The following is a 57,671-nucleotide window of genomic DNA, read 5'->3' on the forward strand; positions in this document are numbered from 1 at the left end:
CCAGTTCGGTCAGAAGCTCGTCACGCGAGTACGGTTTGAAGGTACGTTCGATCAATTCGACTACCTGGAAATGATTCTCGACGCGTTCGGCGTTTGTTGCCATACCCGGTGCGTCTGGATCGAGTTCGAACCCTTCGCAGAATCTTCTCCACAGGCTTTCGCTGCCGACCGAGATCTGTACTGCGCCATCGCCGGTACGAAAGAGTCCGTACGGTGCGATGGAGGGATGGTGGTTGCCCTGCGCTGTGCCTACCTCGCCGGCGACGGTCCACTTCGTTCCCTGAAACGCATGAACACCGACCACGCTGGCCAAGAGCGATGTTCGAACGACACGGCCTCTCCCCGTCTGTTCACGTTCCTTCAAAGCCGCGACGACGCCGAACGCCCCGTACATCCCGGCGAGAAGATCGGCGATCGGAACTCCGACTCGTTGAACGTCGTCCGGACTCGAGCCGGTCAGCGACATGAGTCCGGCCTCCCCCTGGGCGATCTGGTCGTAGCCGGCGCGGCCACCTTCCGGGCCGTCGTGGCCGAAACCGCTGATGGACAGGACGATCAGGCGAGGATTGAGTTCGGCCAGCCGCTCGGTCGAGAATCCGAGTCGATCGAGAACTCCGGTACGGAAGTTCTCCATGAGAACGTCGGCGCGGCAGACGAGATCTTCGAGGGTTGCGCGCCCGCTGTCGGATTTGAGGTCGAGCGTGATCGACTTCTTGTTCCGGTTCGTGGACAGAAAGTACGTCGATTCCCGTTGCGCGTTCGGTGGTTCCAGCGGTGGCTTCACAAATGGCGGCCCCCACCCACGGGTGTCGTCGCCGCCGTGAGGTGATTCGACCTTGATCACGTCGGCGCCCAGATCGCCGAGCATCATTGCCGCGTGAGGACCCGCGAGTGCGCGCGTGAGGTCGACGACAATCACGTCGTGTAACGGACCACTACGAGCACTTGTGTTGTGAGGCTTCGAAGTCGAGTTCATGTCGCACCGCCGTGTTCTGGTGTAATTGGCTGAGCCAGTTGGTGGTTGAGGCCTCCGTAGTTCGGTCGACTCCGGTCCGCTGGACCGAGAAATCGGCCAGGGCCACTGAAGGAGGTATGTGCGGCCCGTCTTTCGAACCGTAAGCGCGCACCGGTCAACGGCACATGGGTAACCTTGCCGATGACGGGTATCAGTGGTGGGTAAGAAGTGACGAACGCTCACCGCACGGCTGGATTGCGGTTGTATCGAACCGCTATCGGGACGTTCTGTCAGCTCATATCGTGCGAAGTCATGACATTTCGTGCATCTTCATGACCTGCAGGGCGAGTGAGACGTTCAATCGAAGGACGGGGTCGTCGGTGAACGATCCGACGACGCTCTCCAGCTTTCCGATTCTGTAACGCAAAGTGTTGTAGTGCATGTGCAGCGCCCGGGAGGCCTCGGCGACATTGCAATTGCAGTCGAGCAGGGTCTGGAGTGTCAGACGCAGGTCAGCGGCTTCGGCGTTGTCCGCCGACAAGGACTTCAGAACGTCATCGGTGAACGAACGCAGTTCGCTCTTGTCCGTCTGGAGCGAGAGGAGTCGGTGTACACCGAGTTCGTCGAAGTGTGCGATCTGCCCCGGCCCGTTGATACGTCGGCCGACGACCACGGCTGTACAGGCTTGGTCGTAGGCCGCGGGTAGATCGGCCAGGGAGTAGATCACCCGGCTCACTCCCGTGCTGAAGGATCGGCGGCCGCTGGTGCGATCGCCGGCAACCTTGCGCACCAACCCTTCGATGTCCCGAACCGCACGGTCGGTGCTGGTCGGGAAAAGCGTGACCACCTCGTGTCGAAACCCGACGGACGGCGCCGTCCGCTCGTGTGTTCGGACCACTTGTTGCCAGCCGTCGCTGAGTCGATCTTGGTCCGTGCGAGTGGAATTCGCGTGCTGGGATTCCGGGTGATCGACGTCGAGTTCTGCAACCACAACGGCAAGTGGACGAGTGACATCCCACCCCAACTGGGTGAAGTGCGCGCTCACTTCCGCCGGCGAGCCGGCTTCGCCTATCAGTGCGTCGCGGAGGAAGTCGCCGCGGAACTTGGATTCCACTGCCGCAACTGCCAGCTGTTTGGTGACGGCCAGCGCGGCAACGGTGGCCGCTCGCTCCAGCGCTTGAACGACAACTGCGCCGAGTTCGTGGGTGCCGGCGTACGCCACCATCCGGCCGTGGTCGGTGCCGCCGGCCACCACTCGGGTGAGCGCCAACTGACCAGGAAATCCCTTGGGCGCGTTCTGTAAACCGACAGCGACCCGTTCGGTCAGGAACCGACCGGTGCTCTCGAACAACGGAAGCGCGTTCAGTGCAGCTGAATCCCCGGCCTCGGTCAACACCCTTCCGTCCGGCGAGCAGATCAGAACGCTGACGTCGAAAAGCGCGGCGAATTCTGCTGCAATCTGGGGTAGATCGCCACCTTCCAAGACGATCGAAGTCAACGAGCGGTGAAGACGGTCGGCAATGTCGAGTGCCGCAGACTGCTTCGCCACCAACTTGGTGAAGACCTCCGAGATCACCTCGTCGAACCCTGCGGTGACGGGAAGAACCAACAACGGCAGCCCTCGCTGCTCTGCCATGTGCAGCATGGCTTCCGGCAGTTCGTCGAGATAGCGGCCGGTTTTCACGGCAAGTGCCGCGACCCCTCGGCGTGCGAGACCGTCGACGAGGTCGCTGAGATCGGTATCGTCGAGAAGCTCTCCGGTTCGCCCGTAGCGCAGCGGGAACCCGGTAGTCACCAACAGTTCGTTCGGCTTCACCCAAGCGAGGATGTCCGGTACTTCCATCACGTTCACCGATTGGACGAGGTGGCGCAACCCCCCGTGCCCGGCAAGGACTTCGGCTCCATGCAGACTGGGCAGCTCGAGGACATCCCGAACCGTCAACCTGTAGTCGCCACCTTCTGGCAAATGTTGAAGCTCTTCGCTCGAATATTTGGCAGATCTATCCATGTCGCGAGACTACGCGCGATCACGCTGCGAACATTGTCAACAGTTGACGAAAATGTCCTCTCGAAATGAGTAGATCTCCCGATGTCTGCCAACTATCGAGGTCCGAATTGGCGATCGCCCGCGTCTCCGAGTCCAGGTACCAGGAAAGCATTTTCGTTCAGGCCGTCGTCGATGCTCGCAGTGAGGAGCCTGACTGGATGTCCGGACTTCCTCAGCGCTTCGATCCCTTCCGGAGCCACGACGACACATATTGCAGTCACATCGGTGGCTCCGCGTGCGATGAGCAGATCGATTGTGCGGATGATGGATCCACCGGTCGCCAACATCGGATCGAGGACGTAGACGGGGGTGTCCGACAGATCGGCAGGCAGGGACTCGAGATACGGAACCGGTTGGTGTGTCTTCTCGTCTCGCGCCATTCCCACGAAACCTACGCCTGCCTGCGGAATGAGGGCACTCGCCTGTTCGACCATGCCGAGGCCCGCTCGCAAGACCGGTACCAGGAGCGGTGGATTTGCCAGCCGCACTCCCAGCGTCGGAGCAACTGGCGTCTCGATGTCGAACTGTTCCACTTCTGCGCCGCGCATGGCCTCGTAGACCAACATATGGGTCAGTCTGCGCAGGGCGGACCGGAACGTTGCGTTGTCGCTGCGAGCGTCGCGCATGGTCGTGAGCAGCGACGCCGCCAGCGGATGGTCGACAACAGTGGTGTCCATGGACGAATCGTAAGTGAGAACCGATGGGGCGGCGCACAACCGGTGAATCGGAGTCGAAATAACCAATCACGGTTTTCGTTTGGGCAAGTATTGACGATGCCGAAGGGTTCGAGTCGTCATAGCGTGGTCGGCATGGCAGTTCCGAACCGCTCGGCTGGACTGGGCGCCGGGAGCTGTCAAGGCCCAATTTTGCCTCCACGATTCCCTATACAAGGAGATGCCAATGCCCGAAGCAATCGAGGTCCGTAAGGTTCCGCTACACAGCGTCTCCGACGCCAGTGAGCTCGCCAAGCTGATCGACGACGGTGTCCTCGAGGCCGACCGCGTCATTGCAGTCATCGGCAAAACCGAGGGTAACGGCGGCGTCAACGACTACACGCGCATCATCGCGGACCGCGCGTTTCGAGAGGTTCTCTCCGCCAAGGGTAATCGCAGCCCCGAAGAGGTGGCAGAGGTGCCGATCGTCTGGTCCGGCGGCACGGACGGTGTGATCAGCCCGCACGCGACGATCTTCGCGACGGTACCGGCAGACAAGGTCACCAAGACCGACGAGCCGCGCCTGACCGTGGGTGTCGCGATGAGTGAGCAGTTGCTGCCCGAGGACATCGGTCGTACGGCGATGATCACCAAAGTGGCTGCGGCAGTGAAAGATGCGATGGCCAATGCCGGCATCACCGATCCCGCCGACGTGCACTACGTACAGACCAAGACTCCGTTGCTGACAATCCACACCATCCGTGACGCCAAGAGTCGCGGCAAGACGGTGTGGACCGAACAAACTCACGAGTCGATGGACCTGTCCAACGGCGGTACGGCCCTCGGGATCGCGGTTGCGCTCGGCGAAATCGACATGCCGTCCGACGAGGATGTCATGCACAGCCGCGAACTCTTCTCTTCTGTCGCATCCTGCTCGTCCGGCGTCGAGTTGGACCGGGCTCAGATCGTCGTCGTCGGTAATGCACGTGGCGTCGGCGGACGCTACCGGATCGGCCACAGCGTGATGAAGGATCCGCTCGACCAGGACGGAATCTGGGCGGCGATCCGTGACGCCGGGCTCGAACTTCCGGAGCGGCCGCACTCGAGCGACCTGGACGGTCAACTCGTCAACGTGTTCTTGAAGTGCGAGGCCAGTCAGGACGGAACGGTCCGTGGCCGTCGTAATGCGATGCTCGACGATTCCGACGTGCACTGGCACCGCCAGATCAAGTCGTGTGTCGGTGGAGTCACTGCCGCTGTCACCGGTGATCCGGCTGTGTTCGTGTCGGTCTCGGCAGCGCATCAGGGCCCCGAGGGTGGCGGCCCTGTCGCCGCGATCGTCGACCTCGGTCAGTAACAGGCAAGAACCTCGCTGGAAACCTCGACAGTCGCGCCGCCACCGGTAATTCGTCCTCGAATCAGTTGCCGGTGGCGGCGAGTCCGCTCCGGCGCACCCCACTTCACTGCTTGAAAGGATTCACGATGGTTCATGCTGCTGACCCTGTCGACGAGAGCGTTTCCGGTGCGCCCGAAAATCGCGAGCTCGTCATGGCCGATGCGGTCACGCTCAGTGGTCTGATACGCAGGCGTGAAGTGTCGTGTGTCGAGGTGATGGACAGCTTCCTCGACCAGATCGAAGCACATAACCCGGCGGTGAACGCGATAGTTGCCTTGCGGGATCGGGAAGCGTTGACGGCGGAGGCGCGCGAGCGTGATTCGCAGTTGGCGAGTGGGCAGTATCTCGGTTGGATGCACGGGTTTCCGCATGCAGTGAAGGATCTTTCGGCAGCCAAGGGTCTGCCGTTCACCTCCGGGTCGCCGATGTTCGCGGACCGAATCGCCGAAGAGGACGACCTGTTCGTCAAGCGGATCAAGTCTGCCGGTGCCATTGTGATCGGCAAGACGAACACCCCGGAGTTCGGGCTCGGATCCCAGACGTACAACCCGGTGTGGGGTACTACGGTGTCTCCGTACGACAATTCGCGCACTGCCGGCGGTAGCAGCGGAGGCGCCGCAGCGTCGCTGGCGCTTCGCATGCTGCCGGTGGCAGACGGAAGCGATTACATGGGTTCGCTCCGAAACCCGTCGGCGTTCAACAACGTCGTGGGGTTTCGACCATCGTGGGGTCGGATACCGGAGACGGGATTCATCGCGCAGGGCGCGGTTGTAGGCCCGATGGGCCGAACCGTCACCGATGTAGCTCACCTGCTCTCCACGATGGCAGGGCCGGATGCTTATGCACCGCTGGGGATTCGTGAGGATCCCGCTGTGTTCACCGAAAGCCTCGCACGTGATCTGAAAGGCTCTCGGATCGCATGGGTCGGTGACTGGAACGGTTACCTGGCAACCGAACCTGGAGTTCTCGAGTTGTGTGAATCCTCGTTCGAGGTCTTCGAACAGTTGGGGTGCCGCGTCGAGGCGGCGCTTCCCGACTTCAAACCCGAGGACATCTGGCAACTGTTCTTGCGATGGCGTTGGTGGGCGCAGCTCGGCTTGATCGATCAGTACAACGACCCGAGTATGCGTGAGTTGATGAAGCCCGAACTGTTGTGGGAACTCGAGCATGCCGTCACCCTCTCGGCACTCGACGTGACCAAGGCTGCGGAGGCCCGCAACGGCTGGCTGTCGGCCGTTACCAAGATGTTCGAAACGTACGACTACATTCTCGCGCCGAGTGCTCAGGTGTTTCCTTTCGACAAGAACACTCACTGGCCCGAGACCGTCGACGGGCGGTCGATGGACACGTATCACCGGTGGATGGAGACGGTTGTTCCCTGGACGATGGCCGGAGTTCCGGTTGCGGGGATGCCGGTCGGCTTCGACGATCGTTCGCTTCCCATGGGTATCCAGATCATCGGTCGGCACGGCGCCGACGTGGACGTACTCCAACTCGCCTACGCATTCGAGCAGGCAACCCAGTGGGTCGAGCGGGTTCTTCCGCCCGCACTCCACGTGAACTGACTCATCTATTTCGAACGTATCCAGTTGGGAGAGAACGACGATGGCTTCGGCATTGTGGCACGGGTTCGCGGACATGGGCGCTGTGGAGAAGAACGGCGCGTTTGTCGTCTCTCGCGGTGAGGGGGCGTACATCTGGGACCGCGAGGGCACTCGGTATCTGGATGCGACGGCGGGCCTGTGGTTCACCAATGTCGGGCACGGGCGCACGGAGATCGCGGACGCGGTGGCGGCTCAGTTGTCGAAGATCGCTCATTTCTCCAACTTCGGTGATTTTGTTCCCGAGACCACGCAGGTGTTGGCGGAGCGGTTGGCGACGATCGCGCCGGTTGCCGGGAGCAAGATCTTCTTCACCTCGGGTGGTTCGGATTCGGTGGACACTGCGGCGAAGCTCGCTCGCCGGTATTGGCATGAGGTGGGGCAGCCGGATAAGGCCATCATTGTCGGTCGTCAGAAGGCGTATCACGGAATGCATGTTGCGGGAACGGCTCTGGCGGGTATTCCGGTGAACCGTGAGGGTTACGGCGAGCTGATGGCGGATGCGGCGACGGTCGGTTGGGATGATGCGAAGAGTCTGCTCGAGTTGATCGAGAGGATCGGTGCGAACAAGATCGCCGCGTTCTTCGCGGAGCCGATCATCGGTGCGGGTGGGGTGTATCTTCCGCCGGAGGGGTATCTGGCGGAGGTGCGTGACATCTGCCGTGAGCACGACATTCTGTTTGTCGTCGACGAGGTGGTGACCGGTTTCGGTCGTATCGGCGGCGAGTGGTTCGCATCCACTCGTTTCGATTTGCAGCCTGACATGATGACCACGGCGAAGGGTTTGACGTCGGGTTATCTTCCGATGGGTGCGGTGTTCATCGCGCCGCGGGTGGCGGAGCCGTTTTATGCGGGTTCGTGGTGGCGTCATGGTTACACGTACGGCGGGCATGCCGGTGCTGCTGCTGCGGCGATGGCGAACCTCGACATTGTCGAGCGTGAGAATTTGCTCGGGGAGTCGAAGCGTTTGGAGGCGTCGTTGCATACGCATCTGCAGCCGTTGGCGGAGCATCCGCGGGTGGCGGAGGTTCGTAGTGGGCTCGGTGCGGTCGCTGCGGTGCAGTTGGTTGATCCGGCGGAGGCTTTGCCGTTCGTGAAGACGTTGCGTGAGCACGGTATTTCGGGTCGCGCTGCGGGTCAGGGTGCGATGCAGATTTCGCCGACGTTCGTGATGACCGATGATCAGGTCGCGGAGATGGCAGCAGGGATCCTCGCAGCCCTCGGTTAGGTACCTCGTTTTCCGTTGACAGACATCGTGTTACGGAATCATTAAGCCGACGAAAATGTTGGGGCCCGTCCTATCGTGGTCCCAATTTTCGTCGAAACTGTCTCCAGCACTGACGATGACCCCTGCCCGCATCATCTGTCACCATTGTTGCCAATCTCGGTGAGCGGGTTCTGGCAGATTGTCATCACGTCCAAATCTTGGTGCTGTATTAGCGTTTCACTCCAGACACGGTGTTTGTGAGCTGGGGCACAAAGCATTTCGAACACCTTCCTCCTTCGCGAAAGGTCTCGTCATGCCGATCTGGACGTTGCACGGAGATGGAAAGAACATCGGGCCCGGTGAAGTGGTTGCTCCCGGCGAGCGACTCAGTTGGGCGAGAACCATCGGGTTGGGTGGTCAACATGTCGTGTCGATGTTCGGCGCGACGTTCGTGTTCCCGATCATCATGGGCCTCAATCCTCAACTTGCCGTGATGATGTCGGGATTTTGTACGCTCTTCTTCCTCCTGGTGGTCAAGGGGCACGTCCCCAGTTACCTCGGCACGTCCGCGGCCTTTGTCGGCGGTGTCGCCGCTATTCGTGCCCAGGGCGGAACGACGGCGGAAGTGACCGGTGCGATTCTGGTGTCCGGACTGGTTCTGGGATTCGTCGGTATCGCCATCCACTTTCTCGGCGGTGGCGTTATCAGTAAAGCGCTACCGCCGGTGGTGACCGGCGCAGTGGTGATGTTGATCGGTTTCAACCTGGCGCCGGTTGTCGCGGGGCTGTACTGGCCGCAGGACCAGTGGGTGGCACTGATCGTGATGGTGGCACTGATCGTGATGAGCGTTGCGCTACGCGGTTTCCTGGGACGTATCGCCATTCTCGTCGCGCTGGTTTTCGGTTACATCTTCTCGTGGGTCCTGGACCGGGTCTCCGGTCCGATCACGTCCGCCAGTGGTAGTGGCGCACCCACCGAGCACTTTCGTGTCAACTGGGATTCGGTGCACTCGGCGTCCTGGTTCGGGTTGCCGCCGTTCTCGGACGAAGCCAACGGAATCGTCGGCATCCACGCTCCCTCGTTCAGCCTCACGTTCATCGTCCTGGTCCTTCCCGGTGTCATCGCACTGGTCGCGGAAAACGCCGGCCACGTCAAGGCAGTCGCAGAGATCACGGGCGACGATCTCGACCCGTACATCGGACGCGCAATTGCCGGTGACGGTTTTGCCACCGCCATCGCCAGCGCAGTAGGCGGCTCCCCCACGACGACACACGCCGAGAACATCGGTGTCATGGCAGCGACCCGGGTGTACTCGACCGCCGCGTACGTGATTGCCGGTTTCATCGCGATCCTGCTCGGCTTCTCGCCCAAGTTCGGAGCAGTCATGGCAGCGACGCCCGGCGGCGTTCTCGGCGGAATTCTTGTGGTTCTGTTCGGCATGATCGGTCTGCTCGGCGCCAAGATCTGGAAAGAGAACGGTGTCGACTTCGGGAATCCGCTGAATCTGATGCCGATCGCCGCCGGCCTGATCATCGGTATCGGCGATACGGCTCTGAAGTTCAGTGACACCTTCTCGCTCGGAGGCATCGCGCTCGGCACCGTCGTCGTGATCGTGATGTACCACTTCTGCCAGCTCGTAGGGTCCTGGAACCCCGAACTGAACAGGCCTACGTCCGGCCGACGGCCGAGCACGACCCCGGGGGCGAATGCGTCAGATGACGAACGGGAAGAGCCCGTGGCGCAGCTCACGTGATGCCAAGTTGAATGTATGCCAGGTATGACCCGTGACCGTTGTCACATCTGCACAAAACGTGAAGTGACTCATAGAGGCAGGATTGAGTAATGAAACCGTCGCCGCTGACTTATCACCGACCGTCCTCGGTCGAGGACGCGTGCCGAATCCTCTCCGAGGTCTCTCACGAGGGGAAGGTGCTCGCCGGCGGGCAGTCGCTTGTGCCGCTGCTGTCCATGCGCCTCGCCGCCCCCGCCCACATCGTCGACATCGGATCGATCCCGAACCTCGCTTCGGTGACCTCGTCCGAAGACACAGGAGTGCGGTTCCAAGCCTTGGCCACGCACTCGGTGCTGGCAGCTGACGAAGGTGCTCGTCGAGTTCAGCCGCTACTGAACCGTGCTCTGCAGTTGGTAGCGCACCCCACGATCCGTAACCGCGGGACGAGCGTCGGCTCCATCGTCCACGCCGACCCGTCGGCGGAGATGCCGGCAGTCCTGACACTGCTCGGGGGCAGCGTGACCGTCCAGTCGGTGCGTGGCACCCGCGAGATCGCGTCGACGGATCTCTTCGCCGGTCCTCTCGAGTCGAGCCTGGAATCGGACGAGATCGCGGTGTCGGTGTCGGTGCCGGCCGCCGAGCCCGGCGTGGGAACCGCCATCGACGAGATCGCGCGTCGTCACGGTGACTACGCACTGGTCGGCGTCGTCGCCCGGATTCGCGTGGTCGACGGACTGGTGGCCGAAGCACACATGACGTACGTGTCCGCCGGAGAGTTGGGTCAGGTCGTGGACTACACGGACGTGCTGGCGGGGGCGTCGGCGACGGATCAGCGAGACCCGCGATGGCGCACTCTCGGAGAATGCGCCCGCGCGCAGATAGATACCGAGGCAGACATTCACGGGACGGCGGCGTACCGCTCGCAGTTGGTGTCCGCGCTCACGGCGCGGGTCGGCTTCGCGGCAGCAACGGACGCTCTCAGTGAGAACGCAGTACTGGCAGGAAAGTGGTGACTATGTCCAAAAACGATCGCTCCATCGATGATCAACTTGCCGAGTTGGCAGCAGATACCGGTGAACACCATGTGGCCGTGACGTTCACGCTCAACGAGGTGACGAGCACCGTCGTTCTTCCCTCCCGCACTTTGGCTTCGGATGCCATTCGTCACCACCTCCGTAAGACGGGCACGCACGTCGGTTGTGAACACGGCGTGTGTGGTGCGTGCACCGTGCTGCTCGACGGAAAGCCGGTTCGGTCCTGCCTCGTCCTCGCTGCCAGCCTCGAAGGTCGATCGATCACGACCGTCGAAGGCCTCGTCGAGCCGGACGGTACTTTGCATCCGGTTCAGCAGGCCTTCAAGGATTGTCACGGCTTGCAATGCGGATTCTGCACACCGGGATTCGTGACGACCATCGCGGCCTTTCTCGAGGAGAACCCGAATCCCACGCGTGAGGAAGCAACGGACGCGATAGCCGGAAACCTCTGCCGTTGTACGGGATACCAGAACATCAGGGCGTCGGTTCTGCGCGCAGCCGAGATCAAGCGTGAACGAGCCGGGCAGTTCCCGCTCGGAATCGACGACGCGTCCACTCGGGAGGCGTTGGATCGCAAGGTGCGGGGAACGACGAATCCCGTCGGAGGACGGGCGGGTAAAGCATGAGTACTCCGGTCAAACCAGCAAAGCGCAACGGGGCGAAGCACCCCGCTACCGATCATTCGACGGCCGATCATTCGGTTGCCGACGACGGCAAGTTCTTCGGCAAACCGATTCCGCGTGAAGAAGATACGCGCCTGCTCAGCGGTCAGGGGCGGTATCTGGACGATCTGGGCCACAACGCACTGATCGCGGCATTCGTCAGGTCGCCGCATGCACATGCGCGAATCATCGACATCGACATCGATCAGGCGCTGGAAGTGCCTGGCGTACATGCCATCTACACCTACGAAGATCTCCTGGCCGACACTCCGGAAATGGCAGAAAACCTGCCACTGCTCATTCCGCATCCGGGAATCATCGCTCCGCGCAACGGGTATCCCCTCGCCAAGGACGAGGTGAAGCACGTCGGAGAAGCTATCGCGATGGTCGTCGCCGACAACCGGTACATCGCCGAGGATGCGTGCGCGAAGATCGACGTCGCCTACGAGGCGTTGAAGCCGGTAGTGGGGATCGACGTCGCTCGCACCGCCGACAACGCCGTCCACGCCGACGTTCCGGACAACGTCGCCGCTCACCTGCAGCACGGGTTCGGAGATCTCGATGCCGAACTGGCCGCCGCGCCACACCGACTGACGTTGGATCTCGAAATCGAGCGTTCGGCTTCCATGCCGATGGAGGGCAAGGGTGTCTACGCACGCTGGGACGGCGACGAGAACACCCTCACGTTCTGGACCTCCACCCAGACGTCCACCTCCGCCCGCGCCGCCATTGCCGCGCGACTGGGTATGGCACTGAACAAGGTTCACTGCATCGCTCCCGACGTCGGCGGTGGATTCGGTGTCAAGATCGTTCACCCGTGGCCCGAAGAAGTGATGATCACGTGGGCCGCTCGACGCCTCGGCCAGGCCGGCATCTCCTGTGAGGTGAAGTGGGTCGAGGATCGCCGAGAGCACTTCATCTCCAGTGCGCACGAGCGTGGGCAGATCCAGAAGGTCGACATCGGATTCGACGACGACGGCCGTCTGTTGGCCTTCGACTTCACGTTCTGGCACGACAACGGCGCCTACCTGCCGTACGGGATCATCGTCATGATCAACACCGCGACGCAGGTTCTCGGGCCGTACAAGCCGAAGTCGTTCCGGGTCAACGCCTATTCGCTGTACACCAACACGGTCATCGTGACCCCGTACCGCGGTGCCGGACGTCCGCAGGCCGTGTTCGCGATGGAGCGATCCATGGACGCCATCGCCAAGTACTTGAACAAGGACAAGATCGCGGTGCGGGAGGCGAACTTCATTCGCCCCGAGGACATGCCGTACGACTTCGGCCTGATGTTCCAGGACGGACGCCCGTTGATCTACGACACGGGTGACTACCAGGCAGGCATCGACAAGCTCAAGAAGCTCATCGACTGGGACGGATTTCCCGAGTACCAGAGGAAGGCTCGCGCCGAAGGTCGGTCGGTCGGCATCGGTATCGGTGCGTACGTCGAGGGAACCGGACCCGGACCCTACGAAGGCGCGCACGTAGTGGTCGAGACGTCCGGAAAGGTCAAGGCCGCAACAGGCTTGACGACGCAGGGCCAAGGCCACCAGACCGCGTTCGCCCAGATCGTTGCGGACGACCTCGGAGTCAAGGTCTCCGACGTCGAGATCGTCACCGGTGACACCCGCCGGTTCGGTTATGCCGTCGGCACTTTCGCCTCGCGTGGTGCAGTCATGTCTGGTTCGGCCTTCCACGTCGCGGCGCAGATGGTCGCGGAGAAGGCGAAGAAGATCGCGTCCGGAATCCTGGATCTGCCGGAAACCGACCTGGAACTCCGGGAAGGCCACGTGTGCAAGATCGGCACCGAGGCCGGCGTGGAGGGTACGTCCGTACCGCTGAGTGTTGTTGCCGTGCTGTCGAACCCGCTACGATATGCATTCGACCGTGAGTCGAAGCTGGCTACCGGTTTCGCCAAGACCGACACGGACATGTCGAAGCCGCCGATTCCCGAGGGTGAGCAGCCCGGCCTGGAAGCCACCGGCTACTACTCGCCGCCCAGCTCCACCTTCGCTTCGGGAGTGCACGCGGCGATCGTCGAAACCGATCCCGTGACGGCCGAGATCACTGTCCGTCGTTACGTCGTCATCCACGACTGCGGAAACGTGATCAACCCCCGCATCGTCGAAGGCCAGGTCATGGGCGCCGTCGCGCAGGGTATCGGCGGCGCACTCTACGAGCGGATCGTCTACGACGAGCACGGCCAGATGCTCAACGCGTCGTACATGGACTTCCTGATGCCGTTCGTCACCGAGATGCCGGATTCGCTCGAGATGGATCACACCGTCACGCCGTCGGGACTCAACCCACTCGGAATGAAGGGCGCCGGTGAAGCCGGTGTGATCCCGACCAGCGCCGTCATCGCGGCCGCCATCGAGGACGCCGAAGGAATCTCGATCACGTCCATGCCCATTTCACCGTCCGAACTGTTCGAACTTCGACTCGCACATGCGGGTTCGTCATCAGAGGAGAATGCATGAGAATCGCCGGCACCGCGCAGCTGACGGCACCTCGCGAAGAGGTCTACGACAAGCTCCAGGACGGTCGTGTACTGGCCGCGACCATTCCCGGTGTGCAGTCGCTCGAGCAGCTCACGGACAATCACTACAAGCTCTCCATCATGGCGGGAGTCGCGTCGATCAAGGGCGTGTACGACGGCGAGGTTGTTCTGTCGCAACAGAATCGGCCGAATTCGTTTGTCATGACGGCTTCGGGGGCTGGTGCTCCCGGCACGGTGAAGGCGGACGTCACGGTCACGTTGACGGAGAACGAGGGTGGCACGCTGCTTTCGTACGACGCCGACGCCGTGGTCGGCGGGATGGTCGGCGGCGTCGGGCAGCGCATGATCACCGGTGTCGCCAAGAAAATGGCCGGGGTGTTCTTCAAGAGCATCGACGGCGTCATTGCCAACGGAATCCCCGAGAAGGTCACTGCCGCCGTGGCGGCGGCCGTACCGGCAGTGGCGGTCGAGGGGGCGCCGGTAGTTTCCGGCGCCGTCACGGCGCCAGCGGTTCTTCCGGCCGGTGTGCCGGCAGCGGGCGGCACCGATGCTCGCACGGTGATGGTCAGCGCCGTCGTCGGTGCGGCGATTGCTTTGTCAGGTGTTGCTATAGGCGGATTCCTGGCCCGTTCTGGGTGTCGCGAGTAGTTCACCGGAGTGTCAGCAGCTGTTTCACGATGAGGGAAACGCCCCGAACCGACCAGGTTCGGGGCGTTTTTCACGTCCGCGTAACCCACATGGGCGCCGGCGAAGATCCGCTCGTGATCGTGCGCCGAACCTTGGTCCCCCGATTCGGCGAATTGTGACAAAGAATCCGCTCTTCCGAACCTGTGGAATAGCACTACACGTCAGGTACGAGCCACTTACCGGCTAGGCCACAACCGTCGATCGGTACCAGACGAGACGAGCCAAAGATCCCAGGAGGAAGCGTGGAACCCAGGAAGATTCGGGTCGGTATCGATACCGGCGGAACGTTCACCGACATCGTGGCAGTGGACGACGAAACCGGCGCCATCGTCACCACCAAGACCCCGTCCACCCCGGCGGACCCCGCCGAGGGCTTTCTCGCCGGTATCGAGAAGGTACTCGCCAAGCTCGGTGAGAGTGGCGACTCGATCGGCGCGGTCAGCCATGGCACGACGGTTGCGACCAACAAGCTGCTCGAAGGCAAGGTCGAGAATCTCGGCTTCATCACCACCGAGGGCTACGAGCACGTTCTCGAAATCGCTCGTCAGTCGGTGCCGGACGGTTACGGCAACTCGTACTTCTGGGTCAAGCCCGAACGCATCGTCCCTGCCGATCGTGTACGCACCGTCGGTGGACGCCTTTCCTTCGACGGCAGCGAGATTCGTCCGCTCGACGAAGAGAGTGTCCGCAGCGCAGCGCAGTTCTTCAAGGACCGCGGTATTCGCACTATCGGCGTCTGCCTCATGCACTCGTACGCAGATCCGACGCACGAGGAGCGCGTACGCGACATCCTCTTCGAAGTCTTCCCCGATGCGACGGTGAGCATCTCGAGCCAGGTGCTGCGTGAGTACCGCGAGTACGAGCGGTCCATCACCACTCTCGTGGACGCCGCGGTCAAGCCGAACATCCGCAACTATGTGAACAACATCGCGAATCGCTTGCGTGAGTTCTCGACCACCGACGGCGAACCCCGCGACATTCCGTTCTACGTCATGAAGTCCAACGGCGGTGTTCTCTCGGCCAAAGAGGTTGTTCACCAGCCTATTACGACAGTACTTTCGGGACCGGCTGCCGGTGCTCTCGGTGCCGCGCTGATCGCCGATGCGGCCGGCGTCGAGCAGGTGTTGACCTGTGACGGCGGCGGAACATCGACGGACGTCACCGTCGTGGTTCGGGGCGAGCCCGCGCTGACCACCGAAGGGCGAGTGGGCAACTACCCGTCGAAGATCCCGATGATCGACGTCGTGACCGTCGGCGCCGGCGGTGGCTCGATCGCGTGGATGACGCCGGAACACACCCTCCGAGTCGGCCCTCAGTCGGCAGGCGCCGATCCCGGCCCGTTGTGCTACGGCAAGGGCGGCAGCGAACCGACCATCACCGACGCGCACGTACTGCTCGGACGCATCCCACCCCACCTGCTCGGTGGCGAGATCCCTCTCGACACAGAACTGGCACGCAAGGGCCTCGAAGAGCTTGCAACACAGCTCAGTCTGGGCTTCGAGGAGTGTGCAGTCGGCGTCCTCGAGGTCTCGGCGTGGAACCAGGCCAACGCCCTGCGTCAGATCACGGTCAAGCGTGGCCTCGACGTTCGTGACTTCACCCTCGTGACGTTCGGCGGCTCCGGCTCCCTGCTCGCCTGCCGTCTCGTCGACATTCTGGGACTGAAAGACGTTCTTGTCCCGCTCAATCCGGGTAACGTCTCCGCGTTCGGTCTGCTGACGGTCGATGTCCGCAACGACTACGTCCAGACGCATGTGAGTCGTCACGACCGGTTGAAGGCAGAAGACCTGCAGAGCCAGTTCGACGCGCTGGCCGGCGAAGCCGAGATCGCGCTCGCCGAAGAAGGATTCGACGAGACGCAGCGCAAGTACTCCCGTACTGCGGATCTACGTTACCTCGGTCAGGCCTTCGAGGTTCGCGTCCCGGTGGCGGAAGGTACCGTCACGGCGCAGATCATGGACGACGCGGCCGAGGCGTTCCACCAGGCGCACCGCGAACTGTACGGCTACGACTTCCGGGGAGACCCGTCGCAGCACGTCGAGTGGGTCAACCTGCGCGTGAGTGGCATCGGCCCGATCAAGCGTCCGACGCTCAAGGAGATCCCCGCCGGCACCGGCGCCGACTCGGCTCTAACCGGTTCGCGTCAATCGTATTTCGACAGCTGGGTCGAAACGGCTACCTACGACCGCACGCTGCTCGGTGCGGGTGACGTCATCGAAGGACCGGCCGTGATCGAGGAGTTCAGCTCGACTGTCCCGATCCATCCCGGATTCTCGGCACGTATCGACACCTTCGGGAACATCCGTATCTCGAAGTCTTCCGACTCGAACGGAGTGAAGTGATGACCGCCATTCTCGATGCTGCTGCTGCCACCGCGGCCAAGCCGTACCGACTCACCGCTACCGACGGCGCGTCACCTGATCCGATTCTGGTCGAGATCGTCGCCGGTTACCTCGCCAGCGTGGAAATGGAGGTCGAGACCTCCATTTCGCGCACCTCGCGCTCACCGATGATCCGTGACGCTCACGACTTCCGCGCGGGTATTCACGACCGGAACCTCCGCAAGCTCACGGGCCGTTCGTATTCCGCGCTGGTCCATCCGATCGCCCGGGACTTCCCGCTCGAGACGATGAAGCCGGGAGACGTGTACTTCCACAACGACGTCTACCTGTCCGAAGGTGGCATCGGCCACCTCCCCGACCTGTGCGTCACGGTGCCTGTCTTCGCCCGCGTCACTCCCGATGCCGAGCCGAAAGTTGTTGCGTTCGTTCAGGCATTCGGTCACCACGACGACATCGGCGGTTGCTGCCCTGGCTCCATGCCGTCCGGTGCCACCACGGTGTACGAAGAGGGACTGATGGTTCCGCCGATCAAACTGTGGGACCAGGGAGTTCCCAACGAGGCCGCGCTGCGCATCATGACGCGTAACTCCCGCATGCCGGATGCACTCGCCGCTGACCTCGACGCCGAGTGCTCGGCGTGCCTGATGGGTGCGCGTCGACTCACCGAACTCTTCGAGCGATACGGAGTCGACACCGTCGAGTCGTGCTTCGACGCGATGATGGACGCGACCACCGAGACGTACCGCCGCGAAATCCTCAGTAAGATCCCGGTCGGTGAGTACACATGGGAGGACTACGCCGAGCACGACGGCGTCGACGAGCCGATGCTCCACATCCAGCGCATCACGCTCACGAAGACGCGGCCGGAGGACGAGGGCGGCGAGCGACTCATCCTGGACTTCAACGGAACCGGACCGCAGGCGAAGGGTCCGATCAACCACTGCGGTGACTACGCGGACGGAAACTTCCTCATCAAGTGGTTGGCCCCGATTCTGCGTAACCTCGCGGACACCCCGGAGCGCATGGCCGAACTGGATGTCAACGAGGGCGTCGTACCGCTGATCGAGATGAAGTTCCCCGAGAAGGGAACATTGATCACCCCGATCTTCCCTGCCCCCACCAACGCTCGCACGTTTGTCATCCTCCGTCTGCTCGGAGTGCTGGCCGGCGTCGTCGCCAAGGCTGTGGACGGAAACATGCCCGCCGATCAGGAGACCATCAGGTACACCGGTGTGTACGGCGAGGACTTCGAGGGTCACTCGTACCTCATGCGTGAGGTGCTCGGTGGCGGTTCCGGCGGACGCTACTACGCCGACGGTGAGGACACGATTCACGTCGTTCCCGACTCACGGAACCTGCCGACCGAATTCACCGAGAGCCGTTTCCCCTTCATCGTCGAGAAGCTCGGTCTGGCCATGGATTCCGGCGGAGCCGGACGCTACCGCGGCGGCCTGGGATACGAGAAGCACATCCGCATGCTCAAGGATGCGCACTTCATGTCCATCGCGGACCGTTCGATCCTCGCCTGCTGGGGAGTCAAGGGCGGCAAGGCCGGTCGGCCGTTCTCCGTCGTCCTGGATCCGGGTGGACCGAACGAGCGTGAGTTCGACGCACTGACCGATGCCGAGCCGATCAAGGCCGGCGAGGTCGTACGGATTCGTACCACCGGTGGCGGCGGTTGGGGAGATCCACTGGAGCGCCCGATCGAAGAGGTCTTGCGAGACATTCAGTGGCGCAAGGTTTCCGTCGAAGGTGCACGCGACGACTACGGTGTAGTCGTGATCGACGGTGACGAGCCGTCCGTCGACGAGGCTGCTACCACGGAGCTGCGAGATCAGTTGCGCTCGGAGCGCGGCGAGAACGAACCCTTCTTCGATCGGGGTCCGGGCTACGCGCAGCTTTCCGGTGGCGCCACCTCAGCGGTCTACGACTACGTCTAGGACGGAAAACTCTCATGGAGAACGGAATTGCTCGCGGCGCCGACATCGCGGTGATCGGCGCCGCGGGTAAGACCGGTGAGGCCCTCGTCGCTGCACTGCCGCCGAGCGTGACGGTGCGGCGACTGGTGCGAAAGGCACGAGTCGAGGGCGACTACGAGGTAGAACTCGAAACGGGTAGTGGGTTGCGCAAGGCACTTGCGGGGTGCAGAGGGGTGTACTTCATCGCCCCGAACGTCCATCCCGACGAGCCCGCACTGCTTCGCAATGCGCTGACGGCAGCGGCGTCGGCGGGAGTGGAACACTTTGTCTATCATTCCGTGGCGTGGCCGTTCAGCCCGTCCATGCCGCATCACCTGGACAAAGCCAGGTGCGAGGACGAACTGCATCGTTCGCCCTTGAAATGGACTGTGCTGCAGCCGTGTGCGTACGCGCAGAATTTCGAAGCGGTACTCACGGGTCGATCCGACACCATCGTCCTGCCGTACAGCGCGGAAACGAAGTTCTCGTTCGTGAGTTTGTCAGATGTGGCGGCCGTGGCCGCGGTTGTTCTGAGCGAGGGTCCGGGCGAGCATCACGGAGCGACGTACGAAGTGGGCGGCCCGGAATCGCTCAGTGTCATGGAGGTGGCACAGATGGTGGAAAAGCAGACGTCACGTACCGTCGCGATAGATCAGATCAGCGTGGATCGGTGGCGCGAACAGATCGGCACTGGTCTGGATGTCAACGCCAGTTCACGATTGGCTGCGATGTTCGAGTTCTACAACCACCACGACTTCCTTGCGGGCAGTGCTGCTGTCGAACTGCTTTTGGGTCGCCGACCGATGGGCGTCGAGAGCCTGATTCGGTGATGCTTGCTACGCAATACCTCCTGCCGCCCAGACCACCAGCGGTGGCAGGGCGGCCAGGATCAGGCAGACCGTTCCGTTGAGCCACTTGTGCTCCACCGTGACGGCGGCGAACTCGCGCAAGGTCGCGCTCGGCAGGTAGTACCGGGCGGTGTGGGAACCGATGACTTCCGCGTCCAGATCGAGGCTCCGGGCAAACGTCGCGGTTCGCAGTATGTGGAAGTTGCTGGTGACCAGAACCATTCGAGGCTTCGTGGTGTTGGCACGGAGAAGGTCCCTGGTGTACTCGAGGTTCTCGAGCGTGGTGGTCGAGCGGTCCTCGAGCATCACGTTCTCACGCGGTATCCCGTGATCGACGAGGTAGACGCACATTGCCTCGGCCTCGCTGACCACCTCGTCCGATCCCTTCCCGCCGCTGACGACCAACAACGGCGAACGTCCTTCGGCCACCTCGGCGCGAAAGACGTCCGCCGCCTTGTCCAGACGGCTGGCCAGCAGGGGCGTCACGTCGGCACCCGAAAGTCCGGCGCCGTGCACCACTATCGCGTCCATCCCGGGCTGGTACTTCTGGCGTCCGTAGACGTAGGAGTAGAGCAGAAAGCTCGTGAACAGAAACCCCAGGTACGACGCGACCAGACTGAACGATCCGAGAACGACTGCGAGCCAGTACCTCTGCGTCAGCAACGCAGATGCGAGCAACACGTAGGGAACGAGCAGTCCGAGACCCGCGACGAGTGAGAGCAGATTCGCGACGCTGAATCCCTCGCGTCGCAGCATCGTGACCCCGTTGACGATCAGGAATCCCGCGAGCAGGAGCACCAGCAACGGTGAGAGCAGAGCGATCGTCGCGATGACAAACGACGGAACCTCGGTTCCCGGCGCACCCGACTGCAGCATCCACAGACCGGTGAAGATCAGTCCGAGAAGTAGATAGACGCCGTTGCTCAGCCTCCGCCGATCCTGCCTGAACCGGTAGCCGCAGAATCCGAGCAGCGCGAGGCCGATGAGGAGAAGGATCACGGAGCCAGCCTAAGCGAGGCGCCCACTACACGGGCGCCACCACCTTCGACTGCTGGATCGCGGACAGAACCCTGGTACGACACTCGATGAACAGTGGGTCCGCCTTGGTGGTCAGTTGGTCCCGAGCACCGATCAACGGAACGTCGACGATGTCCTGCATCAACGCCGGCGTTCCGCCGAGGACGACCACTCGATCGGACAGGTACACCGATTCGTCGACGTCGTGGGTGACGAGGAGGACGGTGATGCCAAGATCACGTTGAAGCGTCAGCAGCAGGTCCTCGAGTTCCGCGCGGGTCTGGGCGTCGACCGATGCAAAGGGTTCGTCCATGAGTAGAACCTGCGGCCGATAGGCGAGGGCGCGGGCGATCGCTACCCGCTGCTGCATTCCGCCGGACAACTGCCAGGGGTAGGAACGCGCAGCTCCTTCCAGACCGACGACGGCGAGCGCCTCGGTTACCCTCTCGTTCTGAACCCTGCGTGCCAGGCCGTTGCCCCGCAGCGGCAGGCGAACGTTCTCGCCCACTCGAAGCCAGGGCATCAGTGTGCGTCCGTAATCCTGTGACACGAGCGCAAGAGTGGCGGGCGGAGCGTCGATCGCGATCCCGGCGATGCGGACCTCACCCGTGGTCGGCTTCTGCAAACCGGCGATGCACCGAATCAGGGTGCTTTTGCCGATACCGGAATGTCCGACGATGCAGACGATTTCTCCGGGTGCAACCGAGAGATCGATCCCGCGAAGCACTTCGCGGCCGGTAGGTCCGCCGTAGGTCACCCCGAGGCCGTTCAGTTCGACTGCGGGGGTGGATGCCGCAGATTCTGTGGATGACATCAGTTTCCTTTCACTGCGAGTGCGCCGTGGGTCCGAGGCTGCCATCTGAGCAACCATCGTTCGATCACGCCATAGCCGACGTTGAGCACGTACCCGATGATTCCGAGCAGGAGGATTCCGGACCACATGTCTGCGATGGCAAAGGTCTGTTGCGCGACGATCACGAAGTGGCCGATTCCTGCAGTGGAGACGTACATTTCGCTGCCGACCATGATGACGACGCCGATCGCGAGACTGGTACGGATGCCGACCGTTATCTGAGGCATCGCTCCGGGGAGGAGTACCTGCGTGACCAGCAGGGGTGTACGGATGCGATAGCTGCGCGCCACCAAGCGGATACTCGGGTCGATGGAGCGAATGCCGTCGAGGGTGTTGAGGAGTATCGGCCAGACCGCGCCGAAAGCGATGGCGGCGACGTTGCCCGAGGAACCAGTACCGAAGACGATGAACAGGGCCGGCAGGACAGCGAGTGCGGGTATGGCGCGGAAGAACTGGAGGAACGGATCAGCGATCTCGGCAGCCAGTGGGAACAGAGCAAGAAGCAGACCCGCCCCGATGCCGAGCACCAGCGCCACGGTGAGGCCGAAGGCAAGATTGGTCAGGCTGGGTACGACATCTCGAGTAAAGCCTGCACCGAACCAGTTGTCCACAAATGCTTTCCAGATTCGTGACAACGGCGGAAAGTACGGCGACTTACTCGACGCGGATCCGAAGTACCACACGACGACGATCAAGATCGGCAGCCACAACTCCCACGCGAGGAGTCGAATCCCGGACATCATCTTCACGTCGTCATCCTCCTCGGGATGTAATGCCAAGCAAGTAAACGATTCTCGATTGCCATCACAGCGAACGCGAGTAGCATGCCGAGCACTCCGGCGACGACGATGAGTGCAAACATTCGGTCGGGGACGGATTGGCTCAGCAGGATTTCCTTGCCGAGTCCGGGAACCCCGGCGATCAGTTCGGCACCGATGGTCAGTAGCAAACTCAGTGTTGCCGAGATACGAATTCCCGTGAAGATGTAGGGCATCGACGCGGGCGCGACGACGAGAGCGAGTCTGCGCCACAGTGGAAGTCGGAAGGATCGTGCGGTGGCCAGTAGTTCCGGATCGACATTGCGTACTCCGTGGATGGTCTGGAGCAGAATCGGCCACACGCTCACCGCCACGATCAGCGCAACCGCCATACGTTGCGTCGGGCCCATGATCAACAGAAAGAGGGGAATGATCGCGAGCGGCGGAACGGTCCGGCAGAAGTCGATGACGAAGCGCGAAGAGACTGTCAGGAACGGGTGCGCGGCGAGCAGCAGTCCTGCCGGGATTCCGATCACCAGACACAGCGCCAAGCCGATGGCGGTTGTGGTCAACGTCTGTCCCAATGACGTCCACAGCGAAGAGGTACCGAGTTCGTCGACGAACGCCACTGCCACGTCACTGAACTTCGGAACACCCTTGACATTCTCGTCGCCCAGCATTCCGAAGACCTGCCAGGCGGCTGCCAGCGCGAAGAGCGTCAGCAGCCGTCCGAGCAGTACCTGCCTGCGGCGTGTTTTCGGGGTTGTCAAGGCGGACAACTCAGTTGGCCGGGGTCTGCAAGGATTCGGTATCGACCGACTCCGTCAGAACCCCGTACTTGACCAACAGTTCGATCTCCGCCCCGAGAGTGCCCGGTTCCACTACTGCGACGAACTGAGGATTCTTGCTGTTGGCCAGCATTTCGAGCGGAATCTTGGCTTGTGTCGAGAGTGCAGCCTTGACCGCGCCCGGATTCTGATTGGCGTAGTCGACCGATTTGGCAAGCGCCGTACGGAATTTAGCGAGAGAGTCGGGGTTCGCATTGACAAACGATTCCGAAGCGACCAGCGAGGTTCCTGGCACGCCGGGTGCGGCCAGGGGGAAGGGGTGGCCGAGGATCTTCAGCCCGGAGTCGGTTGCCTTGCTCAGGAACGGATCGATGAGGAATGCTGCATCGGCTCCGCCAGTGGAAACGAGGTCACCGAGGTTGGGCATGGGCGCTTGGATGAACGAGACCTTGTCGGCTGCTCCGCCGGATTTCTCCACCGCGGCAGAGATGACCGCCTCGCTGACAGACTTCAAACCGCTGATCGCAACGGTTTTGCCTTCGAGGTCACGGAATCCACTGATGGAACTGTCCTTGGCGACAACGAGACCGGATTGGTCGACATCGTCATTCGCGGCAAAATTCGTGAGCCCTCCGACGATGGTGACGGGCATGTTCTGGCTGCGTGCCTGAATTGCGGCAGCGGCAGTCGTGGCTGCCATATCTGCATTTCCACTGAGCAGCAACGGAATCTGAGCCGAGGAGCTGGCCCCGCCCTCGACGAGCTGAATGTCGAGTCCCTCAGCGGTGAAGAATCCTTGCTCCATACCCAGCCAGATCGGTGCGAAGTCCGCGATCGGTTGAGGTGCGATACGAATCGTGGTGGTCTGGGTGCCCCCGTCGTCGGAGGCCGTGGCGTCGCTCGAACAGCCGGTCAGTGCCAAAGCAGCCGTCGCGACCGCTGCCAGGGCAACAACTCTGAACCGTGGTGTCGACCGAAGGGTATGTCCAACCGTCATGTCCGAAAGCCTCTCGCTGGGAAAGATAGGACTTCCTTGCCGGTAATCCGGTGGGAAGGTGAAGACGCTCAAAGAATTCCGTACGCCGGAACGATTGTTGTGACTATAGTAATTTCCTAGGCGAATGCCAAGGGTTTTCCAAGAACACGAGATTTCGGATCGCCGGGTACTCACACGGCACCGGGAGGGGATCGGATGACGAAGGGTTCTGCGTCCGCCGTCGACAAAGCGCTGGATCTACTCGAGGCCATCGCGCGCTCGACCACGCCGATGAAGCTCAGTGAGCTGGCAGAAGAAGTCGGGATGCTCCGCCCGACTGCGCACCGAGTACTTGGCGAACTCGCGAACCGTGGTTGGGTCTTCCGCTACGACGGTCGCTATCTCCCCGGCCCGGCTGCACTGCAGGTTTCTCACGAAGCGGCAGCGCATTCGTTGGCGGCCTTGTGCGATCCGACCATGCGGGTGCTGTCCGAGAGCACGGACATGATGGTGAATCTGCAGGTTCTCGAGAGTGGCGGGACTCGGATCATCGCGGCGCTGCGTCCCGAGCGACTCAAGATGATCACTCGGATGCTCGGGGATCTACTTCCGCCGCACCGGTTCGCGGGACCGCTCGCGTTGGTGGCGGCACTCGAGGACAATACCCGGGCGCCTTACCTGGCAATGGTGGAAAAGAGTGGCTATCCACTCGAAGGCCCCACCGGGTTCCTCGCCGACATCGCCGAGACGCAGAAAACCGGATTCGCGGTCGTCCACAAACGATCTCAGGACATCATCGGTTCGGTCTCGCGGGCAGTGTCCTCTCGCAAGGGCTCTCCCCTCTGCGCGTTGACGGTGATCGGTTTCGACACCGACTTCGACGCGAAAACGACACGGATGGTCGAAGAACACCTGCTGCGGGCGACCGATGAAGTGCAGCAACTCCTTACTGACCACACTTCGGGCAAGCGCCCGTCCGACGCAGGAGAAGAAGGATGATTCCACGGACCGAGGGCTTCATCACCGTCGCAGACGGCGAACGGGTCTGGTACGAGACTGCCGGCGAGGGCCCGGATCTGATTCTCACGCACGGTCTCGGCGGCAATGCCGCGGTCTGGTACCAACAGGTACCGTACTTCGCTCAGCATTATCGGGTAATCAGCTGGGATCAGCGAGGATTCGGCCGGTCTACCAACGAGAACGGCAACCACGGCCCGGTAGCCGCTGTCTCGGATCTGATCGAAATCATGGACCTGCTGGACGTCGATCGAGCGCATGTGGTCGGCCAGTCGATGGGCGGTTGGGCCGCGTTGGGAACCGCGATCGCTGTTCCGGACAGAGTGGAGTCGGTAGTCCTGGCCTGCACGACCGGCGGCATTCCCGTCGGCTTCGGTCCGGACAGTGCACCGCCCCTCACCGCGGCGCCCGTCACCGCGCGGCCCCTGGGGGAACATCCCGCTGTGGGCGGACGGTTGCCGAGCTTGGACATGGCGAGGGCATACCTGTACCAAGCCCTCGGCACCTTCGGTCATCGGCCACCGGACACCGAGTTCTTCCGAATTCTCAAGGCCCACAACTACTCGCCGGAAGAGCTTGCCGCGGTGGCGGCACCGGTTCTGTTGATCGCGGGCGAGCTGGACGATCTGATGACACCCGATCGGATTCGCAGCGCCGCCGAATTCCTGCCTCACGCAGAAGTCGTCGAACTTGCCGACCGCGGCCACTCCCCCTACTTCGAGGACCCACACGCGTGGAACGAGTTGGTGGCGCACTTCCTGGCCGATGTGCGCGCCCGTCCAGTGCTCTGAAGCGCTACTCGTCACGCATATTCCACTTCCGAGGAGATCTAATGGATTCATCTCAGATCGTCGAGTTCATCCCACCCGCTTTCGATACACCGTTCTCCACCGGAGTTCGCGTCGGAGACGTCCTGTATCTGTCGGGTCAGATCGGCATGCTTCCCGACGGAACCTTGGCCGACGGCTTCGAAGCGCAAGCCCGCCAGACCATGGAGAACATCGTGGCTTCGCTGATCGCCTACGGTTCCGGTGTCGAAGCGATCTTCAAATGCACTGTCATGCTTGACGACATGTCACGCTGGCAGGAGTTCAACAAGGTCTATCTCGAGTACTTCCCGGCGTCGAGACTGCCGGCCCGCAGTGCGTTCGGAACAGACGGACTGGCGCTGGGTGCGCACATGGAAGTCGAATGCATGGCGTACACCCCGAGGGTCTGACTGCTCGCGGGCACTAGTCGTCCCAGTCCACACGTTCAGCCAGGCGCAGCAATGTGCGTCGGCGCGTAGTGCTGGTTTCGCCGATGTGCGCGATCCGGCCGTAGATATGGGCGCGGAAGTGCTCGATTCCCGCTCGATTCTGTTCCTGCGCAGAAGTATTGGCGGCATTGTGCAGCAGAGCGCGCAGGCGATCGTAGTCGTCACGCGGATACGACGGTTGGTCGTTGATCACCAGCCCGGTGAGGTGTTGGCGTCGATGAGGGCGCATCACCTTGGTCTTTCGCGGATGTACGGCAAACCCTTCGTCCTGGGCGATCTGCTTGATCGTCCAGAGGAGGGTGCTGACGTCGGCTATTTCGATTCCGGAGAAGGCGAGGTCGTCGGCGTATCGGGTGTAGGTGAGCCAGTTCGCCTGTGCGAGTGCGCTCGAGCGGATGTCGAATGTGCGCGCGACGAGATTCGCCAGTGCCGGCGAAGTGGGCGCGCCTTGTGGCAGATGCGCGGTGCGTAGCTGTGATGCCTGTGCATAAGGTAGACCGCGCAGAGTATCGGCAGGTGTTGCAACAGTGCACAATCCGGTGAGCACTCCTGCCACGGCGGGTGGGTAACCGAGAGCGGCGAAGACCGCGTGAACACGGTTTCCGGTGATCGACGGGAAGAATTGCATGAGATCCACGCCGATCACGATTTCCGACTGTGCATGCGGCGCTGCAAAAGTCAGTGGACTTCGTCCGCGAACAAACCCATGAGCTGCGTCGTGCGCGGGCACCTGGTCGAGGATGCGGCGCAGAATTTTGCGTTGGATTTCCCGCAACCGGGGTTTGGGTATCTCGAGGAGGCGAGCCCCGGCCTTCTTGCTGATCTGCATCGGCCGGTAGTGGCGCAGTTGCAATGGTTTCGTGCGCAGCCACTCCCCACGGTCGGAGAACCACTCGAGTTCGGAGATCGTCAGATCCAGTGAACGCGCCAGGTCCGCACTGGTGTTGTAGCGCGGGACGTCGAACCGCCACACCGAGGATTCGTTGGTGTCCATCGAGACCGGGACGGGTCGAAGCCGCGGCAGTTCGCGTAGCAATCGGTACAGAGTCTGAGGTTCGAACGGTGGAGCGGGCATGAGATCGAGCACCCGGACGGCCAGCGATGTCGCCGACACACCGTGGACTGTTCCGAACGCCTCCTCGAGTCCACCGAGTGTCCATGGAGCGTCAGCGGCCGCAACTGCCAGACGCCGCGCCAACTCGGGATCGAGCTCGAAGTCACGCATGGATCGAGCCCGAGATGCGGCGGCGTGGGGTGACCAAATCCTTTGTCCGGAGCGGCGGCAAGCACGCGGAGCGTGCCGAGCGCCGGTGGACGCAGTATCCAATTCTTCTGGCCGACCCAGGGGTTACCCCTGAGACTGGTCGCGTGGACCAACTCTCACCCACGCGCCGCCGCATCTCTTCACAATGGCAGACCGTCCGGTATCTGTCACGTGTGAAGCTGATCTGTCAGCTGTGGGTCATCAGATCGACGAACGATCCGAACCGACGAACTCGCTGATCCACGGCACGACTGCTTCGCGGACGGTGACCGCCTTCGGCAGTAGTCCGTTGCTCAGCAGGAGATCGGCCGCCCGCTGCTGCTCGTCGAGGAACTCGTCGGTGACCGGGTTGACGCCGAAAGGACGTCCGCGCAGTGCAGCTTCCCAGGCATCGAGGCTTGCGGACCCACCACGCTTCTCGACGTCGTCGACGAAGATCTGCGCGGCTTCGCGGGGATTGGCTTCGATCCACGCATCGGATTCCTGCAGAGCCTCGATGATCGCCTGAAGGGCCTCCGGATTGGTCTCCGCGAAATCGCGCCGGGTGAACCACAGTGAGGGGTGGCTGAAGAGCCCGTCGGTGGCGATCAGCGTGCGCAGCTCGTGGTTCGCTTCGATGTCCGTCAGCCCCGGGTACGCACCTACCCAGGCATCGATGGTGCCGTCGACGAGATCCGCTCCACCACCGCGCACGTCGGTATCGACGGGGACGATGTCGGACCAGGTCAGCCCCGCCTGATCCAAGGCGAACAACAGAAGTGTGGTCTGCCACGATCCGTGCGCGATGCCGACTCGCTTGCCGCGCAGGTCCTCTACCGTGTTGATCTCGGACTCTGCTTTGACTACCAGGCGCCCGTTCTCCACGCGGGGGCCGGAAATTCCGATGTAGACGAGATCGCGGCCCTGAGCCAATCCGGTGACGGGCGGCGTGAATCCGGTTCCGATCACGTCGTATCCGCCCTCCTCGAACAGCCAGTCCGAGTGCAGGGTCGGCAAGGCGTTCTCCGGGTTGACTGCGGGCTTGGCGGGAAGCTCGCGCAGGTCCACCCACTCGACATCCGGGAGACGACGTTCGAGGATTCCGGTGTGGCGCAGAACGAACAGTGAATTGTTGTGTGGGAAGTATCCGACGCGAACGGTCATGAGATCTACGGTTTCCTGTTCTGAATCAGTGATGGAGGTGGCTAGATGAGGCCGCGTCGGCGCGCCTCGTCGGCGAGCCCGCTACGGCCCCACTGGACGGCGAGGTTGGACGGATCGAATTCGACCGAACCGCCGAGGGATTCGGCGATCGCCTGGAACTGTGCGCCTTCCTCGAGGAGGACGACGAACTTCGCGAGGTCGAGCAACCCGCTGCGGCCGATGACGTTGACCCCGCCGTTGGCTTCGAAGATCGCCACCAGATCGGGATCGTGTTCGAGACGCTCGAGAATGAAATCGCCGGCAGAACGGGACCGATCGATGTGCGGCGGAATCTCTCGGGAGAGCGTCAGCCTCTGCGAAGCCGCATAGCGGATGGGGAGCGTCCGATGAGTCTGTGCCCAACCGCCGAGCCACGGAGTGTGGATGTGGACAACGCTGGTGATTTCCGGATGCTGACGGAAGACGGACGCGTAGCCGGTGACGAAACCGGCCGATCCGTTGCCGGACAGCACTTCTCCGTCGAAGGTGGCGACCACCGGTGACACCGACGGATCGTCCGCCCACGGTCCCGGATCGTTCAGGGCGACTGCGATTTCGGTACCGGGCACGCGTTCGACGAAGTTGACGGTCCCGTTGGCTGCAACCGTTCCGGTCTTACGGAAGACGTCGAATGCCTTGTCTGCTACTTTGCGCGCTTCCTCGACGAATGCTGCAGTATCGGCGTCGAGTCGAGTTTCGGTGGTGGTCATCGAGTCTCCAGTCCAGAAGGTGTGATCGGGGTGCGCTGCAGGAGGGGAAGAACTTCTTCGCCGACGCGGTATGCCTCTTCGAGATGCGGGTTGCCGGCGAGGATGAAGGCGTCGACGCCCAGCTCGCGCAGCTCGTCGAGTCTTTCGGCGACCTGCTCGTAGCTGCCGACCAGTCCGAACGCCGGGCCTCCGCGGATCAGGCTGAAACCGCACCACACGTTGGGCTGCACCTCCAGATCCCGGTAGCCGGTGATGTGTTCGGGTACCCAGCCTTTGATGCGGGCGGCTCCTACCGAATCGCCCTGCGCTGCTCGGTCGGCGGCGCCCTTGTCGACGAAAGCCCACCCCTTCTCGATCTCGGCCCACGCAGCTTCTTCGGTGTGCCGGGCTACGACGTCGATGCGTACGGCGAATTTCGGCGTGCGTCCCAGTTTGGCCGAGTTCTCCCGCACGCCGTCGATCTTGGCTCTGAGATCGGCGTACGGCTCCAGCCAGGAAAGGTAGTAATCGGAGTGCAGTCCGGCGGCGGCGACGGCTGCGGCCGAAGATCCGGAGAAGTACACCTCGGGAAACGGTTGGCCGGCCAGTCCGGGTGGCAGTGCGGCGCCGTGGGTCTGGAAGAAGCGACCGTCGAAGTCGAAAGGTTCACCGTCCCACACACCCTTGAGGACATCGAGGAACTCGGATGTCCTGGTGTAGCGATCGTCGTGGTCGACCTTGTCGCCCCACCACAGCTGAGGCGCTCCACCTCCGCCGCTGATGATGTTGTAGACCAGACGTCCACCGGTTGCGCGCTGCAGACTGGCCGACATCCGCGCGGCCTGGACCGGGTGAAGGAACCCCGGTTGGAACGCAACCATGAAACGGTACGTGGTGGTCTCGGCGGCCAACGCTGCGGCGGTCGCCCACGGATCCTCGGTCATCGGGAAGGACGGCAGCAGCCCACCGAGGAAGCCGGCGGATTCGGAAGCCTTTGCCACCGCGGCCATGTGGTCGATGTAGCTGTATCCGTCCAACTCGCCGCCCCGGATCGCGGGAGCGATGTTGCCCGGCCCGTATCCACCGGCGTCACCGCGGTTGTAGCGACGCGGTGTACGAAGCGACGCGTGGTCGCCCTCCATTCCGATCCGCCAGTAGAAATCTATGCTCATGCGGTGGCCTTCTCTTCTGTGGTGGCCTTCTCTTCCTTGCGGATCCGACCCTCGGGATCGACCAGGTGCAGGAGATGCTCGCCCGCCCGGTGCAGCTCTTCGATGTGTGGCCGACCCGACAGGACGAAACCGTCCACGCCGAGATCTCGATACGACGAGAGTCGCTGTGCCACTTCCTCGTAGCTTCCGACAAGACCGATGCTGTGCTCGTAGCCGATGCGGTCGAATCCGGACCAGAGGATGCCGCCCCGATCGATCTCGAACGCAGTGGAATCGGATTCTCTCAGTTGCCGTTCGACGCGAGCCCAGGCTTCGTCGGCTGTCTCCCTCGCGATGATCGGGATGCGCAGCACCTTCTCGACAGTCCTGCCGAGTTCGGACGCTCGGTCGTCGAGGGCCGTGATCCGCGTCGAGAGCTCGTCACCGGCGAGCGTGAACTGATGGACGTCGCCGTGGTGAGCGGACAGTTCCAGAGCTTCCGGAGAATCGCCGGTCAGATGCACTCGGGGAAAAGGGAGTCCCGACAAGATGCCTCGGAATCCGCCGCCGAGCACGTCGTAGTATTCGCCGTCGAAGTCGTAACCCGTGCCACCGAATCCGCCTGGCAGAATTTGTTCCTCGTTCCATACGCCACGGGCGACGGTCAGGAACTCCGCGGCGCGCGCGTAGCGGTCGGCTCCTCGAACCACGTCTCCGCGAGCGGTGGCATCTTCGGCGTCAGTATCGACCTTCACTCGCCACTCGAGACGACCTGCCGACAGACGCTGAAGTGTCGCGGACATTTTGGCGGCGTAGACAGGAGTGCCGAAAGTGGGATGAAATTCCACGACCACTCGCGAATGACGCGTCTGACGTAGTGCGGCGGCGGCAACGATCCAGGATTCTTCCCCATTCGGATCGTACGGTGCGACAACGCCGTCGACGCCAGACAGTTCGGCGGCGAGAACGATCTGCGCCAGTTCGTCGAAGGGCCCGAAGTTTCCGGGGCGAACATCGGTCGCGATTGTGGTGGGGCGTTGTGCGCCGAATCCGCCTCGACTGTTCAGTGCGGCCACTGCCCGGCGTCCGTCGCCGCGCGAGGGTAGCTCCCAGTAGACCTCGGTCATTTGAGTGTGTCTTTCTGAGCGGCGACAAGTGCGCGTGCCTGTTCGAGGGGTTCGGGCGCCACCCAGGACTGCAGGTCGAAGTCGGCGGCGAGGAAGCCGTGCGCATAGAGGAACTGCTTCTGCACGCCGAGCAGATCGACACGCTCGTCCGACAGGCTCAAATGCAGTCCGGTGTGGAAATTCTCGCCGTACGCTGCCACGACACCCTCGGGCCCCGACTGCGTTTCGGTCTGCAGAACGGCTCGAACCTCGTCTATGTTGGCCGCCGCCCAGTCTGCCGCCCGCAGACTCTCGGCGAGGAAGCCCACGACGACGTCCGGGCGTTGTTCGAGGAGATCTGCATGAACCGTGATCGGACGCGGTGTGCCGTTGTTGACGCGATCACGAAGGGATGCAGTGGAATCGAGGTCGACAGCTACGGCGAGGCCGTGTTCGCGGGCAACTTCCTGGGCGCGGGCGCCCTTGACGTAGATGGCGTCGACGTCGCCGCGCAGCAAGGATTCGACACCCCACGTCGTGTTGCGGGTCGAGGAGGCGGTGCTGACCTCAGGTGCTGCCGTCGTTGCAACCTCGACGAGGGTGACGTCGGCAAAACTCAACTCGCCCAGTCGAAGCGCGGAGGCGAACCCGTGCAAGGACATGGCGCGGGGGAAGCTCCTGGCTTGATCGGCTGCCCACGCCGGGATTCCGATCCGGGCGCCGGCCAGCAGGCCTGCTTCTCGGATGTCGGAGTCTCCACGCACCAGGATCGCCTGGGCCTCGTCGATCCAGGTGAGCCCGATGAGCCTCGTCGGAGAACCACTGGCACGCGCGGCCAGTGCCGGGACATTGCCACCTTCGCGAATGAGTCCGGAGAGATGGTGGTCGAAATGGCGTACTGCCAATTCCGGTCCGGCATCTTGTAGTACGCCGAATCGCACTCCGGATTCGGTTGCCGTCCGGTCGAGCCATCCGAGGCTGTTCGCGAGGCCGCTGGCGGTGGGAACGGGGCAGCGGGTGTACCAGAGTGTGTCGATTGCGGAATCAGCGATCAATGTCATGACTGTCCTGTCCGTCGGGGAAGGTGCGTCCGACGCCGAGTTCCTTCAGGAAGCTCGCTCGGTAGCGCAAAGATTCGGGATCGTTCCGGTCGCGGGGGCGTGGCAGATCAATGTCGACGTCCACGGCAAACCCACCCTTGTCGAGAATGAGTACCCGGTCGGCAAGTCGTACGGCTTCGTCGACGTCGTGCGTGACCAGCAATACCGCGGGACGGTGGCGGGCGACCAGATCGCCTACCAAGTCCTGCATTTGGAGTCGCGTGAGGGCGTCGAGTGCGGCGAAGGGTTCGTCGAGTAGCAGCAGTTCAGGTTCGCGAACGAGGGCGCGAGCCAATGCGACGCGTTGGGCCTCACCACCGGAGAGCGTGGCCGGCCAGGCACGGTGCTTGTCCGCGAGGTTGACCTCGGAGAGTGCGTTGCGTGCGTTGTCGGTCACCTGCCGTGAGCGCTTCTGTCCGACTGTGACATTGGCGAGAACTCGCTTGGACGGTATCAATCGTGGTTCTTGATAGACGACTGTGCGGTCGCGCGGGACCAGCACCTCACCGCTGTCCGGTGCTTCCAGTCCGGAGAGCACGCGCAGCAGTGTCGTCTTGCCCGTTCCGCTGGGGCCGAGGAGGACGACGAACTCGCCACGAGTGATCTCGAGGTCGATGCCACCCAGAACGGTCTTGTCGCCGAACGACTTACGCACCCCGGTCAGTGAGACCGCTACTGGTGAACCGGCCCGTCGCTCGGCCGCAGTGGTGCCGGTCCGCTCACGGGTCGCCAACGGCGGCAGAGGTGCTTCGGTGGATGGCAGCGAGCCGATGGCTGTGTTCGTCATCGTGCCACCGACAATCTCCGCCACGGCATGGAGTACCGCTCGATCAACCTGACCACGGCGTCGAAAATCAGGCCCAGCGCCGCATACATGACGATGCACAGAACCATGTAGTCGGTGCGGTTGTATTCCTGCGCCAGGGTCACCAGATATCCGATGCCCTCGCGGGTGCCGACCTGCTCGGCTGCGATCAATCCCGTGATGCTCAGCGAGAGGCAGATCCGAAGCCCCATCAGAACGCCGGGGAGGGCGGTCGGAAGAATTGCTCCGAACACCAGTCGCCAACCCGTCAGGCCGAAACCTTGTGCCGCTTCGACCATCTTGCGATCGACCCCGCGCACTCCCAGGTAGGTGTACGCGTACATCGGGGCGACGGTAGCGACCGCGATCAGCACTACCTTGAAGGTTTCGTCGATACCGAACCAGGCGATGAACAGCGGAACGAGCGCGAGGAACGGAACCGCGCGGTTGATCTGCATGGCCCCGTCGATCAGTTCTTCGCCGAGCGAGGAGAGGCCGGAGAGTACCCCGAGCACCAATCCGACGATCACGCCGACCGAAACACCGAGTGCAGCACGTTGAAGCGACGCGAGACCGAAGTCGACCAACTGGCCCGACTGGTACAGCTCGGCGAAGGCCGTCCACACGGCGGGAGGTCCGGCCAGGATCTCCTCTCGAATCAGTCCGGTAGCCGACCCGATCCACCATCCCGCGACCAACAGAGCCGGAACCAGGAAGCGGAGGGGGATCGAAATCCACTTAGGTCGGGTGCGATTGCGCCGGTAGCGCGGCGTTTCGAGTTGTGGATGCTCCACTGACTGCGGCGCCGTTCGAGCGGGGCGGGTCAGCGTCACCATCGGGTCACTTCCCCTCGGTGGTGGGCGCTGCCGCTGCTGAACCTGCCACAGCGCCCTGGAGGTCGAAGATCACGTCACTACCCTTGAGCGGCTGCTGGATCACCTTGTTCTCGGCAAACAGCGTGGAGATGGATTCGAGGTCGGTAGCGTCGGCTGCAGTCGGGTAGCGGAAGTTGGTGATCTGGCCGCCCAGGGTGATCGCGTCGTCGAGTCGCTGTCCGGAGAGAGCGCGCGGACCGGTCTGTTCGAAGACGTTCTCGAACGCTGCCGGGTCGGCCTGCTGCTTCGCGGTGAGTTCCTGGGTGACCTCGAGGAACTTCTGGACCACCTCGGGATGCTCTTCGAGAATCGCGGTGCGGCCGGCGATGATGGTGCTGTCCACGGAGTCGATGCTCGCCTCGGTTGCGATCTCGACCGCACCCTTGGCCTTGGCCTCCTGGTACGGAATCAGGAACGATGCCCACGCGTCGACCTGTCCGGTGGAGAACGCCGACGCGGCGTCTGCCTGTTGCAGCGGAACGCGTTCGACGGAATCGATCGGCACTCCGGCCTGTGTCAGGGCCTTCAGCGTGATGTACTCGCCCTTACCTGCCGGGTTGACGGCGATGCGCTTGCCGGCCAGATCGGCGACGGTCTTGATGCCGGATTCCGGAGTGGCGATGATGCCGGCCTGGTCCTTGTTGTAGGGGTCCGACGTGGCGAAGATGCGGACACCCACGTCCTTGGACAGTGCGCCGACGACGGGACTGTATGCGCCGGTTTGGATGTCGAGCTCACCGCTGTTGAACAGTTTGAGGTTGGAGCTGAATCCCGGCGTGGTCTTGACCCATTCGATCTTTGCGCCCAGCGGTGCCAGCGCCTCGTCGTAGGTTCCGTCGCGCTTGCCGACGGCGATGGCACCGGAGTTTCCGGGATCGAAGACCTTGAGCGTGAAGTCGGCGCTGGAATTGCCTGCGGCGCTGTCGGAATCGGAAGAGCCACACGCCACCGCCAACCCGGCCAGCGGGATCAGGGCGAGCGCAGCGGCAGCTCGTGGCAGTCGGCGGAAGCGGGACATGTATGTGGCTCCTTCAGGCGTTGATTCGTCAGAACTGACGACGATGACGCTATTGGGTGCGTGTCCGTTTTACCCCCGTTTGTTTTCTGGAGATTGGAAATCTTGACAACATCGGAAGTCTGTTCATCTGGGCTTTTGTAGGTCCTCGCCTAGTTCCTTTCCGCCTGATGGAAAGGATGGCCGGACTGCTGGGTCCGTGTTAGCGTCCGATTCTCAGGTCGATCAGGCCACAGCGAAAGGATCGTTCGTGACGGACGCACGCGGCGCGGGAGTTCAGACGGTAACCCGTGCCCTGACCCTGCTCACATGTTTTCGCAGTGGCGAAGAACTGGGAGTCTCGGAAGTTGCGCGGCGACAGGAGCTTGCGGTCAGCACCACGCATCGATTGCTGCAGTCGCTCGTCGACGCGGGGTTCCTCGAGAAGGACGACGCAACCAGTCGGTATCGCATCGGCGCGGCGCTGGCGGCTTACGGACAGGTCTCCTACCGGCAGCATCGGATCTATCTGTCCGAGCCCTATTTGGAGCAATTGGCCGCGACGACAGGAGCATCCGCCTCCCTGGCAGTGCGAAGCGGAAGTGAGGTGGTGTTGCTCGGGTTCAGTCGGTGGCGCGAGGCCGACGGACATGTGCTACAGGGTGTTCGACTTCCCTTGCACGCGAGCGCCCTGGGGAAAGCCTTTCTGGCTTGGTCCGATGTCGACGATTCCGAGCTCGCCGCGCTGCCACGTGAAGCGACTACCCAGCGCGCGATCACCGATGTTGCCGGTATCCGCCGGGAACTGGAGTTGACCCGCGAGCGAGGATACGGATTCAACGACGAAGAGTTGACCCCGGATTTCCGAACGATCGGAATTCCGATCATCGATGGATCAGGCTCTGTGCGTTACGCTCTCGGGCTTCGTGGTCCGGTCGAGCTGATGATCAACGAACGGATTCCGTTCCTCGCCGACCTTGCCAAGGTGACTGCGCGACAGATCGGTGAAGTGCTTCTCTGAACTGGCGTGAAGCGTTTGTGGCAGATCCGGCCGAACGTGATTACCGTTGAAGTCGAGGGCGCGATCGCACAATGGCTACGCGACGTGACCGCGTCCTCGTGAGCGTGGAGACGAGTGATGACGACGATCGGTGTCGTTGCCCTGCTGCTGGGCGTCCTGTTGATCGTGGTCGAGGCGCATGCCCCAACCGCGGGGGTGCTCGGTGCGCTCGGAGCACTCATGATCGGTGCGGGCGTCTGGATGCTCTTCACGTCCGACGGTATCGGCCAATCGATCGCGATCCCGGTGACGGCGGGGGTCGCGGTGGTCGGCCTGGGCGTGGTGGCGGTTGCGAGCCGAAAAGCGCTCACCGCGCGCCGCGCGCCCGTGCGTACCGGGACGGAATCTCTTGTCGGCTCCGACGCGACCGTTCGCAGCTGGGCTGGTGCGCAGGGTCAGGTCGAGCTTGACGGCGGATTATGGCGTGCACGAATGGAATTCGGGTACGACGATTCTGTTCCCGCCGTGGGTGAATCCGTCGTCGTAGAGCAGGTTCGAGGCCTGACTCTGAAAGTGCGCCGTCGTGAACCGTGGGAGCTGCCGCTATGACCACCGTGCTTGTCGTCTTGTCCGTGTTTGTCGTGCTGATTGCAGTCCTTGTGGGTATGTCGGTGAGAGTCCTGCGTGAGTACGAGCGCGCGGTGGTGTTCCGCCTCGGTCGACTGATCACCTTGAAGGGTCCTGGCCTGGTCATTCTGGTGCCGGCGATCGATCGCATGGAGCGGGTCAGTCTGCGAACCGTCACGCTGAAAATACCGGTCCAGGAAGTGATCACCCGCGACAACGTTCCGGTGAAGGTTACCGCCGTCACATACTTTCGGGTCGTCGACGCCGACCGTTCGATAGTCGAGGTCGAGGACTTTCTGGCCGCCACCTCGCAGATCGCCCAGACCACACTGCGCTCCATTCTCGGTAAGGCCGAGTTGGACTCGCTGCTGTCCGAACGTGAACGCCTCAACGAGGACTTGCAGAAGGTCATCGACCAGCAGACCGAGCCGTGGGGAGTCAAAGTCACCACCGTGGAGATCAAGGACGTCGAGATCCCAGCCAACATGCAGCGCGCCATCGCCCGGCAGGCTGAGGCCGAACGTGAACGGCGAGCCAAGATCATCAACGCCGACGCCGAATTTCAGGCTTCGGCCAAGCTCGCCGAGGCGGCCGAGGTGATCAGTCGCAATCCGACCACCCTGCAATTGCGTTATCTGCAGACGCTTCACGAGATCGGTAGTGAGAACAACTCCACTGTTGTCTTCCCCTTGCCGCTGGATCTTGTCCGGCCCTTTATCGGTGGCCGAGTCGAGGCTACCTCCGCGGCCCAAGAACCTGCCCGTTTCGCCTGGAATGCGAAAGTTGTTGATTAGCAGCTAGTTTCGTTTCCCTATCCCTTGTATTCGAAACTGTGTTCGAATATGATTGCTGCATGGACAGTCGGGATGCGTGGCAGCTGGATGGTGAGGGCCTCAAGGGTGAGGTTCTGGATCTGGTGCGTGTCCGGCATGAGTTGCAGTCGCGGATGGTGTTGTTGATCGTGGAGATGTTTTCCCGTGAGGTTCTCGGCGGGAAGGGTTTTCGGGCGATCGCGCAGTGGTTGCATGGTTCGACGAATCTGGAGATCGGTGAGTGCAGTCTGCTGGTCGGGTTGGCGCGGTTGTTGATGCTCGAACCCGTTGTGGGCGACGCGTTTCATCGTGGTGACGTTGATGCGTTGAAAGCCCGTCAGGTGGCGTCGTTCTGTCAGCATCCGCCCAAGAACATGACGCCGGCGGATGTGGACAAGGCCCGCGGAATCCTGCTTGGCCTGGCGTCGAAGAACGTTGCCGATTGTGATGCGGTGCGGGCGGCGATCCGCCGAATCGAGAAGCAGTACGGAAAACGTGAGGACGGGGTCCCGGTCGGGGAGGATTCGGAGCGTAACGAGTTCTACGCGTCGAAAGGTTTGTACGGGCGCGTGTCGGTGAAGGGTGATCTGGATGCTGTGAACGGGGCGCGTCTGATCACGTTGTTGTCGAGCCTGTCCGCTCCAACGCCGGAGAAGGACGGTGTCAAGGACACCCGCACGCCGGCATTACGCCGGGCCGACGGGTTCTGCGAACTACTGCGCCGGTACGAGCGGGCGGGATTGGGTCCGATCGAAGGCGGGGTGAAACCGCACATCACGATCACCGCCAGTGCGAAAGACATGACCGACCTGAAAGCTCTGAAAGACCTCCTGCCATCAACTCAGGAACTCGGGTTCGCGTGGACGGATTGGGTGGGCCCGATCAGTATCGACACCGCCCGGATGCTGGCCTGCGACTGCACGATCACCCGGATCTTGTTGGATGAGAATGGTGTTCCGCTCGACTGCGGTAAGGAAGCGAGAACAGCGACGGTTCCGCAGCGGCGGGCGTTGGCGGTGCGTGATGGTGGGTGCGCGTTTCCGGGGTGTGGAACACCCCCGGGGTGGTGCGATGCTCACCATATTGTTCATTGGAATGATGGTGGCCCAACGGATCTCGATAATCTGATCTTGTTGTGCGGTCATCATCATCGGACGCTGCACCACACCGAGTGGAGGGTGGAGATTGGCCCGGATCGGAAGTCGGTGTTCTATCCGCCGATGTCGATCGACCCGTATCAGCACCCGATCGGCGGGAACAGCCCACCCACAGCAGCCTGAACCGCGACAACTGGATACGCACGCGCCGGGGAATCACCATGCCCCGGTGCGTGCGGTGCGTGCGGTGCGTGCGGTGCGTGCGGTGCGTGCGGTGCGTGCGGTGCGTGCAGTCAGAGCATCGTCGAGATATGTTCCGGTATTTCGATACCGGAGTCGAGATCGTCAGACGGAATCGGTTGACTGAACTGGCTCGACACGGGAACTACTCCGGCCCAAATAGTTTCGACGCCGATGTCAGCGGCATCGTCACCGGGCCCGCCGGTGCGGGCCTTGACGGAAGCCTCGTACAACGGCAGTGCAAGAACGACGGTTGCCGCCATTTCCTTGCGCGTGTGATCCCGCAAGTGTTGGGAACGTCCGGGGGCCACCTGGTCGACGATCAGATTCAAAGCCTTCACCCGCTCGTCGTTGTCGGTCACGACTCGAGGTGATCCGACAATGACGCCACTGCGGTAGTTCATCGAGTGATGGAACCCCGACCGAGCCAGCACGAGCCCGTCGAGGATCGTGATGGTGATGCAGATTTCGCTGTCGGGCGCCAAGCTCCGCGAGGCCACCGAACCATGGACGTAGATGGACCCGTCACGGTCAGGGCCGTCGAGGTCGAACCCGTACGCGGTGGGAAACACCATGGGAACTCCGCCGACGGTCACGCCCATGTGGCACAGCTTCGCGGACTGCAAGACGTCGACGAGTGCCGCGCGTTCTGCGACGCCGTGGTGGCGGGCGCGCTTGTGCGTCGTGCGTGCTGTCGGGGACAGCGGAGTAGGTGCGGTGGGGGCAGGAGCTGGGGCAGCAAGGACAACGGAATCTGTCATGCAGACAATGCTGCTGGCAAAGTGGCTTCAAGTCATGGTCCAATCAAGGGAGACTTCGATAGGCCACTTCGATTGGTCACTTCCGAGAGGGTTCTGAATGTTTCTTCCTTCGGCGGTAGCTGTAGTCCTCGACCGGACGGATCGGCGGGCGCTTCCGGTCCAGGTCGCCGACCACCTCAGAGCCGACATTCGCAGTGGCCAGGCTGCGGTGGGTCTGCGGTTACCCAGCTCGCGGAAGCTGGCGGCGGAACTCTCGGTGGCGCGGGGCGTCGTGGAACGGGCGTATGAGCAGTTGATCGCCGAGGGTTGGCTTGTCGCTGTGCACGGCTCGGGCACCTTCGTTGCCGAGGCGCCCTCTCCCGTGGTTACTCCCGCGACGACACCTGCGAAGCCCGCTGACAAGCTGTCGCCCAGGGTGCAGCTCCGGCCGGGCGTGCCGTGGACGCCGCCGCGTGCATCGGCAGCGTGGCGGCGGGCGTGGCGTGACGTCGGGGCCAAACCGCCACCATTCGAGGATCCCGATCCTGCGGGCGACTACGAATTGCGTTCGGCACTATCGGAATTGCTGGCAAGGGCTCGCGGAATGTCGGTTGAACCCGAGAGAATCCTGATCACCTCGGGTGCGACCCACGGCCTCGGACTGGCCTTGTCGGCGCTGCGTACCAGTGGCGCAGTCCTGGCGATGGAGGACCCCGGGTACCGGTATGCGTCCTCGGCTGCAACAGCGTGTGGATGGTCTCTGCTGGACGTACCGGTCGATGCGCACGGTCTCCGTGTAGACCAACTCGGATCGGCGCCGGAGAATGTTCGCGGCGTGTACGTGACACCGTCCCATCAGTATCCGACGGGTGGGCTGCTTCCAGTAGGTCGGCGCAACCAGTTGATCGAGTTCGCACGCGCCCGCGACGTCGTCCTGTTCGAGGACGATTACGACTCCGAATTCCGTTACGACGTAGCGCCTTTGCCTGCGCTTGCCCAGCTGGCTCCTGACCGGGTGGTGTATCTCGGAACGGTTGCCAAGACGCTCGGCGCCGGAATTCGATTGGGCTGGTTGGTGGCTCCTCTCGACCTGGTCGACCGCATAGCAGTACACCGCAAGCGAATCGGCGACTTCCCGTCGGTTCCGCTACAGCAAGCACTCCTGTCCCTGCTCCGTGACGGCGAATGGGATCGGGCGGTACGTACCGCGCGGCGCCGGTACCGCGAGCGCGATCGGGCGGTCGAGGAAGCGCTGTCACCGTTCGGTGAACTGCGGGGTCTCGGCGCCGGCATGCACACGACGCTCATGCTCGACGCGGATCTGGCAGCCACCGTCGCTCGCGAGGCACTCCAGCACGGCGTCGAAGTGCCCACCCTGGTCGAGTCCACCCGAACGCACGGAGACCCCGGCGGATTGGTCATCGGCTATGGGCGAGTGGATTCCGCAGACCTCGAATATGCGCTCGAGGTGGTAGCCGAGTGCCTCGCACGTCACAGCGCGTGAAGTCTCGTTGATCGGGAGTGCGGCAACGGATGGGCGTCGTCCAGTTCTAGCGTCCACTCGTGACGATCCGAAGCCAGACCTATCCGCACCTGCTCGCACCAGGCACCATCGGCCCGATGACCGTGCCCAATCGCGTCGTTCTCCCTGCCATGGACATGAATCTGTGTGAAGACGGGGAAATCGAAAAGGGCGACATCGACCACTTCGTGGCGCGCGCGGCCGGTGGAACGGGTCTGATCATCACCGGTTGCTGCGCTGTTGCATATCCGCTGGGCTGCACCAGCCGCAAGGAACCGGGACTCTCGGAAGACCGGTTCATCCCCGGACTGAAAGCGTTGGCCGACGCGGTGCACGACGCAGGCAGCAAGCTCTGTGTGCAGATGACACACCACGGCAAGGTGGCGCGCATCGATACCCTCGACGGCCGACCGCAGCTGGTGCCGTCCATGCCGAAGCCGCCGGGTGACATGAGTGCGATGGCCGATTGCACACCCGAAGAACTGGGCAAGATGGCTGCCATCAACGAGGGCAAGAAGGCGACCTACCACGAGGCCGACCAGGAAGATCTCGATTGGCTCGTCCGCATGTTCGCCGAGGCTGCCGGACGGGTGAAGGCGGCGGGCGGTGACGCCGTCGAGATTCACTGCGCCCACAACTACGTCCTCGGAGCGTTCCTGAGTCGGTACACCAATCAGCGCAGCGACGAGTACGGCGGTTCCATGGAGAATCGTGCTCGCCTGGCTTGTGAGGTCATTCGCGCAGTCAAGGCGGAGGTTGGCGGTTCGCTTGCCGTCATCGTGCGTCTGGCCGGTCAAGAGTATGGCGAAACCGACGGGCTGACCGTCGACGAGGCTGCTGCGGCCGCCACGATGTTCGAAGGGGCCGGCGCTGACGCCATCCACGTCACCGGTACCGCACTGAATGCTTTTGCCAACTTCACCGACGGACCTCTGCCCGACAAGGTCGGCTACTACACCGACAATGCAACGCGAATCAAGCAAGCGATATCGATCCCCGTGATCACGGTCGGACGCATGCTCCCCGAGGTCGGCGAGAAGATGATCGCGGAAGGTCGCACGGACTTCGCCGCAATGGGCCGTCAGCTCCTGGCCGACCCACAGCTGGTGAACAAACTCAAAGACGGTGCACCCGAGCGGGTTCGGCCATGCATCAATTGCTACGTCTGTGTGCAGGAGAACTTCTGGGACGAGACCCCGCTGTGCGCGGTGAACCCTGCTCTGGGCAACGAAGCGCTTCTCCCCTTCGTTCGGACGAGCACTCCGAAACATGTTGTTGTGGTCGGGGCGGGCCCCGGCGGTCTCGAGACGGCTCGTGTGGCAGCTGAACGTGGGCACCGAGTCACGGTGTTGGACAAGTCCGATCGACTCGGTGGCACCCTGTGGTTCTCGAGCCTCACTACCCCGGACAACGGGCGTCTGCTCAACTGGTTGAAAGTGGAAATCGAGCGTCTCGGTGTCGATGTTCGACTGAAGACCGAAGCCTCGGTTGCGTCGATCCGGGCACTGAACCCTGACTCCGTAGTAGTGGCTACCGGTGCAGTCCGCGAGCGGCCGAGCGTTCCGGGCGGCGATCTCCCGCACGTACATACCGGTGACTCGTTGCGCGCCTTGATGACCGGAGTCGGCGACGTCTCCCAAGTGCCGCCGTTTCTTCGTACGATGGCCAAGTTGGGCAAGCTGTCCGGTATCACCAAGAGTCCCGCCGCGATCCGAGCGGTGACCCGCAAGTTTCTGCCCATGGGCAAGAACGTCGTCGTGATCGGTGGTTCGCTTGTCGGACTCGAGCTTGCGGAGTTCCTGGCCGAGCGCGGTCGCACTGTGACGCTGATCGAAGAAGGCCAGCAGTTGGGCATTCCGATGGCGATGCCGCGCCGCTGGACGGCTGTGCGCCACGCCAAGCATGTCGGTGTGAACATTCACCGCAATTCAACGGTGCAGCGAATCACCAAGGAGCACGTCGAATTCCGTTCCGGAGACAAGACACTGACAGCTCCGGCCGACATGGTTGTCGTCGCGTCGGGAGTGTCGGCACAAGCGCCTCTGGCCGACGCACTGATCGGCGTCGTCTCGGACGTGCACGTGGTCGGTGACGCGGTGAACGTCGACTACATCGAGGGTGCGATGCACACGGCGTGGAAAGTTGCGATGGACCTGTAGTTCAGCTTCAGGTAGCGCTTTGTGCCGCAACGATGTCCGGCCACCATCGGGCCGCGACATCGGGGTGCGCGCGTAGTCGACTCTTGAGGGCGTTCGCCCCGTAGGAATCGTGGATCGGGTTGTTCGCGTCCACGGTGACGCCGGTGGCGCGCGCCGCCAGCTCGGGCGGTAGGTCGAACTCCGGGATCTGCGCTGCGTAGTTCGGGTTGAAGAAGAACGGCACCGAAATACGTTCGCCGTCGCCCTCGGGTGAAACTACCCGGTGCACAGTCGCTTTCAAGTAACCGCCGGTAGCGACCTCGAGCAGTTCGCCGATGTTGACCACCAGCGCCCCGTCGATCGGCGGTGCGTCGATCCAGTCGCCGTCGTGCTCGACCTGCAGACCGCCCTTGCCCGGTTCGACATAGAGCAGAGTCAGCACACCCGCGTCCTTGTGCCCGCCGACGCCCTGGGAGCCGGCACCTTTCGGGCGGCCAGGGTAACGCACGACCTTGATGAGGATCGACGGATCGTGAGCGAACGCGTCGTCGAAGATGTTCGCATCCTGGCCCAGCGCTACCGCCCATTCGCGCAGGAGGCTCAATGCGATCGAGGTGAGCGTGTCGTTCCACTCGGTGATGACGTCGCGGAGTTCGGGAAGGGCATCGGGCCACTGGTTGGGGCCCTGCAGGATCTCCCAGGCCGGTGAGGTGTCGGTGCGCTCGGCCGCGGGCTGTTCGGCGCCGATGTCGATCTGCTCGCGCCAGTCCTGTTTGCCTTCGGTCAGTTCGCCGCCGAGCCTGGTGTACCCACGGAAGTGCGGGCTGCGGACGTTCTCGATCGCGAGCTTCTCGGCAGTCGGAAGCGCGAAGAACTCGCGTGCGACGGAGAGGAGGCGTCGCTGCAGGTCGTCAGGAATTCCGTGGCCCACCAGATAGAAGAATCCGACCTCGTGGGTGGCCTCGCGGAGCTGAGTGCGGAACTGCTCGGCGGTGTCGGGGTTCTGCGCCAGCGACAGATCGAGCACTGGCAGCGACGTAATCGACATGGGTTCCTCGATCCGTGTGATGGTTCTGATGTCCATCATTCCACGCTGATCGGCACCCGGACCCGCACGGCGATTCGGCAGCCGCAGGCGTGACTACCCGCGCGGATGCGGAAACACCCTGCGGATAACAGAATCGGGGCCTTGCGCCGTTGGCGCAAGACCCCGAATCAGCGTGAGTCGAATTATGCTTCGTCTGCGCGGCGTAGACCTACGCCTCATCGGCTCCGATGATGAACGCTTCGAGCTCGATGCGAGCCTTGTCGTCGGCCATCTGGACCGGCGGGGACTTCATCAGGTAAGCGGAAGCCGGGTAAACCGGTCCACCGATGCCGCGGTCCTTGGCGATCTTGGCGGCGCGGACGGCGTCGATGATGATGCCGGCAGAGTTGGGCGAATCCCAGACCTCGAGCTTGTACTCCAGGTTCAGGGGAGCGTCACCGAAGGCGCGGCCTTCGAGGCGGACGTATGCCCACTTGCGGTCGTCGAGCCACTCCACGTAGTCCGAGGGGCCGATGTGGACGTTGCGGTCGTGAACCTTGCCGGCAAGTGCGCCGGTCAGGTTGGACGTCACGGCCTGAGTCTTGGAAACCTTCTTGGACTCCAGGCGATCACGCTCGAGCATGTTCTTGAAGTCCATGTTTCCACCGACGTTGAGCTGGTACGTGCGGTCCAGCACGACGCCGCGGTCTTCGAACAGCTTCGCCATCACGCGGTGGGTGATGGTGGCGCCGACCTGGCTCTTGATGTCGTCACCGACGATCGGGACGCCGGCGTCCTTGAACTTGGCAGCCCACTCCGGGTCGGAAGCGATGAAGACGGGCAGAGCGTTGACGAACGCAACGCCTGCGTCGATCGCGCACTGTGCGTAGAACTTGTCAGCGTCGTCGGAACCGACAGGCAGGTAGGAAACGAGGACGTCGACCTGAGCGTCCTTGAGTGCCTTGACGACGTCGACGGGCTCGGCGTCGGACAGCTCGATGGTCTCGGCGTAGTACTTGCCGATGCCGTCGAGGGTCGGGCCACGCTGAACGGGAACGTCCAGGGGCGGAACGTCGGCGATCTTGATGGTGTTGTTCTCGCTCGCGAGGATCGCCTCGGAGAGGTCGAAGCCGACCTTCTTCGCGTCGACGTCGAACGCAGCGACGAACTGCACGTCGCGGACGTGGTACTTACCGAACTTGACGTGCATGAGGCCGGGGACCGTCTGGGTCTCGTCGGCATCCTTGTAGTAGTGGACGCCCTGAACCAGGGACGAGGCGCAGTTACCCACGCCCACAATGGCTACGCGCACCGCGGTGCTGTTCTCACCCATGGTCGGGTTCTCCTTCTTTCCGGGATGTTCCTGTTGTCGATTGCTCGGCTGCGATCAATTCGTTGAGCCAACGCACTTCGCGCTCACTCGATTCGAGTCCGAGCTGATGGAGCTGACGGGTATAGCGGTCCAGCGATCCGCTGGCCCGACCGACGGCCTCGCGGAGCCCCTCGCGGCGCTCCTCGACCTGGCGTCGCCTGCCTTCGAGGATCCGCATCCGCGCTTCTGCGGGGGTGCGGCTGAAGAAGGCGAGGTGAACGCCGAAACCGTCGTCGGTGTAGTTCTGCGGCCCGGTGTCGGCGACCAGTTCGGTGAACCGTTGCCGACCTTCCGGAGTGAGCTGGTAGACGCGACGCGCCCGACGCTTGAGAGTGCCGGTGGCAGTGTCGACGTCTTCCGAGATCAATCCGTCGGCTTGCATGCGCCGCAGTGCCGGGTACAGCGATCCGTACGAGAACGCGCGGAATGCGCCGAGCAGACCAGTGAGCCGCTTACGCAGCTCGTATCCGTGCATCGGTGACTCGAGGAGCAGCCCGAGGATTGCGAGTTCGAGCAACTGACAAACCTCCCGAGTCGTTGAACCTAACCGCCTGATGCGATAACCAACTATATCGCGCCGATATATAAAACCACACTGCGGCCCGATACGTGTACCAAGGTGTCACGGCTAGATCAGGGGGTGAACGGGTAGATCGACATGATTTCCCCGTCGAGGCCGGCTGTCAGGTACCCGCTCTCTTCGAGGTCGTTGCCGACGTGAATCTCGATGGTCGGCACGGTGTCGGTGCTTTCGACAGAGACGTATCGTGTGGTCGGATTCTGCACCGACGTCGTGGTTCCGGCGCCGTCGAGCAGGGCGATCACGATGCGAGGATCGAGCTGTGTGACGTCGATCTGTGCCACGTCCAGTTCGCGCGATCCTCCCGAAGTCGTGTCCTCGAGGTCGCCTCGGTAGTAGCTGTCGAGGGCCTTGCGCGGTGCGGCAGGATCGGCGCGCGTTATGCGTGCATAAGTGGGATAGATGGTCATCTCGTCGACCAGTCCGCTGCCGTACTCCGTTTCGATGGCACGGAACATCGCCCCCAGGCCGTCGACGGTGTGCAGCTGTGGCTCTGGGCTCGAGAAGATCGTGACGTCCGACGCCACATATTTGATTCCGAAGCCGATTGCCGACACCAGTGACAGAGCGATGATCGCAAGGGCGATCCAACGCGTGTCGAGCGAAGGTTCCTTCCGCAGGATGGGCAGAGACGCCTCGGTCTGCAGATCCGACGTCAAGTCTTCGAGATCGCCGAGAGTGACTGCCACCGAGGCGAGTTCGGTCAATTCGTCGTGCTCGGTCGCCGTGAGTTGCCCGTCGGCGAAGGCGGAGTCCAGCACGGCGCAGGTGGCCTCGCGATCGGCATTGCGAGCGCGAGTGGTCCTGGTCAGATCGTTCGGCATGTCCGGGGCCTATCGAGGAGTGAAGGGAGACAAGCGGATCGGGCGGCCATCCGGGCTCAACTCCATCGAGCCGCTCGCGCCGAGGTCGTTGCTCACGTAGATGGAAACGCGTGGATCCTGACCCGATGAGCTCATGCTGATGTGTGTGACCTTGGCTTCGGGGACGTTGAGATTTGCGGACGCTCCCGCCAGATACCCGGCGAGTTTGTCGATGTCGACGGCAGCGAGGTCGAAGGTGACAGTGCTGGCTGCTCGAGTCGAGGTGCTGTCGCGTGGTGTGAAGCCGCCTCGAAAGTCGATGTCTTCCTCCAGATTCGGCGAGATAGTGGCGGCGCGAGTAACGCTTGCATAGCCGTCGTAGAAGTTGACGGAATCGATTGTCGTCGTGCCGTACTTGGCGCTGTATCTGGTGATGAATTCCCCGATCCCGCTTGCGGTGAGCGTGTTCAGCGTCGAACTCACAATGGGGGCAAGCGGTCCGACCGGTTCGGCTGCCGCCGGTGGAGGCGGTGAGGGTGAATCGTCGGCGGACAAGGTGAGGAACCCGATCAGGGTTGCGAAGACAGCCGATGCGGCCGCGAGGTACCAGATCTTGTCGATACGACGAACTTTCGCGACGGCGTTCCGCAGCGTCGCTTTCTGCAGATCGCGGACCAGTAGATCGAGCTGGCCGAGGGTGGTCGCGGTCATGGCCGCAGCCGTCCGGTTCGCGTGCTCGTCGACCGTGATCTGTCCGTCGGACAGAGCCGTATCGAGAACGGCGCAGGTATCGGAACGGTCGACGTCGCGCGCACGGGTGCGCGTAGAGGTAGTAGTCGGGGACCCACTCACCGGCTCACCCTAGCTCCCGTACGGGTAGGAACGAGAGATCTCGCCCCACGGCGTGACCTCGATACGGCCACCCTCGCTGCGGTCGTTCTCGGCATAGATCGCGATCTCCGGGACGCCGTAGTTCGCGTCCACGATCAAGTGCGTGATCGTGGCGTCCGGCACCTTGACGTATTCGGCGATGTTTTCCATGAACGGCGCGAGTTTGTCGATCTGGATGGAACCGAGATCGAAGGTCGGCTGGCCCGTTCGCCGCGGAATGGACGTTACTTTCCGCTCGAAACCGTCGCGAAAACTGATGGACTCGGTGAGAGCAGGAGTGTCGGAGGCCGCCCGGCTCACCAGGGAGTAGTCGCCGTGGAAGCTGGCGTCATCGATGAACATGTCGCCGAACTCGTCGCGATACCTCTCGATAAATGCGCCGATACCCTCGGGAGTCAAAGTGTCGATGTGTGCGATCAGGATCGGTTCGACGGTCGGTTCCGGCACCGGGGTGGTGGTCGCCAACGGTGGGGCGAGGGAGGTGCTGCTGGCATAACTGGCGGTGATGTCTTCCGAGGGCGTCAACGGTGAGCGACTCCACGCCACAGCGGCGACCGCGCCGACGACGATCAGAGCAGCGCCGCCGATGAACACGGCCTTTCGTGCCGTCGACGTCCGAGGCACCGTTTTGGTCGCGATCTTCGGCACCTGCAGATCGTTGACCAGGCGTGCGAGTGCGAGCAGGGTCTTCGCGGACCTCGCCTTCTCGGTCCGTTCGAAGTAGTCGTCCGCGCTCAACTGCCCTTCGGCGTACGCGGCGTCCAACACATTGCACGTTTCGACGCGATCAAGATCACGAGCGCGCGTCATCGGAGAACGGGAAGACTTCACAGGAAGTGATCGTAATGGCTGGTCGCCATGCCTCCAGCCCCCGAAATGTGTTCATCGTGACCCTCCCGAACCGTCCGTCGCGGAGCGGACGCACGTACGCTGGTCAGGTGCGGATACAGCGGCAAGTTGTGGACTACGCGCTCGCGCGTCGGTCTGTGCTGGCCGAAGTGTCTGCGGGTAGGACCGACGTCAAGCAAGTGTGTGACGCCGATCCGTACCTACTCAGAGCCGCGAAGTTCCACGGCCGGGGCAGCGACGTCGTCTGCCCTATTTGCCGCAAGGAACAGTTGACGCTCGTGTCCTGGGTGTTCGGCGACAAGCTCGGTCAGGTTTCGGGATCAGCCCGAACCTCGGACGAGCTCGCTCGGCTTGCGGAAACAGCAGAGGAGTTCACGGTGCACGTTGTAGAGGTGTGCCGTACCTGCAGTTGGAACCACTTGGTGCAGTCCTATGTGCTCGGCGCAGTACCTGCGCCGCCGCGACCGCGGCGAGCACGCCCACCAAGCCGGCGCACCGCCAGCGAGTAACGCCACACCCGAAGAAGGGCCCGATCGAAGTCTGCACGTGATCGGTCCGTGACCACTGGAGATTTGATTCGTGAGTTCCCCCAGCAACAACAACCCGGGCGGCAACAACCCGGGTGGCCGTCCCGTCGGTCCCAACCGTCCCGCCGGACCTCCTCAGGGTCGTCCGCCGCAGGGACGTCCCATGGGTCCACCACCGCAGGGACGCCCTCCGATGGGTCCGCCCCCTCAGGGTCGTCCGCCGCAAGGACGTCCGATGGGCCCCCCGCCTCAGGGCCGTCCCACGCAAGCCCGACCTTCGGGGCCGCCTCCTCAGGGCCGCCCCGCCGGTCCCCCGCCGCAGGGTCGTCCGCCGCAAGGCCGACCTGCCGGCCCGCCGCCTCGAGATCGTGCCGCAGGCGCTCAGGCCAACGAACCGACCCAGCGCGTCGCGGCAGCAGCAGCGACCACCCGAACCAATGCGGGCACCCGCCCGCCGGTCGGTCCTCCGCCGACGAAGCCGCCGACAGGCGGCTCCGGTGGCGGTGGCAACGACGGACAACCCACGAAGGGAAGAAAGAGCACCGTGAAGAAGAAGTCCAAGTGGCGCACAGTTCGCCGCTCGGCCTACGTCTTGGTGGCGCTCGGTCTTGTTCTGCCCGTCCTTGCCTTCATGGCCGCGTACATCGTGCAGGACGTCCCCAAGCCCGGTGACCTCAAGACCAATCAGGTTGCAACAGTCTTCGCCGCCGACGGCACCACGGTGATCAGCACTGTCGTCCCGCCGGACGGCAACCGCGTCGAGGTCTCGCTCGATCAGGTGCCGCCGCACGTTCGCAATGCGGTTCTCGCCGCGGAGGACCGCGATTTCTACTCGAACCCGGGCTTCTCGATCTCCGGTTTCGCACGTGCAGCCCGGGACAACGTCCTCGGTCGCGACAGCGCCGGTGGTGGCTCGACCATCACGCAGCAGTACGTCAAGAAGGCGCTCGTCGGCTCGGAGCGTTCGCTGACGCGAAAGATGAAAGAGCTCGTCATCTCCTCGAAGATGGCCAACGAGTGGTCCAAGGACGACATCCTTGCCGCATACCTGAACACCATCTACTTCGGTCGTGGTGCGTACGGCATCGGCGCCGCATCCAAGGCTTACTTCGGTAAGCCCGTCGACCAGCTGTCCATCGAAGAAGGCGCCGTCCTGGCGTCGTCGATCCAGCTTCCATCGCTCCTCGATCCCGAGACCAACCCGACCGGTGCCAAGTCCCGTTGGGATTACGTGCTCGACGGCATGGTGTCCGCCGGCACGCTGGATCAGGCCGCGCGCACGCCGATGCAGTACCCCGCCTACATCCCGCTCGCTCAGGTCGACAACAGCAGTCAAGGTTCGACCGGACCCGAAGGACTGATCAAGCGTCAGGTGCTCAAGGAGATCGGCGACGCCGGAATCAGCGAGCAGTTGCTCAACACCGAGGGCTTGAATATCACCACGACCATCGACCCGCAGGCTCAGGCCGCAGCAGTCGAGGCCGCGCGTTCCAACATGGAAGGTGAACCGGAGAACCTGCGCACCGCAGTTGTCTCGGTCGATCCGAAGACCGGAGCCGTCAAGGCGTACTACGGCGGTGAAGACGGCGCGGGATACGACTTCGCGAATGCCGGACTTCAGACCGGTTCCTCGTTCAAGGTGTTCGGCCTCGCGGCTGCCCTGGATCAGGGAATCCCGCTCTCGCAGATGTACGACAGCTCGCCGCTGACCGTCAACGGCATCTCCATCGGCAACGTCGAAGGTGAAAGCTGCGGCACCTGCACCATCGCCGAAGCGCTCAAGCGTTCGCTGAACACCAGCTTCTACCGTCAGATGCTCAGCCTCGACGGCAACGGCCCGCAGGAAATCGCGGACATCGCTCACAAGGCAGGCATCCCGAAGGACATCCCGGGCGTCGGCCCGTCGCTCACCGAGGCTGACGGTTCCGGCCCCAACAACGGCATCGTGCTCGGCCAGTACCAGGCCCGCGTGCTCGACATGGCGTCGTCGTACGCGACGCTCGCCGCATCCGGCACTTATCACGCACCGCACTTCGTGCAGAAGGTCGTTGCCGCCGACGGCACCGTGCTGCTGGACCGTGGCGCACCCGCGGGTGAGGATCGCATCGACGCTGCCGTGGCGGACAACGTGACGGCCGCGATGCAGCCGATCGCGGCGTATTCGCGCGGTCACAACCTGGCCGGCGGACGTCTGTCGGCGTCGAAGACGGGTACCGCGCAGCTCGGTGACACCGGAGCCAACAAGGACGCGTGGATGGTCGGCTACACGCCGTCACTCTCGACTGCGGTCTGGGTCGGAACTCCCGACGGTGAGGCGATCACCAACTCGGGCGGCGCGATGATCTACGGCTCGGGTCTGCCTTCGGACATCTGGAAGGACACGATGGACGGCGCCCTCGAGGGCACCGACAACGAGAAGTTCCCGACGCCCGGCAAGATCAACGGTCAAGCCGGTGGCGTTCCGGAGTACACGGCACCTGCACCGCCCAAGACGTCGGCGCCGCCGACCACCACACCGACGACGACGGAAACCACTCCGCCGCCCGTGGTGACGACGACGCAGGTCGAGGTTCTTCCGGGCATCACGATCCCGATTCCTGGCATCTCCCGGCCGACGACAACCGCGCCGCAGGTACCGGGGGCAGGCGAGACCACCGAGGAAGAACCGGCAGGTGTGAGCCCCGGCCAGTAGTTGGAGGGTGGTCGGTTCGAAAGACGGTAACCTCGCGGAGTGGCCGCGAATGCTGATGATGCCGAACCGACCTCCCCCGCTCCGCTGGCCGAAGATCTTCGTTCGGCGGATTGGCGGGACGTTCCCAGTCGCAACGACGCGATGGTGTCTGCGCTGTCGGGAACCGTCGGCGGTCCGGTCGGTCGTCACGCACTGATCGGACGCACTCGCTTCTTCACCCCGATGCGAGTGATTCTTCTGCTCGCCGTGGTGTTCTTGGCTTTCGGCTGGTTCGCGAAGGCCGGTTGTATTCAGCAGGCTCCGGTCGGCGAGAGCGGGCAGGTCGGCCTCGACTGGAGTGGCAGCCGTCAGTACGTGGCGATGTGTTATTCCGACACAGTTCCGCTGTACGGAGCCGAACGCCTCGATCAGGGCGCTTTTCCGTACAAGACGTCGTGGGAAGAAGTACGCGGCGACGGTTCGATCCAGATGCGGTACATGGAGTATCCGGTCATCTCGGGGCTCTATCAATACGGGGCGATGAAGGTCGCCAAGGCGTGGGATTCGATCACCTGGCTGCCGGGCGCGATCCAGGTGGCGCTCTATTTCAACGTCGTCGCGTTCGGGTTGGCGTTGGCGTGGCTGGTCACCGTGTGGGCGAGCACCCTGCTGGCCGGACGACGGGTGTGGGACGGCGCGCTGATCGCCTGTTCGCCCCTGGTGATCGTGCACGTGTTCACGAACTTCGATCCTCTGGCGACGGCGTTCGCGGCCGGCGGGTTGTTGGCGTGGGCACGCAAGCGGCCCGTGCTCGCGGGAATTCTGCTCGGCCTGGGCGGAGCCGCGAAGCTCTACCCGCTGCTCCTACTCGGACCGCTATTCGTCCTGTGTCTGCGCGCGGGCAAGACGAGGGACTGGCTGGTGACCGCACTCAGCGCCGTCGCGGCATGGCTTGCGGTGAACCTCCCGATCGCCGCGCTGTACCCCCACGGTTGGTACGAGTTCTTCCGGCTCAACTCCGAACGCGGGGCCGATCCCGATTCCCTCTACAACGTGATCGCGTCGTTCACGTCGTGGAAGGGCCTCGACGGTCCTCTCGCACAGGGTGAGTCGCCGTCGAATCTCAACGCCGTGTCTCTGCTGCTGTTCGTGGCAGTCTGCATTGGTGTCGGTTACGTCGCCCTGACGGCGCAGCGTCGTCCGCGGGTTGCGCAGCTGTGCTTCCTGTTGGTGGCGGGCTTCCTGATCACCAACAAGGTGTGGAGCCCGCAGTATTCGTTGTGGCTGGTGCCGCTGGCCGTGTTGGCCTTGCCGCACCGCCGACTTCTGCTCGCGTGGATGACCATCGACGCCCTGGTCTGGGTTCCTCGAATGATGTACTACCTCGGGGTGTCCAACAAGGGGCTGCCCGAGCAGTGGTTCACCGGCACCGTCGTGATTCGCGACATCGCGGTACTCGTTCTGTGCGCGCTGGTGCTCCGGCAGATCTACCGGCCGTCGGAGGATCTCGTGCGGTACGGGTTCATCGACGATCCCGCGGGCGGTGTTCTCGATCAGGCGCCGGACAAACAACCCTCCTGGCTACCGGGTTGGCTGAAGCCGACCAAGGCGAAGGAACCGGAACCCGTCACGGTCTGAGGTCACCATTCGTCGAGGGTGGTGTACCCGTCCTGGACCGCGCGGGCGAACAACGCCGCCTTCGTGGGAGCCGGCCGCCCGACGTCGCTGTACTTCGTGCGGATCCGAGTGATGTGTGTGTTGACGGTGCAGACGCGGAGGTCGAGTGTCTCGGCGACCTCGGACTTGGAATCCGAACGAAGCCAGGCGAGAAGTACTTCGATCTCGCGGACGCTCAGCTTCGGCTTGTGCTTGCCGTGCTTGGGGTTGCCGACTCGGGACACGTTTGCCTCGATCTTCGAAGAAATGCCGATTGAAGACATGCGAGTAGCGCCTTTCGACGGAGGGGATGGGCGTCGACTGCCGTATTTGCAGAAGGGCTGCTGACATCGGGAGCGACTGAGAACGAGTATTTCGATCGAGGCGTCTCAGTGGAACGGGCGCAACGCTCTCGATACAGAGTCCATACAACGGACAAATCCCCTACCTGCTCCGATAGAGTGCGTCGCTATGAACTCGAAGGCGGAAGCCGGTAGGCACAATCAGGTCAATCCGGGCCAGATCGAGTCGCGTGGACAGTTTGCTGAGGCGCTCACGGCGTTGCGGAAGGCATCCGGACTGACGGTTCGCGAAGCGGTCGAGCGTTCGGGTGGTTTGCACGGAACCGTCAGCGGATGGTTTGCCGGCCAACACCTGCCGACGCCTGCGAGTACCCCGATGTTTTTCGCGCTCCTCGAGGCGTGCGGCGTCGATTCCGAGGATGAGCGGCAGCGCTGGATCAGTGCGGTGCAACGAGTGAGGCAGTTGACGGCCAGACGACGCGGCGACGCCACCGTTCCGTATCGAGGTCTCGAATCGTTCCGGCAGGAGGACGCCGAGTGGTTCTTCGGTCGAGACGAACTCACTGCCAACTTGGCCGAACGGGTGGCGTCGGCGATACGAGGTGAAGGTCGCCGTCAGTTCATGGTGATCGGCGCTTCCGGATCGGGTAAGTCGTCGTTGCTGCGGGCCGGGCTCGCCCCGAAGATCGCCGGCGACGATCCACGGTTCGACGGCTGGCAGGTGCAAATCCTGCAGCCGGGTACGGGAGGAATTCCGTCGTCGATCGGCGCCGAATCAACCGTCCTGATCCTCGACCAGTTCGAGGAACTGTGGACGCAGTGTGACGGCGATCGACGCGAGGAAATGTTGCAGACTCTCGCGGAACTCGGTGAGAACACCATTGCCGTCATCGGCATGCGTGCCGACTTCTACGGGCTCGCAGCGGAGGAACCGCTCTTGGTGCCGCTGCTCGACGACTCGCCGATGGTGGTCGGGCCGCTGACCGAGGAGCAGTTGCGTGAGGTGATCGTCGAGCCGGCGGTCAAGGCCGGGATGACCGTGCAGAGCGAATTGGTTCAGGTTCTGATCTCCGAGCTGACACCACGCGGTTCGCGCGCGGCGAGCGACCCCGGCGCTTTGCCCTTGCTCTCACACGCGTTGTTGGGGACCTGGCAACGGTCGACGCGTAAGACGCTGACGGTCTCGGATTACTACGCCACCGACGGGATTGCCGGAGCAGTCCAGCAAAGCGCGGAGGAAGTGTACGGCGAGCTCACAGAGAGGCAGCAGCAGTTGGCGCGCAGGATCTTCCTGCGATTGGTCAACGTCGACGAAGTGACGCAGACGCGACGGCGCGCACCGCGCACCGAACTCTTCCTCGGTGACGACGTCGACGACGTGAATACCGTCATCGACCGGTTCGCCTTACGCCGCCTTCTCACCGTCGACGAGGAGACCGTCGAGGTTTCGCACGAAGTCTTGCTGTCCGCGTGGAGTCGGCTTCGCGATTGGATCGACTCGGACCGGGCCGGCCTGGCGGTGCATCGCCGGTTCACCTACGCGGCGCAGGTGTGGGAAGACAGTGGACGCGACCCTGGCGCGCTGCTCGGACCCGCGCGTCTTCACCTGACGGAAGAATGGCTGAACTCGGGCGAACTCGGTCTCCCGTTGGAGCCGAGCCAGACCCGCTCCGCCGACCTCAACGCCACCGAACGGGAGTACCTCGCCGCGAGCATCGAGCATCGTGATCAGCAGGAATTCGCCGATCGACGACGTACACGCGTGCTACGACGGCTCGTGACTGCGTTGGCGGCAGCGTCGGTGATCGCTCTTGTGTTGGCGGTGGTTGCCACCGTCGCCGGCATCGGCGCGAACCGTCAACGTGTCCAGGCGGATACCGCGCGTGACGAGGCGATGTCGCGGCAGGTTGCCACCGAGTCGATCAGGATGCGTGAGCGGGATCCGTCGCTGGCGTCGCAGCTCGCTCTGGCGGCATTTGCGGTCAACGAAACGACCGAAGCCCGCTCGGCATTGCTGGATGCATCCGGCGTTCATTCGGCTACCCGCATCATCGGACCGCCCGGCGCGATGAAGGCGCGGATAAACCCAGCCGGAACTGTTGTGGCGGTGGGTGGTTCGGACGGGAAGGTCAGACTCTATCCGATGGTGGACGGTGTGGCCTCAGCTGTTCCGCAGGCGGAGTTCCTCGGAGTCTCGGAGGGCGCGGCCCTCTTTGCCGTCGCCTACAGCCCGGACGGACGGTTGCTTGCCACCGGTGGTGCGGGCGGTGCTGCACTGTGGGACGTGTCGGATCCGAGGAACCCGGTGCGTGGAATTCTTCCGGTCGACGGTGAACGAGTCGTGCAGGACATGGAGTTCAGCCCCGACGGAACCAAGCTGGTCGCCGGTACCTCGACGCCCGACGTCCTGCGATGGAACATCGACAGCTCCACGAATGCCGTTGCCTTGCCTGCTCTTCCGCATCCAGCTGACGGCATCGTCACCGCGACGTTCAGCCCCGACGGACGCTTCCTCGTGGCGGGCGGGCGTCAAGCGACAATGCGCGTGTGGGACGTCGCGAAGTGGGGTGAGGAATCGGCGCCGATCTTCGCGACCGAGCCCAACGGCACCACGGTCCATTATCTCGGCGTCGCCTTCAGCCCGGACGGGCGTGAGCTTGCTGCGGGAACGACTGGCAGGGAGGTGGTTCGGTGGGACATGAGCGACCCGGCGCGCCCGACTCCCCTTCCTGCACTGACGGGATTCTCCAGTTACGTCAACGAACTCAACTACGGCAAAGACGGAACACGCCTTGCTGCCGGAAGTTCCGACAACTCCGTGCGCGTATGGGACCCACGAACCGGGGCGTTGATCGAAACACTTCCGGACAGTGGGGCGGTGACCACGGTCGACTACAGCGACGACGGCCGCAACCTGATCACCGGAGGTCTGAACGGCGTCACTCGCGTGTGGGCTCTGCCGGGTCCGGTCTGGGCGGGACCTCGGGACACGATCTTCACCGGTCCCTTCGCCGCGGACGGCTCGCGTCTGGTGGCCGGCGTCGGCGCCAGGGGCGGCGCGATGTTGGCGTGGAACACCGAGGATCTCGATCGCCCCGCGATGATGCCGGAGCTGAAACCGCAAGGGGCCGACTCCTACACCGGAGCATCGGCGGTCTCGGCAGACGGGAACCTGGCTGTGAGCGGCACCGGCGGCGGCGGTGCCTATCTTTGGGACCTGAGTGATCCGGCGTCGCCACGGATCTACAGCGAACCTGCGGTGTACGTGAAGGGCATCGTGGCGGTTGTCGCACTGAATCCCGCCGGAGATCTGCTGGCGGTGTCCTCGCAGGACGACAACAGCATTGCGTTGGTCGACG

Annotated in this window: 49 protein-coding genes (2 of these 49 running past the window's edge); 24 read left to right on the forward strand and 25 right to left on the reverse strand. The window is 63.1% G+C overall.

Annotation, left to right across the window (positions count from 1 at the left end; genetic code table 11):
• The 3 genes from ACZ3J7_RS31510 to upp all read right to left on the reverse strand — a co-directional run.
• Positions 1–919: the 5' portion of a CaiB/BaiF CoA transferase family protein gene (locus ACZ3J7_RS31510; protein ID WP_423677985.1), read on the reverse strand. The gene continues 251 nt to the left of window position 1, outside the view; the window shows 919 of its 1,170 coding nt (coding positions 1–919); it begins with the start codon at positions 917–919; its stop codon lies off the left edge, out of view.
• A 346-nt stretch (positions 920–1,265) separates the two neighbouring features.
• On the reverse strand, positions 1,266–2,963 hold the full coding sequence (locus tag ACZ3J7_RS31515) for a PucR family transcriptional regulator (protein ID WP_353799009.1): 1,698 nt from the start codon (positions 2,961–2,963) through the stop codon (positions 1,266–1,268).
• 92 nt (positions 2,964–3,055) lie between these two features.
• Positions 3,056–3,679 carry a uracil phosphoribosyltransferase gene (gene upp / locus ACZ3J7_RS31520; protein WP_095971638.1) on the reverse strand — a complete coding sequence of 208 codons (624 nt, stop codon included), beginning with the start codon at positions 3,677–3,679 and terminating at the stop codon, positions 3,056–3,058.
• A gap of 223 nt (positions 3,680–3,902) precedes the next feature.
• Between upp and bar the strand changes: the two genes are divergently transcribed.
• The 11 genes from bar to ACZ3J7_RS31575 all read left to right on the forward strand — a co-directional run bounded on the left by bar (position 3,903) and on the right by ACZ3J7_RS31575 (position 19,607).
• A complete protein-coding gene (bar, locus tag ACZ3J7_RS31525; protein WP_095971639.1) occupies positions 3,903–5,012 on the forward strand; it encodes a barbiturase in 1,110 nt (369 codons plus the stop codon).
• A gap of 125 nt (positions 5,013–5,137) precedes the next feature.
• Positions 5,138–6,616, forward strand: a complete 1,479-nt coding sequence (locus tag ACZ3J7_RS31530; RefSeq protein WP_298775597.1) for an amidase — start codon at positions 5,138–5,140, stop codon at positions 6,614–6,616.
• A 40-nt stretch (positions 6,617–6,656) separates the two neighbouring features.
• Entirely contained in the window at positions 6,657–7,880 is a 1,224-nt protein-coding gene (locus tag ACZ3J7_RS31535) for an aminotransferase family protein (protein ID WP_353799008.1), read from the forward strand.
• 292 nt (positions 7,881–8,172) lie between these two features.
• Positions 8,173–9,612 (forward strand): uracil-xanthine permease family protein, encoded by a 1,440-nt coding sequence (locus tag ACZ3J7_RS31540; RefSeq protein WP_298772582.1) that lies wholly within the window; start codon positions 8,173–8,175, stop codon positions 9,610–9,612.
• Positions 9,613–9,701: 89 nt separating this feature from the next.
• The gene (locus ACZ3J7_RS31545) at positions 9,702–10,604 is read left to right on the forward strand and encodes an FAD binding domain-containing protein (protein ID WP_095971642.1); all 903 of its coding nucleotides are present in this window, start codon (positions 9,702–9,704) and stop codon (positions 10,602–10,604) included.
• Positions 10,605–10,606: 2 nt separating this feature from the next.
• Positions 10,607–11,251, forward strand: a complete 645-nt coding sequence (locus ACZ3J7_RS31550) for a (2Fe-2S)-binding protein (protein ID WP_029256750.1) — start codon at positions 10,607–10,609, stop codon at positions 11,249–11,251.
• Complete coding sequence (cutA, locus tag ACZ3J7_RS31555) at positions 11,248–13,770, forward strand: aerobic carbon-monoxide dehydrogenase large subunit (RefSeq protein WP_298772586.1); 2,523 nt, start codon at positions 11,248–11,250, stop codon at positions 13,768–13,770. The genes ACZ3J7_RS31550 and cutA overlap by 4 nt, the downstream gene beginning before the upstream one ends.
• Complete coding sequence (locus ACZ3J7_RS31560) at positions 13,767–14,438, forward strand: SRPBCC family protein (protein ID WP_166810048.1); 672 nt, start codon at positions 13,767–13,769, stop codon at positions 14,436–14,438. The genes cutA and ACZ3J7_RS31560 overlap by 4 nt, the downstream gene beginning before the upstream one ends.
• A 281-nt stretch (positions 14,439–14,719) precedes the next feature.
• Positions 14,720–16,819 carry a hydantoinase/oxoprolinase family protein gene (locus tag ACZ3J7_RS31565; RefSeq protein WP_166810047.1) on the forward strand — a complete coding sequence of 700 codons (2,100 nt, stop codon included), beginning with the start codon at positions 14,720–14,722 and terminating at the stop codon, positions 16,817–16,819.
• Entirely contained in the window at positions 16,819–18,759 is a 1,941-nt protein-coding gene (locus ACZ3J7_RS31570) for a hydantoinase B/oxoprolinase family protein (protein ID WP_124567290.1), read from the forward strand. Before ACZ3J7_RS31565 ends, ACZ3J7_RS31570 begins: the two co-directional genes overlap by 1 nt.
• 14 nt (positions 18,760–18,773) lie before the next feature.
• On the forward strand, positions 18,774–19,607 hold the full coding sequence (locus tag ACZ3J7_RS31575) for an NmrA family NAD(P)-binding protein (RefSeq protein ID WP_298772592.1): 834 nt from the start codon (positions 18,774–18,776) through the stop codon (positions 19,605–19,607).
• Positions 19,608–19,613: 6 nt separating this feature from the next.
• Here the strand turns inward: ACZ3J7_RS31575 and ACZ3J7_RS31580 are convergent, their stop codons facing one another.
• The 5 genes from ACZ3J7_RS31580 to ACZ3J7_RS31600 are packed head-to-tail and all read right to left on the reverse strand — an operon-like array spanning position 19,614 to position 24,038.
• Positions 19,614–20,624, reverse strand: a complete 1,011-nt coding sequence (locus ACZ3J7_RS31580; protein ID WP_095971648.1) for a YdcF family protein — start codon at positions 20,622–20,624, stop codon at positions 19,614–19,616.
• A 25-nt stretch (positions 20,625–20,649) separates the two neighbouring features.
• Entirely contained in the window at positions 20,650–21,456 is an 807-nt protein-coding gene (locus tag ACZ3J7_RS31585; protein WP_298772594.1) for an ABC transporter ATP-binding protein, read from the reverse strand.
• Positions 21,456–22,238 (reverse strand): ABC transporter permease, encoded by a 783-nt coding sequence (locus ACZ3J7_RS31590; protein WP_260395442.1) that lies wholly within the window; start codon positions 22,236–22,238, stop codon positions 21,456–21,458. Before ACZ3J7_RS31590 ends, ACZ3J7_RS31585 begins: the two co-directional genes overlap by 1 nt.
• 2 nt (positions 22,239–22,240) lie before the next feature.
• Positions 22,241–23,023 (reverse strand): ABC transporter permease, encoded by a 783-nt coding sequence (locus ACZ3J7_RS31595; protein ID WP_200313044.1) that lies wholly within the window; start codon positions 23,021–23,023, stop codon positions 22,241–22,243.
• Between the two features lie 10 nt (positions 23,024–23,033).
• A complete protein-coding gene (locus tag ACZ3J7_RS31600) occupies positions 23,034–24,038 on the reverse strand; it encodes an ABC transporter substrate-binding protein (RefSeq protein ID WP_298772603.1) in 1,005 nt (334 codons plus the stop codon).
• Between the two features lie 195 nt (positions 24,039–24,233).
• Between ACZ3J7_RS31600 and ACZ3J7_RS31605 the strand changes: the two genes are divergently transcribed.
• The 3 genes from ACZ3J7_RS31605 to ACZ3J7_RS31615 are packed head-to-tail and all read left to right on the forward strand — an operon-like array spanning position 24,234 to position 26,253.
• The gene (locus ACZ3J7_RS31605; protein ID WP_095971653.1) at positions 24,234–25,016 is read left to right on the forward strand and encodes an IclR family transcriptional regulator; all 783 of its coding nucleotides are present in this window, start codon (positions 24,234–24,236) and stop codon (positions 25,014–25,016) included.
• Positions 25,013–25,825 carry an alpha/beta fold hydrolase gene (locus tag ACZ3J7_RS31610; protein WP_095971654.1) on the forward strand — a complete coding sequence of 271 codons (813 nt, stop codon included), beginning with the start codon at positions 25,013–25,015 and terminating at the stop codon, positions 25,823–25,825. The genes ACZ3J7_RS31605 and ACZ3J7_RS31610 overlap by 4 nt, the downstream gene beginning before the upstream one ends.
• A 41-nt stretch (positions 25,826–25,866) precedes the next feature.
• Positions 25,867–26,253 carry a RidA family protein gene (locus ACZ3J7_RS31615; protein WP_296555205.1) on the forward strand — a complete coding sequence of 129 codons (387 nt, stop codon included), beginning with the start codon at positions 25,867–25,869 and terminating at the stop codon, positions 26,251–26,253.
• A 13-nt stretch (positions 26,254–26,266) separates the two neighbouring features.
• Here the strand turns inward: ACZ3J7_RS31615 and ACZ3J7_RS31620 are convergent, their stop codons facing one another.
• From ACZ3J7_RS31620 to ACZ3J7_RS31660, 9 genes are all read right to left on the reverse strand, one after another.
• Positions 26,267–27,517 carry a reverse transcriptase family protein gene (locus ACZ3J7_RS31620; protein WP_298772608.1) on the reverse strand — a complete coding sequence of 417 codons (1,251 nt, stop codon included), beginning with the start codon at positions 27,515–27,517 and terminating at the stop codon, positions 26,267–26,269.
• Between the two features lie 240 nt (positions 27,518–27,757).
• Complete coding sequence (locus tag ACZ3J7_RS31625; RefSeq protein WP_124567282.1) at positions 27,758–28,699, reverse strand: ABC transporter substrate-binding protein; 942 nt, start codon at positions 28,697–28,699, stop codon at positions 27,758–27,760.
• A 41-nt stretch (positions 28,700–28,740) separates the two neighbouring features.
• Positions 28,741–29,448, reverse strand: coding sequence for a class II aldolase/adducin family protein (locus ACZ3J7_RS31630; RefSeq protein WP_095971657.1), 708 nt, complete (start codon positions 29,446–29,448; stop codon positions 28,741–28,743).
• Complete coding sequence (locus ACZ3J7_RS31635; RefSeq protein WP_003946051.1) at positions 29,445–30,599, reverse strand: LLM class flavin-dependent oxidoreductase; 1,155 nt, start codon at positions 30,597–30,599, stop codon at positions 29,445–29,447. The genes ACZ3J7_RS31630 and ACZ3J7_RS31635 overlap by 4 nt, the downstream gene beginning before the upstream one ends.
• A complete protein-coding gene (locus ACZ3J7_RS31640; RefSeq protein ID WP_298772624.1) occupies positions 30,596–31,705 on the reverse strand; it encodes an LLM class flavin-dependent oxidoreductase in 1,110 nt (369 codons plus the stop codon). Before ACZ3J7_RS31640 ends, ACZ3J7_RS31635 begins: the two co-directional genes overlap by 4 nt.
• The gene (locus ACZ3J7_RS31645; RefSeq protein ID WP_298772625.1) at positions 31,702–32,745 is read right to left on the reverse strand and encodes an ABC transporter substrate-binding protein; all 1,044 of its coding nucleotides are present in this window, start codon (positions 32,743–32,745) and stop codon (positions 31,702–31,704) included. The genes ACZ3J7_RS31640 and ACZ3J7_RS31645 overlap by 4 nt, the downstream gene beginning before the upstream one ends.
• Positions 32,729–33,571, reverse strand: a complete 843-nt coding sequence (locus ACZ3J7_RS31650) for an ABC transporter ATP-binding protein (protein WP_095971774.1) — start codon at positions 33,569–33,571, stop codon at positions 32,729–32,731. The genes ACZ3J7_RS31645 and ACZ3J7_RS31650 overlap by 17 nt, the downstream gene beginning before the upstream one ends.
• Complete coding sequence (locus ACZ3J7_RS31655) at positions 33,568–34,425, reverse strand: ABC transporter permease (protein WP_095971660.1); 858 nt, start codon at positions 34,423–34,425, stop codon at positions 33,568–33,570. The genes ACZ3J7_RS31650 and ACZ3J7_RS31655 overlap by 4 nt, the downstream gene beginning before the upstream one ends.
• A 4-nt stretch (positions 34,426–34,429) precedes the next feature.
• Entirely contained in the window at positions 34,430–35,482 is a 1,053-nt protein-coding gene (locus ACZ3J7_RS31660; RefSeq protein WP_298772628.1) for an NrtA/SsuA/CpmA family ABC transporter substrate-binding protein, read from the reverse strand.
• A 247-nt stretch (positions 35,483–35,729) separates the two neighbouring features.
• Between ACZ3J7_RS31660 and ACZ3J7_RS31665 the strand changes: the two genes are divergently transcribed.
• From ACZ3J7_RS31665 to ACZ3J7_RS31680, 4 genes are all read left to right on the forward strand, one after another.
• Positions 35,730–36,479: an IclR family transcriptional regulator gene (locus ACZ3J7_RS31665; protein ID WP_298772630.1), complete on the forward strand. Its 750-nt coding sequence runs from the start codon at positions 35,730–35,732 to the stop codon at positions 36,477–36,479.
• Positions 36,480–36,596: 117 nt separating this feature from the next.
• Positions 36,597–37,067 carry an NfeD family protein gene (locus ACZ3J7_RS31670; protein ID WP_124567276.1) on the forward strand — a complete coding sequence of 157 codons (471 nt, stop codon included), beginning with the start codon at positions 36,597–36,599 and terminating at the stop codon, positions 37,065–37,067.
• Positions 37,064–37,879: a slipin family protein gene (locus ACZ3J7_RS31675; RefSeq protein WP_298772632.1), complete on the forward strand. Its 816-nt coding sequence runs from the start codon at positions 37,064–37,066 to the stop codon at positions 37,877–37,879. Before ACZ3J7_RS31670 ends, ACZ3J7_RS31675 begins: the two co-directional genes overlap by 4 nt.
• Positions 37,880–37,938: 59 nt before the next feature.
• A complete protein-coding gene (locus tag ACZ3J7_RS31680; protein ID WP_298772634.1) occupies positions 37,939–39,177 on the forward strand; it encodes an HNH endonuclease signature motif containing protein in 1,239 nt (412 codons plus the stop codon).
• Positions 39,178–39,287: 110 nt separating this feature from the next.
• Here ACZ3J7_RS31680 and ACZ3J7_RS31685 read toward each other — a convergent pair whose 3' ends face one another.
• The gene (locus ACZ3J7_RS31685) at positions 39,288–39,995 is read right to left on the reverse strand and encodes a pyridoxamine 5'-phosphate oxidase family protein (protein ID WP_298772636.1); all 708 of its coding nucleotides are present in this window, start codon (positions 39,993–39,995) and stop codon (positions 39,288–39,290) included.
• 97 nt (positions 39,996–40,092) lie between these two features.
• On the opposite strand from ACZ3J7_RS31685, the gene pdxR reads away from it, so the two are divergent.
• The gene (gene pdxR, locus ACZ3J7_RS31690) at positions 40,093–41,478 is read left to right on the forward strand and encodes a MocR-like pyridoxine biosynthesis transcription factor PdxR (protein WP_298772638.1); all 1,386 of its coding nucleotides are present in this window, start codon (positions 40,093–40,095) and stop codon (positions 41,476–41,478) included.
• Between the two features lie 59 nt (positions 41,479–41,537).
• Complete coding sequence (locus tag ACZ3J7_RS31695; RefSeq protein ID WP_298772640.1) at positions 41,538–43,655, forward strand: oxidoreductase; 2,118 nt, start codon at positions 41,538–41,540, stop codon at positions 43,653–43,655.
• 7 nt (positions 43,656–43,662) lie between these two features.
• Here ACZ3J7_RS31695 and ACZ3J7_RS31700 read toward each other — a convergent pair whose 3' ends face one another.
• The 6 genes from ACZ3J7_RS31700 to ACZ3J7_RS31725 form a co-directional block, all read right to left on the reverse strand.
• Positions 43,663–44,718: an isopenicillin N synthase family dioxygenase gene (locus ACZ3J7_RS31700; protein ID WP_465626805.1), complete on the reverse strand. Its 1,056-nt coding sequence runs from the start codon at positions 44,716–44,718 to the stop codon at positions 43,663–43,665.
• Between the two features lie 172 nt (positions 44,719–44,890).
• The gene (locus ACZ3J7_RS31705) at positions 44,891–45,994 is read right to left on the reverse strand and encodes an inositol-3-phosphate synthase (RefSeq protein ID WP_003945979.1); all 1,104 of its coding nucleotides are present in this window, start codon (positions 45,992–45,994) and stop codon (positions 44,891–44,893) included.
• Positions 45,987–46,550: a PadR family transcriptional regulator gene (locus ACZ3J7_RS31710; RefSeq protein ID WP_003946014.1), complete on the reverse strand. Its 564-nt coding sequence runs from the start codon at positions 46,548–46,550 to the stop codon at positions 45,987–45,989. Before ACZ3J7_RS31710 ends, ACZ3J7_RS31705 begins: the two co-directional genes overlap by 8 nt.
• Before the next feature lie 116 nt (positions 46,551–46,666).
• Positions 46,667–47,437: a DUF1707 SHOCT-like domain-containing protein gene (locus ACZ3J7_RS31715; protein WP_166810029.1), complete on the reverse strand. Its 771-nt coding sequence runs from the start codon at positions 47,435–47,437 to the stop codon at positions 46,667–46,669.
• 9 nt (positions 47,438–47,446) lie between these two features.
• Positions 47,447–48,268 carry a DUF1707 SHOCT-like domain-containing protein gene (locus ACZ3J7_RS31720; protein ID WP_166810028.1) on the reverse strand — a complete coding sequence of 274 codons (822 nt, stop codon included), beginning with the start codon at positions 48,266–48,268 and terminating at the stop codon, positions 47,447–47,449.
• Positions 48,269–48,277: 9 nt separating this feature from the next.
• On the reverse strand, positions 48,278–49,138 hold the full coding sequence (locus ACZ3J7_RS31725) for a DUF1707 SHOCT-like domain-containing protein (RefSeq protein ID WP_465626809.1): 861 nt from the start codon (positions 49,136–49,138) through the stop codon (positions 48,278–48,280).
• Between the two features lie 14 nt (positions 49,139–49,152).
• Between ACZ3J7_RS31725 and ACZ3J7_RS31730 the strand changes: the two genes are divergently transcribed.
• The 3 genes from ACZ3J7_RS31730 (at position 49,153) to ACZ3J7_RS31740 (ending at position 53,992) form a co-directional block, all read left to right on the forward strand.
• Positions 49,153–49,665, forward strand: a complete 513-nt coding sequence (locus ACZ3J7_RS31730; protein ID WP_366054320.1) for a DUF5318 family protein — start codon at positions 49,153–49,155, stop codon at positions 49,663–49,665.
• Between the two features lie 562 nt (positions 49,666–50,227).
• Positions 50,228–52,375, forward strand: a complete 2,148-nt coding sequence (locus ACZ3J7_RS31735; RefSeq protein WP_298772905.1) for a transglycosylase domain-containing protein — start codon at positions 50,228–50,230, stop codon at positions 52,373–52,375.
• A gap of 39 nt (positions 52,376–52,414) precedes the next feature.
• Positions 52,415–53,992, forward strand: a complete 1,578-nt coding sequence (locus tag ACZ3J7_RS31740; RefSeq protein ID WP_200313027.1) for a glycosyltransferase family 87 protein — start codon at positions 52,415–52,417, stop codon at positions 53,990–53,992.
• Between the two features lie 2 nt (positions 53,993–53,994).
• On the opposite strand, the gene ACZ3J7_RS31745 is transcribed toward ACZ3J7_RS31740, so the two are convergent.
• On the reverse strand, positions 53,995–54,294 hold the full coding sequence (locus ACZ3J7_RS31745) for a helix-turn-helix transcriptional regulator (RefSeq protein ID WP_047888681.1): 300 nt from the start codon (positions 54,292–54,294) through the stop codon (positions 53,995–53,997).
• 187 nt (positions 54,295–54,481) lie between these two features.
• Here ACZ3J7_RS31745 and ACZ3J7_RS31750 point away from each other — a divergent pair, with 187 nt between their 5' ends.
• A protein-coding gene (locus ACZ3J7_RS31750; protein ID WP_298772648.1) for an nSTAND1 domain-containing NTPase crosses the window boundary here: on the forward strand, positions 54,482–57,671 show its 5' portion. 653 nt of this gene lie beyond the right edge of the window; the window shows 3,190 of its 3,843 coding nt (coding positions 1–3,190); its start codon is at positions 54,482–54,484; the stop codon falls past the right edge of the window.

Source organism: Kitasatospora sp. NPDC015121 (assembly GCF_055562955.1).

Coding starts and splice junctions, on each gene's coding strand:
- ACZ3J7_RS31660 (WP_298772628.1), bottom strand. CDS start 35,482: ATGTCCCGCTTCCGCCGACTGCCACGAGCTGCCGCTGCGCTCGCCCTG.
- ACZ3J7_RS31570 (WP_124567290.1), top strand. CDS start 16,819: ATGACCGCCATTCTCGATGCTGCTGCTGCCACCGCGGCCAAGCCGTAC.
- ACZ3J7_RS31635 (WP_003946051.1), bottom strand. CDS start 30,599: ATGAGCATAGATTTCTACTGGCGGATCGGAATGGAGGGCGACCACGCG.
- ACZ3J7_RS31705 (WP_003945979.1), bottom strand. CDS start 45,994: ATGGGTGAGAACAGCACCGCGGTGCGCGTAGCCATTGTGGGCGTGGGT.
- ACZ3J7_RS31550 (WP_029256750.1), top strand. CDS start 10,607: ATGTCCAAAAACGATCGCTCCATCGATGATCAACTTGCCGAGTTGGCA.
- ACZ3J7_RS31560 (WP_166810048.1), top strand. CDS start 13,767: ATGAGAATCGCCGGCACCGCGCAGCTGACGGCACCTCGCGAAGAGGTC.
- ACZ3J7_RS31515 (WP_353799009.1), bottom strand. CDS start 2,963: ATGGATAGATCTGCCAAATATTCGAGCGAAGAGCTTCAACATTTGCCA.
- ACZ3J7_RS31745 (WP_047888681.1), bottom strand. CDS start 54,294: ATGTCTTCAATCGGCATTTCTTCGAAGATCGAGGCAAACGTGTCCCGA.
- ACZ3J7_RS31630 (WP_095971657.1), bottom strand. CDS start 29,448: ATGACCACCACCGAAACTCGACTCGACGCCGATACTGCAGCATTCGTC.
- cutA (WP_298772586.1), top strand. CDS start 11,248: ATGAGTACTCCGGTCAAACCAGCAAAGCGCAACGGGGCGAAGCACCCC.
- ACZ3J7_RS31540 (WP_298772582.1), top strand. CDS start 8,173: ATGCCGATCTGGACGTTGCACGGAGATGGAAAGAACATCGGGCCCGGT.
- ACZ3J7_RS31645 (WP_298772625.1), bottom strand. CDS start 32,745: ATGACATTGATCGCTGATTCCGCAATCGACACACTCTGGTACACCCGC.
- ACZ3J7_RS31670 (WP_124567276.1), top strand. CDS start 36,597: ATGACGACGATCGGTGTCGTTGCCCTGCTGCTGGGCGTCCTGTTGATC.
- ACZ3J7_RS31585 (WP_298772594.1), bottom strand. CDS start 21,456: ATGTCATCCACAGAATCTGCGGCATCCACCCCCGCAGTCGAACTGAAC.
- ACZ3J7_RS31535 (WP_353799008.1), top strand. CDS start 6,657: ATGGCTTCGGCATTGTGGCACGGGTTCGCGGACATGGGCGCTGTGGAG.
- ACZ3J7_RS31620 (WP_298772608.1), bottom strand. CDS start 27,517: ATGCGTGACTTCGAGCTCGATCCCGAGTTGGCGCGGCGTCTGGCAGTT.
- ACZ3J7_RS31530 (WP_298775597.1), top strand. CDS start 5,138: ATGGTTCATGCTGCTGACCCTGTCGACGAGAGCGTTTCCGGTGCGCCC.
- ACZ3J7_RS31545 (WP_095971642.1), top strand. CDS start 9,702: ATGAAACCGTCGCCGCTGACTTATCACCGACCGTCCTCGGTCGAGGAC.
- ACZ3J7_RS31615 (WP_296555205.1), top strand. CDS start 25,867: ATGGATTCATCTCAGATCGTCGAGTTCATCCCACCCGCTTTCGATACA.
- ACZ3J7_RS31700 (WP_465626805.1), bottom strand. CDS start 44,718: ATGGACATCAGAACCATCACACGGATCGAGGAACCCATGTCGATTACG.
- ACZ3J7_RS31715 (WP_166810029.1), bottom strand. CDS start 47,437: ATGCCGAACGATCTGACCAGGACCACTCGCGCTCGCAATGCCGATCGC.
- ACZ3J7_RS31610 (WP_095971654.1), top strand. CDS start 25,013: ATGATTCCACGGACCGAGGGCTTCATCACCGTCGCAGACGGCGAACGG.
- ACZ3J7_RS31575 (WP_298772592.1), top strand. CDS start 18,774: ATGGAGAACGGAATTGCTCGCGGCGCCGACATCGCGGTGATCGGCGCC.
- ACZ3J7_RS31590 (WP_260395442.1), bottom strand. CDS start 22,238: ATGATGTCCGGGATTCGACTCCTCGCGTGGGAGTTGTGGCTGCCGATC.
- ACZ3J7_RS31605 (WP_095971653.1), top strand. CDS start 24,234: ATGACGAAGGGTTCTGCGTCCGCCGTCGACAAAGCGCTGGATCTACTC.
- ACZ3J7_RS31655 (WP_095971660.1), bottom strand. CDS start 34,425: ATGGTGACGCTGACCCGCCCCGCTCGAACGGCGCCGCAGTCAGTGGAG.
- bar (WP_095971639.1), top strand. CDS start 3,903: ATGCCCGAAGCAATCGAGGTCCGTAAGGTTCCGCTACACAGCGTCTCC.
- ACZ3J7_RS31600 (WP_298772603.1), bottom strand. CDS start 24,038: ATGACGGTTGGACATACCCTTCGGTCGACACCACGGTTCAGAGTTGTT.
- upp (WP_095971638.1), bottom strand. CDS start 3,679: ATGGACACCACTGTTGTCGACCATCCGCTGGCGGCGTCGCTGCTCACG.
- ACZ3J7_RS31650 (WP_095971774.1), bottom strand. CDS start 33,571: ATGACGAACACAGCCATCGGCTCGCTGCCATCCACCGAAGCACCTCTG.
- ACZ3J7_RS31625 (WP_124567282.1), bottom strand. CDS start 28,699: ATGACCGTTCGCGTCGGATACTTCCCACACAACAATTCACTGTTCGTT.
- ACZ3J7_RS31675 (WP_298772632.1), top strand. CDS start 37,064: ATGACCACCGTGCTTGTCGTCTTGTCCGTGTTTGTCGTGCTGATTGCA.
- ACZ3J7_RS31640 (WP_298772624.1), bottom strand. CDS start 31,705: ATGACCGAGGTCTACTGGGAGCTACCCTCGCGCGGCGACGGACGCCGG.
- ACZ3J7_RS31685 (WP_298772636.1), bottom strand. CDS start 39,995: ATGACAGATTCCGTTGTCCTTGCTGCCCCAGCTCCTGCCCCCACCGCA.
- ACZ3J7_RS31680 (WP_298772634.1), top strand. CDS start 37,939: ATGGACAGTCGGGATGCGTGGCAGCTGGATGGTGAGGGCCTCAAGGGT.
- pdxR (WP_298772638.1), top strand. CDS start 40,093: ATGTTTCTTCCTTCGGCGGTAGCTGTAGTCCTCGACCGGACGGATCGG.
- ACZ3J7_RS31730 (WP_366054320.1), top strand. CDS start 49,153: ATGGCTGGTCGCCATGCCTCCAGCCCCCGAAATGTGTTCATCGTGACC.